The organism is Leifsonia sp. (assembly GCF_051955155.1).
Taxonomy (GTDB): Bacteria; Actinomycetota; Actinomycetes; order Actinomycetales; family Microbacteriaceae; genus Leifsonia.
Genome location: NZ_JBQCGZ010000077.1, coordinates 1 through 57,671 on the forward strand (window position 1 = coordinate 1; position 57,671 = coordinate 57,671).

Annotated in this window: 44 protein-coding genes, 1 tRNA gene and 1 pseudogene (1 of these 46 running past the window's edge); 30 read left to right on the forward strand and 16 right to left on the reverse strand. The window is 70.4% G+C overall.

Translation table 11 applies throughout. The annotated features are described in order from the left end of the window. The 4 genes from ACTHMF_RS07500 to radA form a co-directional block, all read left to right on the forward strand. Window positions 1-1,421: AAA family ATPase (locus tag ACTHMF_RS07500; protein WP_440316925.1), on the forward strand; the 1,421-nt coding region annotated here is incomplete at its 5' end. Window positions 1,422-1,486: 65 nt separating this feature from the next. Continuing rightward, window positions 1,487-2,014: an amino-acid N-acetyltransferase gene (locus ACTHMF_RS07505; protein WP_440316970.1), complete on the forward strand. Its 528-nt coding sequence runs from the start codon at window positions 1,487-1,489 to the stop codon at window positions 2,012-2,014. Window positions 2,015-2,059: 45 nt separating this feature from the next. Then, window positions 2,060-2,689: a hypothetical protein gene (locus ACTHMF_RS07510; protein ID WP_440316926.1), complete on the forward strand. Its 630-nt coding sequence runs from the start codon at window positions 2,060-2,062 to the stop codon at window positions 2,687-2,689. Between the two features lie 110 nt (window positions 2,690-2,799). Then, window positions 2,800-4,158, forward strand: a complete 1,359-nt coding sequence (gene radA, locus ACTHMF_RS07515; protein WP_440316927.1) for a DNA repair protein RadA — start codon at window positions 2,800-2,802, stop codon at window positions 4,156-4,158. Window positions 4,159-4,269: 111 nt separating this feature from the next. Here the strand turns inward: radA and ACTHMF_RS07520 are convergent, their stop codons facing one another. Then, window positions 4,270-5,046: an SGNH/GDSL hydrolase family protein gene (locus tag ACTHMF_RS07520; RefSeq protein WP_440316928.1), complete on the reverse strand. Its 777-nt coding sequence runs from the start codon at window positions 5,044-5,046 to the stop codon at window positions 4,270-4,272. A 59-nt stretch (window positions 5,047-5,105) separates the two neighbouring features. Here ACTHMF_RS07520 and ACTHMF_RS07525 point away from each other — a divergent pair. Then, window positions 5,106-5,195 (forward strand) — tRNA-Ser (locus tag ACTHMF_RS07525). A 481-nt stretch (window positions 5,196-5,676) separates the two neighbouring features. Further along, window positions 5,677-6,171 (forward strand): GNAT family N-acetyltransferase, encoded by a 495-nt coding sequence (locus ACTHMF_RS07530; protein ID WP_440316929.1) that lies wholly within the window; start codon window positions 5,677-5,679, stop codon window positions 6,169-6,171. On the opposite strand, the gene ACTHMF_RS07535 is transcribed toward ACTHMF_RS07530, so the two are convergent. From ACTHMF_RS07535 to ACTHMF_RS07545, 3 genes and pseudogenes are all read right to left on the reverse strand, one after another. Further along, complete coding sequence (locus tag ACTHMF_RS07535) at window positions 6,129-6,413, reverse strand: hypothetical protein (RefSeq protein ID WP_440316930.1); 285 nt, start codon at window positions 6,411-6,413, stop codon at window positions 6,129-6,131. The genes ACTHMF_RS07530 and ACTHMF_RS07535 overlap by 43 nt on opposite strands. A 26-nt stretch (window positions 6,414-6,439) precedes the next feature. Further along, window positions 6,440-6,742 (reverse strand): annotated as a pseudogene (locus tag ACTHMF_RS07540) (hypothetical protein); the annotation flags it as partial. A 199-nt stretch (window positions 6,743-6,941) separates the two neighbouring features. Further along, complete coding sequence (locus ACTHMF_RS07545; protein WP_440316931.1) at window positions 6,942-7,775, reverse strand: SGNH/GDSL hydrolase family protein; 834 nt, start codon at window positions 7,773-7,775, stop codon at window positions 6,942-6,944. A 174-nt stretch (window positions 7,776-7,949) separates the two neighbouring features. Between ACTHMF_RS07545 and ACTHMF_RS07550 the strand changes: the two genes are divergently transcribed. Then, the gene (locus ACTHMF_RS07550; protein ID WP_440316932.1) at window positions 7,950-11,246 is read left to right on the forward strand and encodes a fibronectin type III domain-containing protein; all 3,297 of its coding nucleotides are present in this window, start codon (window positions 7,950-7,952) and stop codon (window positions 11,244-11,246) included. 51 nt (window positions 11,247-11,297) lie between these two features. On the opposite strand, the gene ACTHMF_RS07555 is transcribed toward ACTHMF_RS07550, so the two are convergent. The 3 genes from ACTHMF_RS07555 to ACTHMF_RS07565 form a co-directional block, all read right to left on the reverse strand. Further along, window positions 11,298-12,206 (reverse strand): DUF4432 family protein, encoded by a 909-nt coding sequence (locus ACTHMF_RS07555; protein WP_440316933.1) that lies wholly within the window; start codon window positions 12,204-12,206, stop codon window positions 11,298-11,300. Then, window positions 12,203-13,186: a LacI family DNA-binding transcriptional regulator gene (locus ACTHMF_RS07560; RefSeq protein WP_440316934.1), complete on the reverse strand. Its 984-nt coding sequence runs from the start codon at window positions 13,184-13,186 to the stop codon at window positions 12,203-12,205. Before ACTHMF_RS07560 ends, ACTHMF_RS07555 begins: the two co-directional genes overlap by 4 nt. A 74-nt stretch (window positions 13,187-13,260) precedes the next feature. Beyond that, window positions 13,261-15,285, reverse strand: a complete 2,025-nt coding sequence (locus tag ACTHMF_RS07565; protein WP_440316935.1) for a PfkB family carbohydrate kinase — start codon at window positions 15,283-15,285, stop codon at window positions 13,261-13,263. Between the two features lie 118 nt (window positions 15,286-15,403). Here ACTHMF_RS07565 and ACTHMF_RS07570 point away from each other — a divergent pair, with 118 nt between their 5' ends. From ACTHMF_RS07570 to ACTHMF_RS07580, 3 genes are read left to right on the forward strand one after another with little or no spacing between them, the layout of a single operon-like run. Beyond that, on the forward strand, window positions 15,404-16,249 hold the full coding sequence (locus ACTHMF_RS07570) for a class I fructose-bisphosphate aldolase (protein WP_440316936.1): 846 nt from the start codon (window positions 15,404-15,406) through the stop codon (window positions 16,247-16,249). Continuing rightward, window positions 16,246-17,409: a Gfo/Idh/MocA family protein gene (locus tag ACTHMF_RS07575; RefSeq protein ID WP_440316937.1), complete on the forward strand. Its 1,164-nt coding sequence runs from the start codon at window positions 16,246-16,248 to the stop codon at window positions 17,407-17,409. The genes ACTHMF_RS07570 and ACTHMF_RS07575 overlap by 4 nt, the downstream gene beginning before the upstream one ends. A gap of 14 nt (window positions 17,410-17,423) precedes the next feature. After that, window positions 17,424-20,213 carry an FAD-binding and (Fe-S)-binding domain-containing protein gene (locus ACTHMF_RS07580; protein WP_440316938.1) on the forward strand — a complete coding sequence of 930 codons (2,790 nt, stop codon included), beginning with the start codon at window positions 17,424-17,426 and terminating at the stop codon, window positions 20,211-20,213. Here the strand turns inward: ACTHMF_RS07580 and ACTHMF_RS07585 are convergent. Then, window positions 20,200-22,272 (reverse strand): beta-galactosidase, encoded by a 2,073-nt coding sequence (locus ACTHMF_RS07585; protein ID WP_440316939.1) that lies wholly within the window; start codon window positions 22,270-22,272, stop codon window positions 20,200-20,202. The two genes, ACTHMF_RS07580 and ACTHMF_RS07585, sit on opposite strands and share 14 nt — an antisense overlap. Window positions 22,273-22,404: 132 nt before the next feature. On the opposite strand from ACTHMF_RS07585, the gene ACTHMF_RS07590 reads away from it, so the two are divergent. From ACTHMF_RS07590 to ACTHMF_RS07600, 3 genes are all read left to right on the forward strand, one after another. Next, window positions 22,405-23,697 (forward strand): extracellular solute-binding protein, encoded by a 1,293-nt coding sequence (locus ACTHMF_RS07590; RefSeq protein ID WP_314146458.1) that lies wholly within the window; start codon window positions 22,405-22,407, stop codon window positions 23,695-23,697. Window positions 23,698-23,858: 161 nt separating this feature from the next. Beyond that, window positions 23,859-24,704 carry a carbohydrate ABC transporter permease gene (locus tag ACTHMF_RS07595; protein ID WP_314146457.1) on the forward strand — a complete coding sequence of 282 codons (846 nt, stop codon included), beginning with the start codon at window positions 23,859-23,861 and terminating at the stop codon, window positions 24,702-24,704. Further along, window positions 24,701-25,606, forward strand: coding sequence for a carbohydrate ABC transporter permease (locus ACTHMF_RS07600; protein ID WP_314146456.1), 906 nt, complete (start codon window positions 24,701-24,703; stop codon window positions 25,604-25,606). Before ACTHMF_RS07595 ends, ACTHMF_RS07600 begins: the two co-directional genes overlap by 4 nt. Before the next feature lie 215 nt (window positions 25,607-25,821). Here ACTHMF_RS07600 and ACTHMF_RS07605 read toward each other — a convergent pair whose 3' ends face one another. After that, window positions 25,822-26,076, reverse strand: a complete 255-nt coding sequence (locus tag ACTHMF_RS07605; protein WP_440316971.1) for a DUF6457 domain-containing protein — start codon at window positions 26,074-26,076, stop codon at window positions 25,822-25,824. A 99-nt stretch (window positions 26,077-26,175) separates the two neighbouring features. Further along, window positions 26,176-27,393 (reverse strand): molybdopterin molybdotransferase MoeA, encoded by a 1,218-nt coding sequence (locus ACTHMF_RS07610; RefSeq protein ID WP_440316940.1) that lies wholly within the window; start codon window positions 27,391-27,393, stop codon window positions 26,176-26,178. Between the two features lie 239 nt (window positions 27,394-27,632). Here ACTHMF_RS07610 and ACTHMF_RS07615 point away from each other — a divergent pair, with 239 nt between their 5' ends. The 3 genes from ACTHMF_RS07615 to ACTHMF_RS07625 are packed head-to-tail and all read left to right on the forward strand — an operon-like array spanning window position 27,633 to window position 32,729. Beyond that, the gene (locus ACTHMF_RS07615; RefSeq protein WP_440316941.1) at window positions 27,633-29,042 is read left to right on the forward strand and encodes an MFS transporter; all 1,410 of its coding nucleotides are present in this window, start codon (window positions 27,633-27,635) and stop codon (window positions 29,040-29,042) included. A 13-nt stretch (window positions 29,043-29,055) separates the two neighbouring features. After that, complete coding sequence (locus ACTHMF_RS07620; RefSeq protein WP_440316942.1) at window positions 29,056-31,158, forward strand: molybdopterin oxidoreductase family protein; 2,103 nt, start codon at window positions 29,056-29,058, stop codon at window positions 31,156-31,158. Next, a complete protein-coding gene (locus ACTHMF_RS07625; RefSeq protein ID WP_440316943.1) occupies window positions 31,155-32,729 on the forward strand; it encodes an FAD-dependent oxidoreductase in 1,575 nt (524 codons plus the stop codon). The genes ACTHMF_RS07620 and ACTHMF_RS07625 overlap by 4 nt, the downstream gene beginning before the upstream one ends. Window positions 32,730-32,739: 10 nt before the next feature. On the opposite strand, the gene ACTHMF_RS07630 is transcribed toward ACTHMF_RS07625, so the two are convergent. Genes ACTHMF_RS07630 through nirB form a run of 3 tightly spaced genes read right to left on the reverse strand, consistent with a single transcriptional unit; the run spans window position 32,740 to window position 37,239 of the window. Beyond that, window positions 32,740-33,870 (reverse strand): uroporphyrinogen-III synthase, encoded by a 1,131-nt coding sequence (locus ACTHMF_RS07630; RefSeq protein WP_314146450.1) that lies wholly within the window; start codon window positions 33,868-33,870, stop codon window positions 32,740-32,742. A 1-nt stretch (window position 33,871) separates the two neighbouring features. After that, entirely contained in the window at window positions 33,872-34,672 is an 801-nt protein-coding gene (cobA, locus tag ACTHMF_RS07635; protein ID WP_314146449.1) for a uroporphyrinogen-III C-methyltransferase, read from the reverse strand. Further along, window positions 34,669-37,239 carry a nitrite reductase large subunit NirB gene (gene nirB, locus ACTHMF_RS07640; protein ID WP_440316944.1) on the reverse strand — a complete coding sequence of 857 codons (2,571 nt, stop codon included), beginning with the start codon at window positions 37,237-37,239 and terminating at the stop codon, window positions 34,669-34,671. Before nirB ends, cobA begins: the two co-directional genes overlap by 4 nt. 221 nt (window positions 37,240-37,460) lie before the next feature. Between nirB and nirD the strand changes: the two genes are divergently transcribed. Together nirD and ACTHMF_RS07650 are read left to right on the forward strand one after the other, a co-directional pair. Beyond that, window positions 37,461-37,835 carry a nitrite reductase small subunit NirD gene (nirD, locus tag ACTHMF_RS07645; protein ID WP_440316945.1) on the forward strand — a complete coding sequence of 125 codons (375 nt, stop codon included), beginning with the start codon at window positions 37,461-37,463 and terminating at the stop codon, window positions 37,833-37,835. Next, window positions 37,832-38,737, forward strand: a complete 906-nt coding sequence (locus tag ACTHMF_RS07650; protein WP_440316946.1) for a sirohydrochlorin chelatase — start codon at window positions 37,832-37,834, stop codon at window positions 38,735-38,737. Before nirD ends, ACTHMF_RS07650 begins: the two co-directional genes overlap by 4 nt. Window positions 38,738-39,015: 278 nt before the next feature. Here ACTHMF_RS07650 and ACTHMF_RS07655 read toward each other — a convergent pair whose 3' ends face one another. Then, window positions 39,016-39,756 (reverse strand): FadR/GntR family transcriptional regulator, encoded by a 741-nt coding sequence (locus ACTHMF_RS07655; protein WP_440316947.1) that lies wholly within the window; start codon window positions 39,754-39,756, stop codon window positions 39,016-39,018. Window positions 39,757-39,908: 152 nt separating this feature from the next. On the opposite strand from ACTHMF_RS07655, the gene ACTHMF_RS07660 reads away from it, so the two are divergent. The 8 genes from ACTHMF_RS07660 to ACTHMF_RS07695 all read left to right on the forward strand — a co-directional run bounded on the left by ACTHMF_RS07660 (window position 39,909) and on the right by ACTHMF_RS07695 (window position 51,051). After that, window positions 39,909-41,579: a thiamine pyrophosphate-dependent enzyme gene (locus ACTHMF_RS07660; protein ID WP_440316948.1), complete on the forward strand. Its 1,671-nt coding sequence runs from the start codon at window positions 39,909-39,911 to the stop codon at window positions 41,577-41,579. Beyond that, window positions 41,576-43,021 (forward strand): aldehyde dehydrogenase family protein, encoded by a 1,446-nt coding sequence (locus tag ACTHMF_RS07665; protein ID WP_440316949.1) that lies wholly within the window; start codon window positions 41,576-41,578, stop codon window positions 43,019-43,021. The genes ACTHMF_RS07660 and ACTHMF_RS07665 overlap by 4 nt, the downstream gene beginning before the upstream one ends. 102 nt (window positions 43,022-43,123) lie before the next feature. Then, window positions 43,124-44,698, forward strand: a complete 1,575-nt coding sequence (locus tag ACTHMF_RS07670) for an ABC transporter substrate-binding protein (protein ID WP_440316950.1) — start codon at window positions 43,124-43,126, stop codon at window positions 44,696-44,698. Between the two features lie 3 nt (window positions 44,699-44,701). Next, window positions 44,702-45,721, forward strand: a complete 1,020-nt coding sequence (locus tag ACTHMF_RS07675; RefSeq protein ID WP_440316951.1) for an ABC transporter permease — start codon at window positions 44,702-44,704, stop codon at window positions 45,719-45,721. Then, on the forward strand, window positions 45,718-47,643 hold the full coding sequence (locus tag ACTHMF_RS07680; protein WP_440316952.1) for a dipeptide/oligopeptide/nickel ABC transporter permease/ATP-binding protein: 1,926 nt from the start codon (window positions 45,718-45,720) through the stop codon (window positions 47,641-47,643). The genes ACTHMF_RS07675 and ACTHMF_RS07680 overlap by 4 nt, the downstream gene beginning before the upstream one ends. Next, entirely contained in the window at window positions 47,643-48,446 is an 804-nt protein-coding gene (locus tag ACTHMF_RS07685) for an ABC transporter ATP-binding protein (RefSeq protein ID WP_440316954.1), read from the forward strand. The genes ACTHMF_RS07680 and ACTHMF_RS07685 overlap by 1 nt, the downstream gene beginning before the upstream one ends. After that, window positions 48,446-49,654, forward strand: coding sequence for a M20 metallopeptidase family protein (locus ACTHMF_RS07690; protein WP_440316955.1), 1,209 nt, complete (start codon window positions 48,446-48,448; stop codon window positions 49,652-49,654). Before ACTHMF_RS07685 ends, ACTHMF_RS07690 begins: the two co-directional genes overlap by 1 nt. Further along, window positions 49,654-51,051: a S10 family serine carboxypeptidase-like protein gene (locus tag ACTHMF_RS07695; protein ID WP_440316956.1), complete on the forward strand. Its 1,398-nt coding sequence runs from the start codon at window positions 49,654-49,656 to the stop codon at window positions 51,049-51,051. Before ACTHMF_RS07690 ends, ACTHMF_RS07695 begins: the two co-directional genes overlap by 1 nt. A gap of 42 nt (window positions 51,052-51,093) precedes the next feature. Here the strand turns inward: ACTHMF_RS07695 and ACTHMF_RS07700 are convergent, their stop codons facing one another. Together ACTHMF_RS07700 and hisC are read right to left on the reverse strand one after the other, a co-directional pair. Further along, the gene (locus ACTHMF_RS07700) at window positions 51,094-52,581 is read right to left on the reverse strand and encodes a S10 family peptidase (protein WP_440316957.1); all 1,488 of its coding nucleotides are present in this window, start codon (window positions 52,579-52,581) and stop codon (window positions 51,094-51,096) included. 61 nt (window positions 52,582-52,642) lie between these two features. Further along, a complete protein-coding gene (gene hisC, locus ACTHMF_RS07705; protein WP_440316958.1) occupies window positions 52,643-53,740 on the reverse strand; it encodes a histidinol-phosphate transaminase in 1,098 nt (365 codons plus the stop codon). A 152-nt stretch (window positions 53,741-53,892) separates the two neighbouring features. Between hisC and ACTHMF_RS07710 the strand changes: the two genes are divergently transcribed. The 4 genes in view from ACTHMF_RS07710 to ACTHMF_RS07725 are tightly spaced (at most 33 nt apart) and all read left to right on the forward strand, a layout consistent with a single transcriptional unit that may run on beyond the window. Next, window positions 53,893-54,849, forward strand: a complete 957-nt coding sequence (locus ACTHMF_RS07710) for a PDR/VanB family oxidoreductase (RefSeq protein ID WP_440316959.1) — start codon at window positions 53,893-53,895, stop codon at window positions 54,847-54,849. Window positions 54,850-54,882: 33 nt separating this feature from the next. After that, a complete protein-coding gene (locus ACTHMF_RS07715; RefSeq protein ID WP_440316960.1) occupies window positions 54,883-56,085 on the forward strand; it encodes a Rieske 2Fe-2S domain-containing protein in 1,203 nt (400 codons plus the stop codon). Continuing rightward, entirely contained in the window at window positions 56,085-56,576 is a 492-nt protein-coding gene (locus ACTHMF_RS07720; RefSeq protein WP_440316961.1) for a hypothetical protein, read from the forward strand. Before ACTHMF_RS07715 ends, ACTHMF_RS07720 begins: the two co-directional genes overlap by 1 nt. Then, on the forward strand, window positions 56,573-57,671 hold the 5' portion of the coding sequence (locus tag ACTHMF_RS07725; RefSeq protein WP_440316962.1) for an amidohydrolase family protein. It continues 83 nt past the right edge of the window; only the first 1,099 of its 1,182 coding nucleotides appear in the window; the start codon lies at window positions 56,573-56,575; its stop codon lies off the right edge, out of view. The genes ACTHMF_RS07720 and ACTHMF_RS07725 overlap by 4 nt, the downstream gene beginning before the upstream one ends.

Below are 57,671 nucleotides of genomic sequence, written 5' to 3' on the forward strand. Positions count from 1 at the left end.
AGGTGTCCATCACCGACGGCGCGATCGTCGCGGCGGCCAACCTGGCCGACCGCTACATCCAGGACCGCTTCCTGCCGGACAAGGCCATCGACCTGATCGACGAGGCCGGCGCCCGCCTGCGTCTGTCGATCCTCTCGGCCCCGCCGGAGCTGCGCGAGTTCGACGACAAGATCGCCGCCGTGCGCTCCCAGAAGGAGGCCGCGATCGAGGACCAGGACTTGGAGAAGGCCGCGTCCCTCCGCGCCGTGGAGAAGAACCTCCTCGGCGAGCGGCTGCGCCTCGAGAAGCAGTGGCGCTCGGGCGACGTGAAGACCACCGCCGAGGTCGACGAGGGCCTGATCGCGGAGGTGCTGGCCCAGGCGACCGGCATCCCGGTGTTCAAGCTCACCGAGGAGGAGTCGGCCCGCCTGGTCTACATGGAGAAGGCGCTGCACCAGCGCGTCATCGGCCAGGAGGAGGCCAGCGCGGCCCTCTCGCGGACGATCCGCCGCACGCGTGCCGGCCTGAAGGACCCGAAGCGTCCCTCCGGCTCGTTCATCTTCGCCGGCCCCACCGGTGTCGGTAAGACCGAGCTGGCCAAGGCGCTCGCCGAGTTCCTGTTCGACGACGAGTCGGCGATGATCTCGCTCGACATGTCGGAGTACGGCGAGAAGCACACCGTCTCCCGCCTGTTCGGCGCCCCTCCCGGGTTCGTCGGCTTCGAGGAGGGCGGCCAGCTCACCGAGAAGGTCCGCCGCAAGCCGTTCAGCGTCGTGCTGTTCGACGAGATCGAGAAGGCGCACCCGGACATCTTCAACTCGCTGCTCCAGATCCTGGAGGAGGGGCGTCTGACGGATGGCCAGGGCCGCGTCGTCGACTTCAAGAACACCGTCATCATCATGACGACGAACCTCGGCACGAAGGACATCTCGGGCGGTCCCGTCGGCTTCCAGATCGAGGGCGACCCGACCACCGGCTACGACCGGATGCGCGGCAAGGTCTACGAGGAGCTGAAGAAGAACTTCAAGCCGGAGTTCCTGAACCGCGTCGACGAGATCATCGTGTTCCCGCAGCTCAACAAGACGGAGCTGCTGCAGATCGTCGACCTGTTCATCAAGCGCCTCTCCGACCGTCTGCTCGACCGCGACATGACGATCGAGCTGACCGTCCCGGCCAAGGAGCGGCTGATCGAGGTCGGGTTCGACCCGACGCTCGGCGCCCGCCCGCTGCGCCGCGCGGTCCAGCACGAGATCGAGGACCGGCTGAGCGAGAAGATCCTGCACGGCGAGCTGAACGCGGGCGACCACGTCCACGTCGACTTCGCCGACGGGGAGTTCGTCTTCACGACCAGCGCGCGCGCCGAGTCCATCGGCGCCGGTGTGAACGCCACCGCCGCGATCGGCACCGGCCCGGCCACCCCGGACCTCGCCGCGAACGACTGATCCCGCGGGCACGCGCCCGCCCGTGAACCGCCGAGTACGCAGATGATCTGCGTACTCGGCGGTTTCTGGTTGGTGGGGCGGGGGGGTCTGCGGGTGCGTTCGGGGTACGGCGGGCGCGGACGAGTGACGTTCCGCACATCCAGCAGCTGGTGGAGCCGCTGGTCAACCGACGCATCCTGCTCGGCAAGGAGGCGGTGACCTTCTACGAGTCGGTGCAGGAGTTCCGGGTCGCCGAGGACGCCGACGGGAACCTCATCGGCTGCGGCGCCCTGCACGTGATGTGGAGCGACCTCGCCGAGGTGCGCACGCTCGCGGTGTCGGAGGAGTGGCTCGGCAAAGGCGTCGGGCGCGCGCTGCTCGCCCGGCTGGAGGAGGACGCCAGGGAGCTGGGGCTGTCCCGGCTGTTCTGCCTCACCTTCGAGGTGGCGTTCTTCCAGCGCAACGGCTTCGAGGACATGGGAGAGGAGACGGTCGACCCCGCCATGTACGCCGAGCTCCTCCGCTCGCACGACGAGGGCGTCGCGGAGTTCCTCGACCTCGCCCGCGTGAAGCAGAACACCCTGGGCAACACCCGGATGTTGAAGCGCCTCTGAGCGCGGCGCGCCGGGCAATCCGGGGCCTGCGGCTATGCTTCGGGCATGTCGACGTTCAAGCATCCTGTCGGCCCCCAACCGAGCCGCGTGTACTGGCGTCGCCGGCTCGTCCTCCTCATCGCTCTCGTGGCCGTCGTCGTGGTCATCGTCCTGATCGTGGTGCGGCCGGGATCGTCGAGGGGGGAGACGCCGAAGCCGGCCACGACGACCAGCGCGAAGCCGACCGCGGCGGCGACGAGCATCCCGACCAGCAGTGCGACGGCGAGCGGTCAGGAGTGCGACCCCTCGAGCATCACGGTCGGCGCGGTGACCGACGCCTCCACCTACGCCGCCGGTCAGCTGCCGCAGCTGTCCGTCTCCATCACGAACACCGGCACGACCGCCTGCACGATCGACGCGGGCACGGCGCAGCAGGTCTTCACGATCACCAGCGGCTCCGAGGTCTACTGGAAGTCGACCGACTGCCAGACCGAGAAGGTGGACGCCAAGGTGCTGCTGAAGCCGGGCAAGACCATCTCCTCGCAGACGCCGATCACGTGGGACCGCACCCGCAGCGACCCCGCGACCTGCCAGGCGAAGCGCGCACAGGTCCCCGCGGGCGGCGCCTCCTACCACCTGACGACGTCGGTGGACGGCATCCCCTCCAAGGAGACCAAGCAGTTCATCCTGAACTGACGAGACTCCCGCACAGGCAGTGGCCACCGGCGACTTCTCCACCGCTGGGCGCTCCCACCCGCCGATGACGGTGGCTCCCCCTAGTGTGGGGAGCGATCGAGGAGGTGCCCGTGGCGAAGGCCAGTGTCAACTACCGCTGCACGGAGTGCGGCTGGACGGCGGCGAAGTGGGTCGGCCGCTGCGGCGAGTGCGGTGAGTGGGGCACGGTGGCCGAGGCGACGGCTCCGACCGGGGTGCTGCGGGCGCTGAAGCCGGTCGCCATCGGCACGGACCGTGCGGCCCGGTCGATCACCGAGATCGGGGCCGAATCCATGCATCGCCGGCCGAGCGGCATCGGCGAATTCGACCGGGTGCTCGGCGGCGGCATCGTGCCCGGCGCCGCGATCCTGCTGAGCGGGGAGCCGGGCGTCGGCAAGTCGACGCTGCTGCTGGAGGTGGCGTCCCGGGCGGCGCGCGAGCACGAGCGGGTGCTCTACGTGAGCGCCGAGGAGTCGGTCAGCCAGGTGCGGATGCGCGCGGAGCGCACCGGTGCGGTGCACGATCAGCTCTACCTCGCATCCGAGACGGACCTCGCGACCATCGTCGGGCAGATCGACGCCGTGCAGCCGTCCCTCGTCATCGTCGACTCGGTGCAGACCGTGTCCAGCAGCTCCGCTGAGGGCATCGCGGGCGGCCCGAGCCAGGTGCGCGAGGTGGCGAGCACGCTCATCCGGGTCGCCAAGGAGCGCGACCTGCCCATCCTGATCGTCGGTCACGTGACGAAGGACGGCTCCATCGCCGGGCCGCGGCTGCTGGAGCACCTGGTGGACGTCGTCTGCCAGTTCGAGGGCGACCGGCAGACCGCGCTCCGCTTCGTGCGCGCGCTCAAGAACCGCTTCGGGCCGACGGACGAGGTCGGCTGCTTCGAGATGGCCGGCGACGGCATCGCCGAGGTGCCGGACCCGAGCGGGCTGTTCCTGAGCCGCACGACGACCCCGGTCTCCGGCACCTGCGTCACGGTCGCGATGGAGGGACGACGGCCGCTGCCCGTGGAGGTGCAGGCGCTCGTGGTGGGCACCACGGCGCCCAACCCGCGCCGGGTCACGAACGGCGTTGACTCGTCCCGCGTCGCGATGCTGCTGGCGGTGCTGGAGCGCCGCGCGGGCATCCGGCTCGGCGACAAGGACGTGTACGTGGCGACGGTCGGCGGCGTGCGCCTGACCGAGCCTGGCGCCGACCTGGCCATCGCGCTGGCGATCGCGTCGGCGGCGACGGACCGGGCCATCCCGCACACTCTCGCCGCGTTCGGCGAGATCAACCTGGCGGGGGAGGTCCGGCCGGTGTCGAGCGGCAAGCAGCGTGCGGCCGAGGCGGCCCGCCTGGGCTTCGCGACACGCATCGACGAGCGCGCGGCGTCCGTGCGCGAGGCGCTGCGGGTGGCGTTCCAGGCCGCGTCCGCGCGCGAGCGGGAGCTGGACGCGGCGTTCTGAGGGGACGGGCCGCGTCAGCCACGGAAGACACCCGCGCCCGAAACGGCTCATCCGTCGGCATCGGAGGACATCGGCCTCGAAACCGTCCGGATATCCTCCCTTCCGCTGCGGTCAGGACGCGACCGCGACCGGCGGGCGGCGCGGGAACTTCCGCACGGCGAGCTCGGTGACGGCCGGGAGGAACGCGGACGCCCAGACCCGGTAGCCGTGGTCGTTGGGGTGGAAGAGGTCCTCGGCGAACTGGGTCATGATCCCGCGCAGGCCCTGGCGCTGCATCGCCTCGTGCAGTGGGGCGACCGTCAGGCCGCGCTCGCCGGCGGCGCGGCGCAGGATCTCGTTGGCGACGGCGACCTTGTGCTCGTTCTTCGGGAAGAAGAAGTACGGCAGGTCGGCGACGATCGCGTCCGCGGGCAGCGCATCCAGCACCCGCTCGATGCCGTCGCGGAACGTCTCGGGATCGAAGTCCGCGATGTCGTTCGCGCCGATCGACACGGTCACGATGTCCGGCTCGTACCCGGTGAACCGGGGCACCTGATCGGCGACCGCGAGGGCGACGGTCGCCCCGGACACCGAGAGGTTGACGACGCGCACGGTCCGGCCGGTCGCCGACCGGATGTGGTCGGCGATGACGCCGACGTAGCTGTTCTTCGGGGCGGAGGCGCCGATCCCCTGCGCGGCGCTGTCCCCGATGGCCACATACAGGATCTCGCCCTCGGTGGTCGCGGCGTCGCGCCACCACTTCGAGTGCACGGGAAGGGTCTCGTTGAGCCGCACCTTCGCCGCCGCGACCCTCGCCCGCTTCTGCGCGACGGCGGACCACGCGGCCAGCGCCGTCCCGCATGCGGCAACCGCCGAACCCACCACGAACACCGGCTTCCAGCTCACCATCCCCCCAACGTACCCCGCTCGATTGGCGACCGCCGCGCGCATCAAGTAAACTCGTAGGCGGTACCGTGTCCGAGCGGCCGAAGGTGCAACTCTCGAAAAGTTGTGTGGGTGAAAGCCCACCGTGGGTTCAAATCCCACCGGTACCGCCACGTGCAAGCCCCCGCGATCCCCGTGCTGACACGGGATCCGGGGGTTTTCGCTTGCCGCCGATCGCGGACGCGGTAACGCAGCGGTAACCAGATCATGCGACGAATGACGTGATGTCCAACCGATCGTGGTTCCGCACGAGTCGTGCAGGCGTAGATCAGCGAGTCGCGCATCTGGGACTCCGGCGGTTCCCAACGTCCAACGGCGACTGGAGCAGCGGTGATGGAATCGCCGTCGATGGTGAGCTGTCCGTGGCGCCGCGATAGCGCGATGGGTCGACGCGAGCAGGACGCCGGCGATCACCACACCGGTCAGCCCGAGAAGCGCCGACCACGCGCCGCGCGGCTGGAGTGCAACTCCTCGGCCACAGCAAGGAAATACCTCAGATGCCGCAACTCGATGCGCGAATCCATAACCTCAACCTATCGAACCGCCCGGTGAGGTGTATTGGACATCTTGATTGCCCCGTTCAAGGATCGATGTATGCCACATCCTCATATCGACGTCAGCATTGCCTCTCTCGCGACGCCGACCGATCTCACCGCCTTCCGGGAGATCAACGAAGACTGGATCTCGCGACTATTCACCCTGGCGGATGAGGACCGGAGGCTTCTGGCCGATCCGATCGGGCAGATCGTGCGGCCCGGGGGAGATGTCCTCATCGCGCATGATGCGAGCGGTGAGGCGGTGGGTTGCGTTGCTCTGGTGTCGTATGGCGACGGGATCTTCGAACTGGCGAAGATGGGCGTCACTCAGTCGGCTCAGGGCGCAGGGATCGGGCGACGCCTCATCGATGCAGCCATCCGCCGCGGCACCGAGCTCGGCGGTCGACGCCTCTTCCTTGGCACGAGCACTCGTCTGGAGGCGGCGGTGCACCTCTACGAAGCCGCCGGTTTCCACCGAATCACTCGCGACCGTCTCCCCGTCGCGGACTACTACGCGCGCGCCGACATCCTGATGGAAATCTCGCTGGCATGATCGCCCTGGACGTGGCCGGCCTTCTTCATGTCGAGGTGGACCGTGTGGCCGGCGTACTTCGCGATGATCTTCTTCACCACACGGTTGTTCTCCCCGTTGGGGTCGATGAACCTCCGCCGACTCAGGCCGAGTTGGGCGAGTAGTCGGCTGATCGACCGGTGGAGCAGCGCGGCCTGCCAATGGCGGCGGTGGCGGATCGCCCACGTCGAGGCAGTGGGCGAGAGGCTTCCATCTCCGGCCACATGCGCGATCGGGCCTGGTGCGGCGCTCAGTGAGACGCTTGCGGCTTTCCGGTGTCACCGGCGCATTCTTGTGCGTCACGTCGAGATCGATGGCGGGGTCGATGTTCGTGTGCGTGACATTGCGGGTCGGCGGAATGACGCCGTGCTTCGCGTTGAGATCGCGATGATCGCCTCGATTGCGCCTGCGGCTCCAAAAGGTGCCCGAGGGCAGCCTTCGACGCGGTCACGGCCTTGCGTCCGAAAACCTCTCCGATCGTGACCGACTCGGCGGTATCGCCGACTGTCGTGCCGGTGGCGTGCGCGTTGACATGCTCGATCGTGTCGGGCGTAAGCCCGGCTTGTCACAATGACACCCGGCGGGGGACCGATCGCTTCGAAAGGGGGGTCAATCGCTTCCGCCAGTTCAGAGAACGCGATCTCATCGATCGCTCACATGCTCCACAACGCCAGCCGACCGCGACCCTCGGACATGTCGTGAAGCGCATCGAGTCGATGCGCCGCCATGACATAAGTAGTCGGCCGAGCTCCTCAGCTCACTGGGGGACCGGGCCATCGCGGCCGGCGGAACCCGTCGAGCACGGCCGTCAGGATCGCGCGTTGCCCGGTGCGGGTTGGGTGGATGCCGTCCGCACCCCAGAAGTCGGGTCCGGTACTCACCGTGGCGTGAACGTCGATCGCGGTCGGGTCGTCGACGAGTGCCGCTTCGACGGCTTCGGCGATGTCGGCGAGCTCCCACCACACGCCCGTCGACCGGTTGGCGGCCACGGTGGCCGGATTGATGGGAGGCGGCGTCAGCGTGATCAGCTGAGCTGCCGTCTCGGTGTGAAGGCGTTCCCGCAGTGCGTCCCGCGCGTGGGCGATGGCGCTCGAGGAGGCCATTCGCACGCCTGATCCGACGCCGTGGCGGCGGACGTCGTTCGTGCCGATCATGGTGATGACCCAGTCCGGGCGGTGGGCCACGACGGGAGCCAACGCGGCCACCGTCTCCGCCGTGGTTCGTCCGGCGAGCGACCAGTTCAGGAGCGTTGCTCCGGGGCGCAGGCGGTGCAGCACCTCGGCGAGGAGGTCGGCCCAGCTGCCTGCCTCGGCCGAGATCGAATCTCCGAGGACGACGACCCGTTGTCCGGTACGGATCGGAAGGGAGTGCGCTGCGGCGGCGAGCCGGGGGTCGCTCAGCACCTCGTCCACGGTGTCGCCGATCTCGGCGCGGACGGCTTCGCGCTGTTCGTCCAGGTCTGCGGGACCGATGCCCGCCCAGAGGGCGACGGTGGCGTCGGCGGCATCGGGCGGGGCGGGAAGCGGCGCGAAGAACGCCCGGGGATCGAGACCGACGAAGCGGACGATGGAGTGCGGCGACGTCATGGTGCTCCCTCGGGGTCTGGCGCCGGCGGAAAGAAAGGTTCCTTCTCTTGCCTTAAAGACAACGTTATCTTACGCTCGTGTTTCGACCACACCGGTCCATGTTCGACGATGAACGGAGACGCAGTGCGTAATCCCCTCAAGACAGCCATCGGTCTCTGCCTTGCGGCAGCAGCGGTGGCATCGGCTGTCGTGCCCGCGCACGCCGTCGACAGCACGCCACCGCCGGTGAACCTGCTTGCCGCCGACTTCGATGCGTCCTTCACGAATCCCGCCACACGGTTCGACGTGACGTCGACGACCACCGGCGACACCCAGACGCCGGTGACGATCGGCGGCAACCCCGCTCTCGAACTGCGGGACTCCTCGCTCAACGCCGCCCTCTCGTCCTACTTCTACAAGCGCCTGAGTTCCGGAGCTCTCAAGGACCGGATCAACGCCGTCTACAAACAACCGGCCGGTAGCGCGCCCGTGGACTTCGAGCTGAGCTTCCGGCTGGCGCGCACCGCCGCAAGCACGAAGACGGTCGCGAAGGACGTCTACGCGCAGATCCAGTTCGGGAACTTCGACAACGTCGCCGTGCCGCGCTTTCCGGTTCCCTCGACGTCCCTGACGACGACTGCCGCTTACACCGCGACCGACGGAGCTCTGCGACCGGTGACGTCGCAGGACATCGGCACCTATCGCTTCAGCATCGTCCCGAACGGCGGAGCCAGGATCATCTCGACGGTCGAGCTCGGATTCTCCGTCCGCGTCGATACCGGAGGCACCGACGAGGCCATCGCGGTGGACGATCTGGCCGTCACCGAGGTGCCGAAGTCGACGGACACCACGCCGCCGACGGCGCCGGGCGCTCTGACGGGTTCGGTCAGTGGCACGACGGCGTCCCTGTCATGGACGCCGGCCGCCGATGATCAGGGCATCTCAAGTTACAACGTCTACCGGGACGGCGTGCTCGCAGCCAGCACAGGCGGAGCGGTCACGACGGCCCAGGTCGCCGGGCTGATGGCGTCGACGCACTACACGTTCACCGTCCGCGCCCGCGATGGGGCGGGGAACGAAGGCCCCGACAGTACCGCCACCACGCTGACGACCGCAGCGGCCGTCCCGCCCGCGCCCGCGCCCTTCCCCGGGACGACGACCACCCGGCTGGCGTGGCTCTGGCAGAAGACGAAGGACATGAAGGAGGAGAGCGGACCGCTCAACGTCGTCCAATACACGGCCCAACTGCTCGATGGCCAGAATGTCGCGCAGAACATCTCCAAGCTCGACACGATGTACGGGCAGTACGACGCCGAGCAGTACAAGACGGAAGCGAAGATGTACGCCTACCTGATGGTGGGGGACAAGCTCCCCGCTGCGACGATCGCGAAGGTCAAGAGCTACTTCGCGGGCTACGCCTACGGCAAGCTCAATCAGACGGAGAACCTCCGGATGGCCAACTACGTCTCCGGTTACCTGGTCGGAACGTATCTGCCCGACGTGACGGACCTCAACGGCAATTCGGGAGCGACCCTCGCTGCCCTGAACAAGCAGAACATCGAGGACATGATCGGGGCCGGCGTCCACCGCGGCTGGGCCGAGTACGAAAGCCCGGAGTACACGTTCATGACCTATTTCGGGCTGAACGCCGTGCAGCAGTGGTCTCCGGACGCCGATCTGCGTCAGAAGGCAAAGATGGCGATGGACGTCATGTGGTTCGAATGGGCGAACGACTGGATCGACGGCTACATGATCTCCTCGCTCAGCCGTTCCAAGGGCGACCTGTCATCGGTCGGCGACCCGACCTGGCGGCCGGCCGATCACACCGCCCTCGCTTGGGCGTACTTCGGCGCTGACCGGGCGCAGCAGGCGGTGGGCGAATCGGACAACCCTGCCCCCTCCGCATACCGGCCGAATCTCGAGTATCTGGGCTTCGCCGCGTGGCCGGGGATGACCTACACCCCGCCTGCGCTCGCCGTGCAGCTCGGACAGAAGACCGACAAGAGCTACACCTCGCACAAGTCGAACCTGCAGAACTCGAGCGGCCGTGCGATGGATGTGGACCGCACCACGTTCGTCCGCCCCGATTGGGGAGTCGGCACCGAGGTGCAGTACCGCCGGGTGGACAACTGGATCGAGGACCAGCCGCTCGTCGTCCGCTGGAGGTCCGACGCGCCCAACCCGTTGTTCCGCATCTCTCTGGATCAGGGCACGGCGGCGATCGGCAACTACGACCAGCCGGCCGACCACCGCGTGATGCAGAGCGACTCCTCGGCGATCGGTGTCTTCCGCAATTCGGGTGACGCGACATCCAACACGCTCACGGCCATGTTCCCCGCGAACGGGTCCATCGTCGAGAAGAAGCAGGTCGGCGCCTGGACGGTTGTCAATACCGGTCCGATGTACTTCGCCTATCAGCTCGTAAAGCCGTCGACGTGGTCGTACCAGACCCCGAACGACCCGTCGAACAAGGTGAAGACCAATGCGCAGATCCACCCGACGGCGACCACCGCCTACAGCTACGACATCCTGCGCAGCCAAGCGAACCGCAACGGGTGGATCTTCGACTCGGCCGATGCGGGCGCCTACCCCAGCCTGGACGCGTTCGCAGCGGCCGTGACGACGGGAGACCGAGTCGACGCCGGCGGCATCGACGACACCGCGCCGCACCTCGTCTACCACAACCTCGCGGGCAAGACGCTCGACCTCACCTTCGATGCGGCCAACGCCGCGCCCAGCGGCAACGCGAAGGTCGACGGCACCGCCATCCCCTACGACAGCTACGGCATCTTCGACACGCCGTACCTGCACCAGGACCGGTTGAGCGACACGTTCACCGCCACGCTCGGCGACACGACGGCCACGTACGACTTCTCGGCGTGGACGGTCGACACCGTCGTCGACGACGGAGCGACCGAGCCGCCGGCTGCCGCTTCGCTGAGTTCGGACAACGGATGGGACACGGGGCTGCAGGACGGGGACTACGACCTCACCATGAACCTGTGGTGGGGCCAGAACGCCACAAAACTCGCCCTCTATGAGAACGGCTCGCTGATCGCCGAGCAGCCGCTCACGATGGCGACACCCGGAGCGCAGAAGGCGGTGGTGCACATCAGCGGGCGCGCGAACGGCAGCTACGTCTACACGGCGAAGATCTCCAACTCGAAAGGGGTGCGCGACCTGGACCCGCTGACCGTCACGGTCACGGACGCGTCTCCCGGAATGCCGACGCTGTCCGACGACGACTACGACCACTCCGGAAGCTACACCGTCACCGCGAACCTGTGGTGGGGGACGAATGCCACCTCGTACCGGCTCCTGGAGAACGGAACGGAGATCGCGTCGGGAGCGCTCACCGCGGAGACGCCGGGCGCGCAGACGGTGGCCGTGCCGCTCACGGGACGCGCGACGGGTGGATACGACTACGTGATGGAATTCGCCAACGCGCAGGGGACGACGACCAGCCGCACCCTGCACGTCGACGTGAAGTAGGCGGCGGACAGGGCCGGGTCGCGTGCGGATGCGGCCCGGGCCTGTTCCGCGCTACGGCAAGGCGGAGATCCCCACGCGTATCCAGGTGCTCAGCTCTCCGCGGGGCGGGAGCCGCAGCGCTCCCCGTCGATCGCCGATGCGGGTCGGGCGGCTGACCGGCTCGAAAGCGGCGACACGTGCGCGCCCGAACCATGGGAAGGACTCATCCCAGCCCAGCTCCTGCCACACCCACAGCGACGGCATCGTCGTCGAGTCCCATTCCAGGACCACTTCGACCTCCGGGCCCTCTGCTCGCATGCGGAGCCGCGACTCCGGCACCTCGAGCCAGCCGTAGACGCCGCGCCGGTCGGACGGCGCGACCTGAGCCAGCGAGAACGCGGAGCCGTCCTTCGCGAGCCCGTGGGGCCACGGGCGCTGCTCGGTCGTGTCGTGGTCCGGTGTGAAGGCGGCCCCGGGCGCATCGACCTCGAGGCGACCGGCGAGCAACTCGGAGCCGAACGCCGGATGATGCCCGTAGTCGAAGGCGACTTCGACGTCGGACTCGTTGACGATCCGGTCCCGAATGCTCAACCCGCGCCCGTCGAGGACGATATCCCGATCGATCGTCAGCGGGACGGTGAACAGGGACGCGGTCAGGTGGGCGCCGGCCGCGTCTGCTGCCCCGACCTCCCACTGGAGCGCCGATGCCTCGCCGTGATACGCGGCAGGTCCGACGTAATCGGCAGGGTCGCCGACCGTGGGCACGAGGGTCTGCCAGCCGCCGCGATACCGCGCGAGCCAGTCGCCGACCGGCCCGATCGAGGCACCGGCGCCGCCGTCGAGCGCGCGCTGGGCGCGAGTCCGCCACGGGGTGCGGAACAAGAGCTCGGCACCGCGGTAGCTGAGGGAGACGATCTCCGAACCGCGCGCCGGGTCCACCACCGCCGCGAGCTCGCCACGTCGAAGCTCGAGCGCGCTCACGTCGGCAGCTGCTCGGAGCCGCGCAGCACCAGCGTGGTGGGAAGGGACTCGGTGACGTAGTCGCCGCCGGCCTCGCCACGCAGGCGAGCCAGCAGGAGTCGCGCGGCGTCCCGGCCCATCCGCTCGATGTCCTGACTCACCACCGAGACGCCGGGATCGCCCAGATCGGCGGCCTCGAAGTCGTCGAAGCCCACGAGCGGAACGCGCCTCCCGGCGGACCGGAATGCGTGCAGCGCACCGATCGACGCTCGGTTGTTCGCAGCGAAGATGGCGTCGGCAGCGTCCTCGGCGAGCAGGCTGGTCACCGCAGCACGCGCCTGCTCGCTGGAGTGGGCGTCGGTGGACAACGGCATGGCGTCCGGCGCGAGATCGAGGCTGCTCAGGGCATCGCAGTAGCCGCGATACCGCTCCCGCATGGTGTAGATGTCCAGGGAATCACCGACGAAGGCGATGCGGCGAGCGCCGAGTCCGTACAGGGTTCGTGTCGCTTCGGCCGCGCCCCCCGCATTGTCCGCCAGCACGGTGTCGGCGGCGGGATGACCACCCGGTCGGTCGAGGAAGACCATGGGGGGAACGGGCGGAGGCACCTTCGACCACTCGCGTCCTTCGTTGCGCGGCGGCACGATGATCAGCCCGTCGACCCGCTGCTCCATGAGGCGATCGACGATGCGGTCGTGCCTGCGCCCGTCCTCCTCGGAGCTCGCGACGATCAGCATGTATCCTTCGCTTCCCGCCACCTCCTCGATGGCTCTGGCCAGCGTCGAATAGTACGGGTTGGCGAGGTCGCTGATGATCAGTCCGAGGATCTTGCTCGTCCATCCCGGGCGGATGCTCGCGGCGGCGAGATTGCGTCGATAGCCGAGTTCCGCGATCGCCTCGGCGATCCGGTCGGCGAGTACGGGATCGATGTTGCTCTCGCCGTTGACGAACCGGGAGACCGTCTTGAGACTGACTTTCGCCGCGCGGGCGACGTCGTTCATCGTCGGGCTGTTGGCCATCCTGCTCCCTGTCTCGGATGCCCCATCGTATCTGCCGCGGATCGCCTCCAGAGGCATCAGGGAACAGGTGGCCGTGCGACCAGGAGCGTCCCGCTGCCCGCCAGCCCCACTGGCCCGGCCGCCGCCGGCACCAGGACGGTGGTGCCGCGAGACCAGTCCCCGTACTCGGTGACGAGTTCGCCCTCGATCACGATGACCACCGCGAAGCCGGGCGCGATCACAGCGCGGCCGTCGACGTCGAGCCGGTCGAGCCGGAAGTACGGATCGGCGGCCGCAGGCAGGGAGCCGGACGCGTCGCCCGCGGGCCGCACCAGGGCGGCCAGCGACTCCCGCGCCAGCGGGCTGCGGTCGACGGCGTCCAACGCCAGGGGAAAGCCGAGGCCGAGATGGCCGTCGCGCTCGCCGTCTAGGGCGTAGCCACGCCATTCGAGCAGAATGGAGAGGTCTTCCGGCTCCTGCACTTCGGCCAGGAACACGCCGGCGCCGATGGCGTGCAGCGTGCCCGGGGGAACGAAGACGCGGTCGCCCGGCCGCACCGCAATCTGGTGCAGCAGGCCGAGGAGGGCCGCGCCGTCCTGTCGCTCGACGAGCTCGTCGAGCCGCTCGCGCGATATCGCTTCGCGCAGTCCCAGGTGGACGACACCCGGTTCCAGGATGTACCAGGCCTCGGCCTTCCCGTGCTCGGTGCCGACGTGCACATGCGCGAACGCCGTGTCGGGATGGGCGTGCACGGGGAGGCGCTCCCTGGCGTCGAGCAGTTTGACGAGGAGCTTGGTGTCCGCGCCCCAGCGTGCGACGTGCGATTCGCCCAGCCACGCCACGGGGTCCCGTCGCACGGCGTCCGCCAGCGCTTCACCGTCACCGAGGTGGGTGAGGCCGAGCGGCCCCTGGCCGCGCACCGTCGTCACCGAGCCCACCCAGTCCTCCGGCGTGTGCTCGACCGCCCGCCCGGTCCCGCGGAAGCCGGCGATGCGCTCGCCGCCGGCATAGAAGCGGTCGACGGGTTGGTTCGCTTCGAGCACGATCGGCGCACGCGGGCCGGGCGCCGCGGCGGGGAACACGGCCGCCAGTGCCGGATCGATCGCGACAACGGTGTTCGGGGTGGCGGGTCGCCCGGTCAAGACAGCGGTCGCGCACGCCGCCGCGAGGGACGCCGCACTCTCCAGCGGCGCGCACACGGCTGCCCCGTAGAGGAAACCGGCGGTGGATGTATCTCCCGCGCCATTGGTGGTGACCGGCTCCTGGGCCAGTCGGGTGGCCTGGTGCAAGGCGCGATCGGCCCACTCCTCTGCGAGGCAGGCGAGCGCGCGGCCACCCGTGCGCAGGCGCTGGGCGGAACCGGTTCGAACGAACAATCCCGCGGATCCGGCGGAGACCGCCGCCACGGCCGCACCTCGCTCGATGAGGCTCTGGACGAGTGCATCGACTTCTTCCGGCGAGGCCTGCGACGGGAGCCCGAGGGCCGAGGTGAGGTCGTCCACGCTCGGGGTGAGCAGGTCGACGAGCGGCAGCATCCGATCGAATACGACGTTCCAGTTCAGGGCGCCGGCCGGTGAGGCGGGATCGACGACGGCAAGGTCGACCGAGGTGGTGATGCCCCGCTCTTTCGCGCGTCCTAGGAGCGCGACGAGGGCTTCGGCATCGTCGGCGAGCAGGCCCGGTAGCAGCGACGGGTAGCCGAGATGCAGGATGTCGACGCCGTCGAGCTCCACTTCCGCACCGTCGAAGGCGGCGTTGGCGCCGACATGGTGCCAGAAGGTCCGGTCCTGGCCCGGGCTTTCGAGCACGACGCTGTAGGAGGTCGCGGCGCGTCCGACGCTCTGCAGCCGTCCGGTGAGGCCGGGGAGCGTAGCGAGCAGCCGCTCGGCGGTGCTGCCCAGCTCGTCGTCGCCGACGGCCGCGTGGACGCGCGCCCGTCCGCCCAGGTCGCCGAGGGCCCGCCCGGTATTCGCCACGCAGCCGCCCAGGGTGATCCGCAGGGGACCTACTTCGTGGAGCCGTCCAGGATCGATGTCGGCGGCGCGGCCGAAGGCGGGTGCGAGGTCGACGCAGAGATGACCGGCTAAAGCGATCCCGTGCACGTGAGTGGTCCTTTCCGGCGTGACATGAAGCGCTTGTCCTCGACTAGACAACGTTGTTTCACCGGGTTTAGTGTTGCACACCCGAGCACGTTTCACGAATCCCACAGAAAGCGCAGCAATGACGCCGTACCGCCTCAATCGCCTCTTTCATCCTCGTTCCGGCCGCGCCCTCGACGTTGCCGTCGATCATGGCTTCTTCGGTGAGCGCTCATTCATCACCGGTATCGAGGACATGCGCGCCGTCGTGCGGACCCTGGTGGACGCCGGGCCGGACGCCGTGCAGCTCACCGTCGGGCAGGCGCGCCACCTCCAGGCGCTCCCCGGAAAGGACAAGCCGGCCCTCGTGCTGAGGACCGACGTCGCGAACGTCTACAACTCGCCACTGGACAGCCGGCTGTTCAGCCACCACGTTCCCGATGCGATCGAGCAGGCCGTCCGCCTCGACGCCGTCGCGGTGTGCGCCAACCTGATGCAGTTGCCAGGGCACCCGGAGGTCCGCGAGGCGAACATCCGGTCGATCATGGAACTGCGGAAGGAAGCCGGCCGCTACGGGATGCCCCTCATGATTGAGCCGCTGGTGATGCAGGACAACGACACCGCCGGCGGCGGCTACCTGGTCGACGGAGACATCGAGAAGATCGTCACGCTGGTGCGTCAGGCCGTCGAGCTCGGCGCCGATTTGATCAAGGCCGACCCGAGCGACGATCTCCGGGACTACCACCGCGTCATCGAGGTCGCCGGCGATGTACCGGTCCTGGTGCGCGGTGGAGGCAGAGTCGACGATCGCACCCTCCTCGAGCGCACCGTGGCCGTCCTCGATGCCGGCGCGCGGGGCATCGTCTACGGCCGCAACGTCATCCAGCACCCGGACCCGGCGGGGATCACCACGGCCCTGCTGGCCGTTCTGCACGACGGCGCGAGCGTGGATGAGGCGCTCGAGAGCATCGCGAAGGCGGCGGCATGAGCGCGGAGCGGGTGAATGTGGCCATCATCGGCGGTGGCTTGATGGGGCGGGAGATCGCGGCGGCGATCCAGCGCTGGCCCGCTCTCGTCGACCACCCTGTGCGGCCGCGGCTGACCGCCGTGTGCGACATCGTCCCCGCTGCACTGGAGTGGTTCGATCAGATCGACACGGTCACGCTCACGACGACGGATTACGCTGACCTCCTGGCGGATGACAGCATCGACGTCGTCTACGTGGCGGTGCGTCACGATCTGCACGAGCGCATCTATACCGACGTGATCCGCAGCGGCAAGAGCCTGCTGGCCGAGAAGCCATTCGGGATCGACGGCGCGGCCGCGAACGCCATTCTCGAGGCCATCGGAGAGCATCCGGAGAGTTTCGTGCGGTGCTCGAGTGAGCTCCCGTTCTTCCCCGGCGCTCAACTCGCCATCGACTACGTGCGCTCCGGCGCGCTCGGGACGATCGTGTCGGCTCGTAACAGCTTCCTCCACTCCAGCGACGTGGACGTCAATAAGCCGGTCAACTGGAAGCGTCAGGCGAGATACTGCGGGCAGGCGGGTGTGCTCAACGACCTGGGCATGCACACCTGGCACGTCCCGCTGCGCCTGGGGTGGGTGCCGGAAAGGGTCTACGGTGTGCTCCAGGACATCGTGCCCGAGCGTCCTGGGCCTGACGGCGAGTTCGTGCCGAGCGACACCTGGGACAACGCCACCCTGCATTCGTGGGTGGAGACCGAGACGGACCGCTTTCCCCTCACGACCGAGACGATGCGCATCGCTCCAGGACAGAAGAACACCTGGGAATTCGAGGCGATCGGGCTCGACGGCGGCGTCCGCTTCAGCACGAAGCGACCGAAGACCGTCGAGATCTTCACGGTCACGGAGATTCCGGGTGCCGGACGCGAGCAGGTCTGGCAGAGCGTGGATGCCGGCAGCCAGTCGGTCTGGCCGACCGTCACCGGCCCGATCTTCGAGTCGGGCTTCTCTGACTCGATCCTGCAGATGTGGGCGGCGTTCCTCGCCGAGCGCGCCGGTGCGCTCGGAAACCGCTTCGGAGCGGCGCGACCGGAGGAGGCGGCGCTCACGCACAGGATCTACCGCGCGGCGCTGCTGTCCCACGACGAACAGCGTGCTGTGGCCGTCGAGCGCGAGGACCGGTGAGCGCGCGTGGACCGGTGAGCGTGTGGCCGACCGGGCTGGAGGTGCGCGAGCGGGCGATCGACCTCCGCGCGTTCGCCCACGATGCCTCCCATTACCTGCTCGTGCCGGAAGCGCTGGTCGTTCCGCGCTCCGTGGACGACATCAGGGCACTGTTCGCCGCGGCACGCGCCGCCGGACGCACGCTGACCTTCCGCTCCGGCGGGACCAGCCTCTCCGGCCAGGGCGTGACGGACAGCGTCCTGGTCGACACGCGCCGAGGGTTCCGCACCATCGACGTCTCCGCCGGCGGTCGCTCCGTTCGCGTCGGCCCGGGCGCCACCGTCCGTCAGGTCAATGCCAGGCTGGGCCGCCACGGACGCAGGCTCGGCCCCGATCCGGCGAGCGAGATCGCCTGCACGGTCGGGGGAGTCGTCGCGAACAACTCGTCCGGAATGGCGTGCGGGACCACGGAGAACAGTTACCGGACGATCGAGTCACTGCTTCTCGTGCTCGTCAGCGGAACCGTCATCGATACCGGCGCGGACGACGCGGATGAGCGGCTGGCGGGCGCCGAACCGGCGATCCACGCCGGCTTGCTGGAGCTACGCCGTCGGCTGCTCGCGTCTCCGAACGCTGTGGCGGAGATCCGTCGGCAGTTCTCGATGAAGAACACGATGGGTTACGGGATCAACGCCCTGCTCGACTTCGAGCGCGCCGTCGATATCCTGGCGCACCTGGTGATCGGCAGCGAGGGCACCTTGGCCTTCGTGGCGGAGGCGCGATTCGCCACGGTCCCGATCCAACCTGCTGTGACGACCGGACTCCTCGTCTTCCCCGGCCTCGCCGAGGCGACCGCAGCCCTTCCCGAGCTGGTGGCAGCAGGGCTCGCCACCGTGGAGCTGATGGATGCGGCCGCGCTTCGGGTCGCGCAAGCAGGGCAGGAGGTGCCCGAGGCGATCGCGGACCTCCACGTGCAGGACCACACCGCGCTGCTCGTCGAACTCCAATCGGCGGATCCAGACACCCTCGCAGCGGCAGTCGTCGCCACCGAGCCGCTGATCCGCAGCCTTCCTCTGGCCGCCCCATTCGCCTTCTCTACCGACGCCGCCGAACGCGCGGCGCTCTGGCGTGTGCGCAAGGGCCTGTACGCCGCCGTCGCCGGCGCTCGACCGCCCGGCACCACCGCCTTGCTCGAGGACGTCGCGGTTCCCGTCGAACGGCTGCTTCCGACGTGCACGCGCCTCATCGAGCTGTTCGCGCGCCACGGCTATGAGGATGCCGTGGTCTTCGGGCACGCCAAGGACGGCAACCTCCACTTCATGCTCGTCGAGGACTTCGGCGACGATTCATCTCTGGCCCGCTATCGGGCGTTCACCGACGAGCTGGTCGAGCTGGTGCTCGCAGAGGGCGGCACCCTGAAGGCGGAGCACGGAACCGGTCGAGCGATGGCGCCGTTCGTCCGCCGCCAGTACGGCGACGAACTGTACGGCGTGATGCGGGACGTGAAACGTCTCATCGACCCCGAAGGGATGCTGAACCCGGGTGTCCTCCTCAGCGACGACCCCGAGCTGTATCTCCGCGATCTGAAGGTCGCCCCTCGGGTGGAGCACGAGGTCGACCGGTGCGTCGAATGCGGGTACTGCGAACCCGGCTGTCCCAGCAAGGACCTCACGTTGACCCCACGGCAGCGGATCGCGCTGCGCCGGGAGATCGCGTCCGCGGCCGACGCAAGGGACGAGCCGTTGCGGCGCGAGCTCGAGCGCGACTACGGCTACGACGGAGTCGACACGTGCGCCGTCGACGGGCTGTGTGCGATGGCGTGTCCTGTCGCCATCAACACCGGCGACCTCGTGCGGCGTCTGCGGGCCGAGCGGCGGACGCCGGTCAGGGATGCCGCGTGGTCAGCGGCCGCGGAGAACTGGGCGCCTGCCACGCGCGTCGCGGCGAACGCCCTCAGCATCGCCCGGCGCGCGCCCGCTGCCCTCGTGGAGGGCGCGACCGACGTCGGCAGGGCGATCCTCGGAACGGAGACCCTGCCGCACTACCAGCGAGGTCTGCCCGCCGGCGGTTCTCCCAGGCGCCGTGCTGACGAAACGGGTGCGGGCTCGCCGTCCCCGTCGGCGGTGCTCTTCGCAGCGTGCGTCGGCTCGATGTTCGGTGCCGACGGAGGTGTCGGCGCGACAGAGGCCCTTCGTCGTCTGGCGGCGCGCGCGGGCGTCGCGCTCGTCACGCCGGAGGGGATCGAGGGCCTGTGCTGCGGCACGCCGTGGAAGTCCAAGGGCCATCTCGACGGCTATCGGCGCATGTCGAACCGCGTGATTCCCGCGCTACTGGCTGCGAGCGACGACGGCAGGCTTCCGATCGTGTGCGATGCTGCTTCGTGCACCGAAGGCCTGGAGACCCTGCTGGCGACGAGCGCGAACGACGCACCCGTGCTGCGGTTCGTCGATGCGACGGAGTTCGCCCGGGATGTGCTGCTCCCGGCCCTGCCCGCGCCCGCGCGCGTGGGCTCGGTGATGGTGCACCGCACATGCTCGACCGCCGCCCTCGGTGCGGACGGAGCGCTCGATGAGCTCGCGGCCTTCGCCGCACTCAACGTGCATCACCCGGACGACTGGAGCTGCTGCGCATTCGCCGGCGACCGCGGGATGCTCCATCCCGAACTGACCGCCTCGGCGACCTCGGCGGAAGCCGCCGAGGTCACCGCCGGCGAATACGACGCGTACGTGTCGGCGAACCGCACGTGCGAGATCGGGATGACGCGCGCGACGGGCCGGACCTATCGACACGTGCTCGAACTGGTGGAGGAAGTCACTCGGCCCTGACCACGGCGAGGGGCTCACGCACCAGCGAGCCCCGAAGCACCCGCACGGCACCTGCGGGCACCGCGACCGTCCCGCTATGCGACGATCCGTCGAGGAGATCCGTGCCTTCCGCGACCACGGTCTCTTCGTCCCCGGAGTGATTGATGAGGATGTGGAAGCGCGCGCCGTCCGCCGCGAGGCGCGTGACGACCCGCAGCGCGGGAGACGTCACGAGGGGAAGCGCCAGGCCCTGGTCGGTGAGGACGCGACGAAAGAACGCAGTGAGAGCGTCCCCGTCCAGTTCGGCGCCGACATACCAGGCAGAGCCGGTCTCACCGTGCCGCATGCGGGTGACGGCCGGGCCACCTGCCAGGTCGCCCTCGAGGAGTGTCGCCTCCACTCGCGCTCCCTCGGTCGCGATCACCTCCGCCCACCGGCGGACGACGCTGCCGGCACCGAGGCCGTCCAGGGCGATTGTCTCGCCGTCGAGCAGCGGCCAGAACTGCTCCACCCGCAGCCCCAGGAGGTCGCGGAACGCCCCGGGATAGCCGCCGAGACGCACATGATCGAAATCGTCGACGATGCCGGAGAAGGAGCCGATGACGACCGTGCGCCCGTCGTGGGCGACGGCGGCGATGCGCTCCGCGCCGGCGTCGTCCACCAGGTAGAGCTGGGGCACGACGACCAGGGGATAGCGGCCGAGGTCTGCGGTCGGAGGCACGACGTCGACGGTGGCGCCCAGGTCGGTCAGCGCGCGGTGCCAGGCGAGCATGGTCTCGGTCGCGCTGAGGCCGTTGTGGGGGTGGTCCGCCCGTTCGAGGGCCCACCACGACTCTTCGGAGAGCACCAGCGCGCAGTCCGCCTCGACCACCGAGCCGGCCAGCTCGGCGCACTGGGCCAGATCGCGACCCAGGGCCACTACGTCGCGGAAGGCGTCGGTGTCGGGACCGCCGTGCGGCAGCATCGCGGAATGGAAGCGTTCGGCGCCGGCGCGGGCGGCCCTCCACTGGAAGAAGCACACCGTGTCCGATCCGCGGGCGATGTACGAGAATGCGTCCCGGCGAAGCTGCCTGCGGCGCTTGGCCGGGTTCACCTGGCGCCAGCTCGTGTGGCCGGGCGCTGTCTCCATCAGCATCCACGGGCGGCCCCCGGCAAGACCCCGAGCCCGGTCGGCGGAGAACTCCGCTTCGGGATAGGCGTCCCGCACCGGCTGCAGATAATGGTCGCTGGAGACGATGTCGACGTCGTCCATCCACGTGCTGTACGCCATTCGTTTGCCCGCGTCGAACAGGATCAGGTTCGTCGTGATCGGGATGTCGGGGGTCGCCCGACGAAGGACGGCCGCCTCGGCCTGCAGCTGGGCGCGCAGCTGGTCGGAGCTGAATCGCTCGAAGTCGAGGAGCTGCGATGGATTCGGGTCGGTGAAGGTCGCCCGCGGTGGCTGGATCTCCTCCCAGTCGGAGTAGCGCTGACTCCACACCAGCGTCTGCCAGGCGTCGTTGAGGTTCTGCATCGAGTCGCCGTAGCGTTCGCGCAGCCAGATCCGGAACGCGCGCGCCGACTCCTCGCCGTAGCAGTGGGCGTTGTGGCCGCCGAGCTCATTGGACACGTGCCAGAGCGCGAGGGCCGGATGGCTGCCGTAGCGCTCGGCCATCCGCTCGACCAGCTCCAGAGAGAGCCGCCGGTAGACGCGGGACGACGGAGACCACGCCTGCCTGCCGCCCTGCGCCATCGTGTGCCCGAACCTGTCGACGGCCAGCACGTCCGGATGGAGGGTGGTCACCCAGCTCGGCGTGGAAGCGGTGGCGGTCGCCAGATCGACGGCGATGCCGTGGTCGGCCATCAGATCCATGACACGATCGAGCCACCCGAATTCCCAACGGTCCGGAGCCGGTTGCAACGCCGACCACGCGAAGACGCCGACGGTGACCAGATTCACGCCGGCCTCGACCATGAGGCGCGCATCCTCCTGCCAGACGCTCTCGTCCCACTGTTCGGGGTTGTAGTCACCACCGAAGCCGAGGAGCCGATCGTGGCCGGCTGCCGTGTGCTCCGGCCATCGAATCCAACGGTCGTTCACGTGTCCTCCATTCGTCGCCGAGGCGATGTCGCGATCCAGACTAGCGTTTTGAGACAACGTTGTTTAGACTGCCTCTGCGGCCGCACGCACCGGCGTGCCGATCCCGTTCAATGACGAACCCGAAAGGTCATCATGAAGAAGAAGTTCCTGCTGGCGAGTGTGGCGGTCGCCACGGCCGCCGCATTCGCCCTCGCCGGATGCAGCGGCGGTTCGTCGCCTCAGGCGTCCGGCGGCACGACGCAGATCACATTCTGGGGATGGGCCGCGGGCTACGACAAGTCGGTCGACCTGTGGAACAAGAGCCACCCGGACATCCAGGTCAAGTACGAGCAGATCGCCAACGGTGGCGCCGGCGGATACGACAAGATCCTCACCGCGGCTAAGGCCGGAACGGCGCCGTGCCTAGCCCAGGTCGGCTACGAGACGCTCCCCAGCTTCCTCGCGGCCGGCGCCCTGAAGAACGTCAACGACTACGTCAAGGACTCCCGTGACCAGTTCGCGGACTGGGTGTGGGGCAATGTCGGTGTCAACGGCGACGCATACGGCGTCCCGGTGGACACCGCCCCGATGGGGCTCTTCTACCGCAAGGACCTCTTCGAGAAGGCGGGCATCGAGCTCCCGGAGACCTGGGATCAGTTTGCGTCGGCGGCTGCCGCGGTCAAGGCGGCAGACCCGAAGGCCCGCATCATGAACCTGCCGAGCGACCCCTACCTCTACGCGGGTTTCGCGTGGCAGAACAAGGCCCCGTGGTTCGCCACCAAGGGCGACGCCTGGGGTGTTTCGCTGGACAGCAAGGCCAACTCCGAGGTCGCGTCGTACTGGCAGGGTCTTCAGGCCAAGGGGCTGCTCAGCAACTATCCCGCCTTCGACGCCGCTCTGTACTCCGCGTGGAGCAACGGGACGGTCTGGGCCGAGGTCGGTCCGGTCTGGTCGGCGACCCTGATTCGCGACAACGCCGCGGCGTCCTCGGGATCCTGGGCGGTCGCCCCGATGCCGCGATGGGGCAGCACCGACTCCGTCGGGAACTCGGGGGGCTCCGCCACCGCGGTCACGAAGGACTGCAAGAACCCGAAGGAGGCGACCGAGTTCGCCCTCTGGATGTCCACGAACGCGGACTCGGTCTCGAACCTGATCGATGCGGCCGCGATCCTGCCGGCGTCCAAGGCCGGTCTGAAGAACAAGGCCCTCGACGAGCCGGTCGCCTACTTCGGCGGTCAGCCCATCTACCAGCTGTTCCGCGATGAGTCCGCCAAGGTGGCGACCAGCTGGCAGTGGGGTCCCGTCATGTCGGTGACCGCTTCCACGCTCGGCGACGGCCTCGGAAAGATCGCCAACGGCAGCGGCACCTATCAGCAGGCGCTCGACGCAGCGCAGAAGGCGACGACCGACGCCCTGAAGACGCAGGGCTTCACCGTCGCGAAGTAGCCACTCGCGATCGCTGTTTTTGGCCGGGGCGGGTCCGAACAGACCCGCCCCAGCCTCGGCTCCACCTCGAATCCCACGAACGGAATGCTCGCGTGACCTCCTCAGCCACCCTTCCCCGTCGGCGCAGCGCTGCGCGTCGCTGGCGCCGCGCACTGCCTTTCGTGGCGCCCTTCCTCGTGCTCTTCGTGATCGTCTACCTCATTCCGACGGTCTACGCGATCATCCAGAGCCTCTTCGCCACCAAGCGCAGCGGGCTCGGACTGGGCGCCGCGGACGTGCAGTTCGTCGGACTCGGGAACTACCTTCGCGCCTTCCAGGACCCCGGCTTCCTGGCGTCCCTCGGGCGCGTCCTCTTCATCGGGGTCATCCAGGTCCCGGTCATGCTGGCCTTGGCCCTGCTGTTCGCGCTTCTTCTCGATGCCGCCGTCTCGACCGGCAAGCGCTTCTTCCGGCTGGCGTACTTCGTGCCCTACGGTCTCCCCGGCGTCATCGCGGCGCTCGTCTGGTCGTTCCTCTACGCCCCGACGCTGAGCCCCGTCGTGCAGGCATTCCACTCGATCGGGATCGACATCTCCTTCGTCACCGACGCCGCCCTGCCGTTCTCGATCGCCAACATCCTGACGTGGGCATGGACTGGCTACAACATGATCCTGCTCTACGCGGCCCTGCAGGCCATTCCGCCCGAAGTGATGGAAGCCGCGGCCCTCGACGGCTGCTCCGGCTGGCGCGCCGCGCTCCGCATCAAAGTCCCGCTCATCCGCCCCGCAATGCTGCTGTCGCTGGTCTTCTCCATCATCGGCACCTCGCAGCTCTACAACGAACCCGTCACGATGAAGACCATTGCCCCGAACCTGCCATCCGACTACACCCCGATCATGGCGGCCATGAAGTGGCTGTCCTCGAACGACTTCAACTACGCTGCGACGCTTTCCGTCATCGTGGGGGCGATCGTCTGCGTCCTCTCCGTGTTCGTCTTCCGCGCATCGGCGAAGCGGGTGGACGCATGACCACGCAAATCGCTCCGGTGATCGAACGTCCGGTCCGCTCTCGCATCGCTTCCGCGCGAAGCCCGTTCGAGCGGGTGAGCCCGGCCTCCCGCGCGCTGGTTCTCGTCGTGATGGTGATCTTCGCGATCTACTGCCTTCTGCCGGTCTGGTGGCTCGTCGTCAGCGCGACCAAACCCCCCGGCGAGCTGTTCACAGGCAACGGCTTCTGGTTCGGCGACGTCGACCTGATCGGAAACCTTGGAGCGCTGTTCACCGCCCAGAATGGGATCTACACCCACTGGCTCCTCAACTCTCTGCTCTACGCAGGGGTCGGAGGTGCCGTCTCGACACTCCTGTCGGTGATGTGCGGGTACGCGCTCGCGAAATTCGACTTCCCCGGGCGCGAGGCGATCTTCGGCACCGTGCTCGGTGCGGTGCTCCTGCCGGCTCCGATCCTCGCGGTTCCGCTCTATCTGGTCTTCAGCGCGATGGGCACGGTCAACACCTTCTGGGCGGTCTTCATCCCCAGCATCGTGAGTCCCTTCGGCGTCTACCTCAGCCGGATCTACGCAGCCAGCTCGGTCCCCGACACGCTGTTGGAGGCGGGACGGATCGATGGTGCGTCCGAGTACCGGATCTTCCTCATGTCGGTGCGGATCATGGCGCCGGCGATGGTCACGATCTTCCTGTTTCAGTTCGTCGCGATCTGGACGAACTACCTGCTCCCGTCGCTGATGCTGGCCGACACCTCGCTTCAGCCGGTCACCGTCGGGCTGGTCGGATGGCGAGCGATGCAGGGATTCCCTGTCAGCTACTCCACTGTCATCACCGGCGCACTGCTGTCCGTCATCCCGGTTATCGCCATGTTCTTGTCCCTGCAGGGGTTCTGGAGTAAAGGCCTGGCGGCCGGGGCCGAGAAATAGGGGTCGGCGCGAATTCGCTCTGGCGCCTGAACAGAATATTCTCGGCCCGACCTCTTCTTCGGCGCAGAATGTCGACGGTGAGGGTCCGCAACGGGAGTGGGACGTCCTGATTCGTCGGCGGTTGAGAACCGTCGAACGTTCGGTGGCGGGAGCCGTGTCTGTCTTCTATTGAGAGCGCTGTTCAGCCCCATACGATCTCCGCGCCCGCGCACGAATCACGCGGAGCCGTGATGGTCATTCGCGAGGTCCATCGCACGTGTGATGGGGACCAGAGCTGAAGCGGCGTCGAAGGAGCCTGTTCCGGCTCGACCGGCCGCGTACCCGACGACGAACGCGGAGAGCGGCGCGGCGGGCGATGTCAAAGCTGACACTGTCCGGGTCATCGACGGGTCGCAGGGCGAGCTGGGCGAACAGGGTACTGACACACACCGAGTCGAGCGAAGCCCGCAACCGCAGCCGGATGATCGCATCGCCCGGCCGAACGCGGGTCGCTCGCGGGTCAGCGAGGCAGTGCGCCGGGACGAGACGGTGGGGGTGAGTTCTGTCGGTCCCACGACGGCCGTCGGCACTCACGCCGGCGCGATGACGGGCACGAGCTGGCCCGGTTCGACATCGGCCGTCTCGGCGCCGATCATCGCGATCAGCGGAGCCCGGAACATCGCGGAGAGGGAGTGCGCTGCGCGGCCGGGGGAGCCCAGCGGAGCGACGGATACCGAGTCCGCGTCGCGGCCGACGTCCAGGGGTACGAAACGCACCGATCCCGGGCGTCCTGCGCAGCCGACCGAGATGGTCTCGGCCGCCAGGCCGCTGTGGCCCTCGCCGCCTGCGAGTCGGATCAGGGCGGGCCGAGCGAACGCTTCGAAGGACACGAACGCGGCTGTCGGGTTGCCCGGCAGTGCCAGCCACGGCGTGCCGTTCCACCTCCCGTGGGCCTGCGGGCGGCCCGGGCGCATGGCGACGCGGGCGAGCATCCCGTCGGGTGCGCCGGCGGCGAAGCGTCCTGCGAGGTCGTGAGTGCCGGGCCCGACGCCGCCGGTGGAGATGATCAGGTCGGCGTCGCGTGCCGCTTCGTCGAGGGCACGGCGGAGCGCGCTCTCATCGTCGCGGGCCACCTGTGTCGACGCGATCTCGCCGCGGAGTGAGCGCACCGCGGCGCACAGGTAGACCGAGTTCGAGTCGGGGACCCCAGCGTCCGCGTCGGCAGGTGTCAGCTCGTCGCCGGTCGCGATGACCGCGACGCGCGGCCGGCGATGGACGCGGACGCTCGACCGTCCGGTCGCCGCGAGCAGGGCGAGGTCGCGGGGGCCGAGCACCGATGCGCCTGGGAGGACGATGGCATCCGCGGCGACATCCTCCCCGCGCCGTCGGATGTTGGGCTTGGCGCCTGGCCACAGCGCCACGGTGGCAGCGTCATCGAAGGAGCCGCTCGTCGTGAGCTCGATGGGGACGACAAGATCGGCGCCGGGAGGAACGGGGGCACCGGTCATGATGGGTACGGCCTCCCCACCCCGCAGTGCTCGCGGGCGAGGCGAACCCGCACGCGTCGGCTGCAGACGGCGCAGTACGGCCGGACGCTCACGGCTCGCGGCGGCGACGTCGGCCGCGCGCACGGCGAAACCGTCCATGGCGGCGTTGTCGAACGCGGGGACGGGCAAGCGTGCGTGGACCGCGGCGGCCGTCGTGCGGCCGAGCGCCTCGTCGAGCAAGACCGTCTCGGCGGGCAGGGCGGTCACCAGGCGCAGCACGGCGGCCTGGTAGCTCTCGACCGTGTGGGGTTCGGGTTGCATCGCGCCTCCATCCATGACCCCGGCGACGATGATCGCGACGGGATGCCCACGACCGTACGGGCGCGGGATGTCGCCAGCGTTGCGCAGCGATCACGGCTCGTTTCCGCCACCTCACATGACCGGGCGGCGGGCGAGAGCTGTTCGTTACGCCGGCTTCACGTCGCGAGCGGCCGGGCGAAACACGTCGTTCCTAGCGTGGAGGCACCCTTCATCCCACGGCTCCACCAGGAGGTCCCTCGATGACCAGCACCGTCTCCACACCCGCCGCCTCCACCGAGGAGGCCGCCGCGCCTCCGGCCTCCACACTCACGCTCCGGCCGGGGCGGTGGATCGACGGCTGGAACGCGGAGGATCCCAGGCAGTGGCAGCGCGAGGGCGCGGCCATCGCCCAGCGCAACCTGCGCTGGTCGATCTTCGCGGAGTTCCTCGGCTTCGTCGTCTGGCAGCTCTGGTCGATCGTGGTGGTCTCCCTCCCGGCCGCCGGGTTCGCGCTCAGCACGTCTCAGACGTTCTGGCTGATCTCGATGCCGAGCCTGGTCGGCGCGACCCTGCGCTTCCCCTACACGTTCATGGTGCCGCGATTCGGAGGCCGCAACTGGACGATGATCTCGGCCGGCCTGCTGCTCATCCCGGCGATCGGTCTCGCGGTGTGCGTGGCGAACCCGGAGACGCCGTTCGGGGTGATGCTGCTGGTGGCGGCGCTCGCCGGGTTCGGTGGCGGCAACTTCGCCAGCTCGATGGCGAACATCACCTACTTCTACCCGCAGCGCAAGAAGGGCTGGGCCCTCGGCCTGAACGCCGCGGGCGGCAACCTCGGCGCGGCGGTGGCCCAGTTCGCGGTGCCGATCGTGATCACCATCGGCGCGGGGGCGACGCTGCAGCTTCCGCTCGCCGGGCTGATCTGGGTGCCCCTGATCATCGTCGCGATCGTGGGCGCCTGGCTGCGGATGGACAACCTCACCAACGCGAAGGCCGACGTGAGAGCCTCCCTCGCCGCGCTGAAGGCGCCCGAGCTCTGGCTGATGGCGCTGCTCTACATCGGCACGTTCGGATCGTTCATCGGCTTCTCCAGCGTCTTCCCCAAGCTCATCGCCGACCAGTTCCCGGGCTTCAGCGCCTTCCCAGTCGGCGGCGCGACGCTCTCGCTGGCGTTCCTCGGGGCGCTCGTCGGCTCACTCGCGCGGCCGTTCGGCGGCCGGCTCGCCGACCGGTTCGGCGGCAGCGCGATCACGATCGCCGCCTTCGTCGTCATGGCGGCGGGCGCCCTCGCCGTCGTCGTCACCCTGCCGCTGGCGAACTTCTGGCTGTTCCTCGGATTCTTCCTGATCCTGTTCATCGCGAGCGGTGCGGGAAACGGCGCGACCTACCGGATGATCCCGACCCTGTTCGCTCTGCGCTCCGGCGCGGGTGACGGGCACAGCAGCGCAGGGGATGTGTCATCGCAGCGCACGGCGGCCGCGGCGCTGGGGATCGTGTCGGCGTTCGGTGCCTACGGCGGGTTCGTCATCCCGCAGGTGCTCGGCCTGTCGAAGTCGGGCACGGGCGGTTACGGCGCCGGTCTGCTCTGGTTCGTCTGCGCGTACGTGGTGCTGCTCGCGATCACGACCGCGGTCGCGCTCTACGGCCGTCGCCGCGGGGTGCGGATCTAGGGCGGAGGGCCGGATGCCCGCCGATAGCCACTGCCCGTACTGCGCACTGCAGTGCGCGATGACCCTTACCCCGTCCCCGGGTGCCCCCACCCCGGTGACCGTGGCGGGTCGGGCGTTCCCGACCAACCGCGGCGGCCTGTGCAAGAAGGGCTGGACCTCCGCCGAACTGCTGTCCACCCCGGGCCGGTTGACCACCCCGCTGATCCGGGACGAGACCGGCGAGCTGCGGCCTGCGAGCTGGGAGGACGCGCTCGGCCTCATCGCCGACCGGCTCGCGGCGACCCGGCACCAGCACGGCGCGGAAGCCGTCGGCGTGTTCGGCGGCGGAGGCCTCACGAACGAGAAGGCGTACCTGCTCGGCAAGTTCGCCCGGCTCGCGCTCGGCACCTCCCGCATCGACTACAACGGACGGTTCTGTATGTCGTCCGCGGCCGCCGCAGGCAACCGCGCCTTCGGCATCGATCGCGGGATGCCGTTCCCGGTGACCGATCTCGACGACGCGGACACCATCCTGCTGCTGGGCTCCAACGTCGCCGCGACCATGCCGCCGTTCATCGGTCACCTCGCCGGGGCACGGGCGGCCGGGGGCCTGATCGTGGTCGATCCCCGGCGTTCGCAGACGGCGCAGCTCACCGCCGACGACTCCGGAATCCACCTGCAGCCCGCGCCCGGCACCGATCTCATGCTCCTGCTCGGGCTGACGCACGTGGTCCTGGCCGAGGGACTCGCCGACACCGCCTACCTGGCGGAGCGCACGACCGGCTTCGACTCCGTACGCCGCAGTGTCGCCCCCTGGTGGCCCGAGCGCGTGCAGGAGCATACCGGCGTGCCGGCCGGGCGGCTGCGGGAGGTCGCCCGGCGGCTCGCCCGCGGGCGCGGCACCTACATCCTCACCGGCCGCGGCGTCGAGCAGCACATCGACGGCACCGACACCGCCACCGCGGCGATCAACCTGGCGCTCGCGCTCGGCCTGGTCGGGCGCCCGGGGTCGGGCTACGGCACCCTGACCGGGCAGGGCAACGGGCAGGGAGGCCGCGAGCACGGGCAGAAGTGCGACCAGCTGCCCGGATACCGCACGATCGCCGATCCGGCAGCACGTGCGGCCGTCGCCGCGGTGTGGGGAGTCGACCCGGACACGCTGCCGGGGCCGGGCGTTCCGGCGGTCGAGCTGCTCGGGATGCTGGGCCGGCCGGGCGGAGTGCACGCGCTGCTGGTGCACGGCGCGAATGTCGTGGTCTCCGGCCCGGATGCCGGGGCGATCCGCGCGGGCCTGCAGGCGCTCGACCTCCTGGTCGTCTGCGACTTCGTGCTCTCCGAGACCGCCGAGCAGGCCGACGTGGTGCTTCCGGTGACGCAGTGGGCGGAGGAGGAGGGCACGATGACCAACCTGGAGGGGCGGGTGCTCCGGCGCCGCCGAGCCATCGCGCCGCCGGCAGGGGTGCGCAGCGAGCTCGACATCCTGGCCGAGCTCGCCGCCCGTCTGAACGCGCCGTCGGTCTGGCCGACCGACCCGGCAGCGGTGTTCGACGAGCTGGCACGGGCCTCCGCCGGCGGTGTCGCCGACTACTCGGGGCTCAGCCATGCACTGCTCGACGAGCAGCTCGCGGCCGGGGAGGCCGCGCACTGGCCGTACCCGGCCGGCTCGTCGGGCACGCCGCGCCTGTTCCTCGACCGTTTCGGTCATGACGACGGCCGCGCCCGCCTGGTGCCGGTGCAGCCGAGGGACATCCTTGCCGGCCGGGCGCCTGGCGAGCTCACGCTCATCACCGGTCGCCTGCTCGAGCACTACCAGTCGGGCGCGCAGACCCGCCGGGTGCCCGAGCTGGTGACCGCGCAGCCCGAGGTGCGCGCGGAGCTTCATCCCGCCACCGCCGCCCGGCTGGGGATCGGAGACGGCGACGCGGTCCTCGTCCGCAACGCCCGCGGCGAGGTGGCCGCCCGTGCGCTGCTCACCTCCGGGATCCGCATCGACACCGTCTTCCTCCCGTTCCACTTCGCCGGCCGGCAGTGCGCCAACGTGCTCACCGAGGCGGCCGTCGACCCGGTCTCGGCGATGCCGGAGTTCAAACGGACCGCGGTGACCGTCGAGCGCGCGGCGGACGAGGCGGCCGCATGAGCGCCCGGCCGCTGCGCGTCGTCCTGATCGGGTACGGACCGGTCGGGGCGCGGCTGGTGGAGGAGCTGCTCCCGGCCGTCGACGCAGGCGACATCGAGCTCACCGTGGTCGGCGCCGAGAAGGAGGACGCCTACAACCGCGTGCTGGTCGCCGAGTACGCAGTGGGCGCCGCCGGCCGGGAGCGGCTGGAGGTCACCGACACCGAAGGCGCCCGGGCGACCGGGGCGGACATCCGGCTCGGAGACGTCGCCGTGGCGATCGACCGGGTGCGGCAGCGGGTCGTCCTCGACGGCGGCGGAGAGCTGCGCTACGACCGGCTGGTGCTGGCGACGGGAGCGCGGGCCAACATCCCGACCCTCGACGGCCTCCAGCAGACCCGTCGCGACCGGGGTGCCGCGCCTGCCGCCGCGCTCGATCAGGGAGCGCGGCCGTTGCCGGCCGGCGTCGTCGCCCTGCGCGACCTGGCCGACGCCGACGCCGTCGCGCCGGTGGTCGCCGCCGGCGGCACGATCGTGGTGCTGGGCGCCGGCGTGCTCGGGATGGAGTTCGCCCTGCTCGCCGCCGAGCACGGCGCCCAGGTGGTCGTCGTCCATCACGGCCCGACACCGATGGCGCGCAAGCTCGACGAGCCGGGCGGTCGGATGCTCACTCGTGCCGCGCGGACTCGTGGCATCCGGATGGCAGCGCACGCGCGGGCGGAGAGCATCGGCTTCCGCGACGAGGAGTCGGGGCGCGTCTTCGATGGGCTCGGCTGCGCCGACGGCACCTACTTCCCCGGCGACCTGCTCGTGCTCTCGTGCGGCGTGGGGGCACGGGTGGAGCTGGCGGTCGCGGCGGGTCTCGCCTGCTCGGCCGGCATCCTCGTCGACGAGGAGCTGCGCAGCTGGAGCGACCCGGACGTCTTCGCCATCGGGGACTGCGCTCAGCTCGCCTCACCCGACGACGCCGACGCCGACGGCCGGGTGCCCGGAGCGCCGAGCGGACTCATCGGACCCGGCTGGCGGCAGGCGGGCGCCCTCGCGCGGCGGTTGCGGGCGGAGGCCGCGGGCGGCACCGGAGGAGCGGACGCGGCGGTCGCGCTGCGGGAGCGCGCGACCGCGGTGATGCTCAAGGCGACCGGCATCGACGTCGTCTCGGGCGGGGACAACGCTGCCGAGTCGTGGGATGAGGACGCCGAGGTGAGCGTCTGGCTCGACCCCGCGCGCTGCGCCTATCTGAAGACCGTGGTGCGCGGCGGAGCGCTCGCCGGGTTCGTCTCGGTCGGGCTGCCGCACGCCGGCGCCGAGCTCACTCTGCTCTTCGAACGCGGCGGCGCCCTCCCGGCCGAGCCGTCCGCGCTGCTGCGGCTGGACGCCGCGGACGCCGGTGCGGCGCCCATCGAGGACCCGCTCGGCCCCGACGCGACCGTGTGCTGGTGCAACGGCGTGACCGCTGGCCGGATCGAGGAGGCCGTCGCGGGAGGCTGCGACACGGTCGAGTGCGTCGGCAGGGAGACCCGAGCGGGGACCGGGTGCGGCGGCTGCAAGGGCCGCATCGCGAGCCTCCTCGCCGCGAATCCCGTGGCGCGGTGAACCGCGGGGATCAGACGTCGAGGCGGTAGCCGCGCTTGACGACGGTCGCGACCAGGCCGGGCATTCCGAGGCTCTGCCGCAACCGGCTGAGCGAAACCTCCATGGCGTGCTCGTCGCACTCGTCGGCCAGCGCGAACGACAGGTCCTTGCGCGAGACGACAGCACCGTTCGCGGCGACCAGCGCGCGGAACAGCGAGAGCGAGGTGGGGGTCAGCCGCACCTGCGTCCCGGCCACGATCGCGACCGTGCCGCGCAGCTCGACCTCGCCGTGCCGGGTGACGACGCGACGCGTGGACTGCGCCTCCAAGTGCTCGCAGACCAGCCGGATGAGCGCGCCCATCCGAAACCGGTCGGGCTGCAACGGCGTGATCCCGGCGGCGATCAGCGGGGCGGAGGTCACCGGCCCCACGCTCGCGGCCACGATGTCGGAACGGAAGGCCTCGACGACCTCCGCATGCCGCCCGCGGGCGAGCGCTGCGATGAGCAGGCCGTCGACCGCGGGGGCGCTGGTGAACGTCACGCAGTCGAGCTGGCGGGAGGCGATGGCCTCCACCAGCCGGGTGGCGCGTTCGTCGTCGTCCTCGGCCACCGACCAGGTGTATGGCGCTACGGTGATGACGGTGTCGCCGGCGTCGCGGAGGCGCTGCAGCTGGGCTTCGTCCGTCGTCCCGTGCAGCTGCACGGCGACGGTGATCCCGGCCGGGAACTCGGAGATCACCTTGCCGACGAGGGAGGCAGTGGTTTCTTCGTCGCTCATTCCCGTGTCGTCGAGCCCGGCCGCACGCACAGCGCCGCGCGCCTTCGGGCCGCGCACCAGGATGGTCGACTCTTCGAGCGAGCGCTGGAGGTCCTCGCCGAGCCCGGCCGAGTCGGCGACCTCGAACCAGCGGCGCATCCCGTAGCTGGTGGTCGCCAGCAGCACGTCCGGTGCAGCGCGGATGATCTGCACGGTGTCGGCGATGACCGGCGCGTCATCCTCGGCGTGCTGCATGTGCACGGTCGGCGCGTGCAGCACGGTGGCGCCGCGGCGCTCGAACGCGTCGATCAGGTCCGCGGAGCGGCGGTCGCTGGTGACGCCGATGCGGAAGCCGGCGAGCTGATCGGGACGGAATGCGGCGACCCCTGGCCGCTCGTCACCCACCTCAGGGCCCCACCGGCGGCGCAGCAGGGGCCGTCGTCGTCGCGGCACCGGCCAGTGCCGCTGTCGCGTCGGCGTCGCCGCCGCGGGCGAGGCGCACCACGTCGCCGATCACCACGACCGCGGGGGAGCCGACGCCCGCCCGCGCCGACTCGGTGAGGATCGTGCCCAGGTCGCCGAAGGTCGTGCGCTGCTGCGTGGAGTAGCCCTGCTCGACGATCGCGACCGGCATGTCCGCGTCCATCCCGAACCGGGCGAGCCCACTGGTGATCGACGGGAGGTTGGTCACGCCCATCAGGATCACGATGGTCCCGCCGAGGCCCGCGAGGTGCTCGAGCTCGGCGGGGGAGAGCGGCGCGTGCCCGGAGACGACCGTGAACATCCGCGACGCCGTGCGGTGGGTCACCGGGATGCCCGCCGCTGCGGGCACGGAGATCGCGCTCGTGACCCCGGGGACGACGCGCACCGGAACGCCGGCCCGCCGGCAGGCCTCCACCTCTTCGCCGCCGCGGCCGAAGACGAACGGGTCGCCGCCCTTGAGGCGCACGACGTTCGCGCCCTCCAGCGCGTGCATGACGAGGAGGCGCTCGATCTCGTCCTGCGGGATCGGGTGGTGGCCGGGTCGCTTGCCCACGTCGATGAGCCGCGCGCCGGGTGCGAGCTCGGCGAGCGTCTCGTGCGGGGCCAGCCGGTCGTAGAGAACGACGTCGGCCGCGGCCAGCGCGCGCACGGCGGCGACGGTCAGGAGTTCGGGGTCGCCTGGGCCCCCGCCGACGAGGGTGACGCTTCCGGTGCGGATGGTCACGGTGCTTCTCCTTCGGTCGAGCGGACCGGGATGGTCGGCCCCGTCACGAGCACGGCTCCGGCCGCGCGCTCCTGGGCTGTCGCGGGCCGCAGCTGGCCGCGCTCCTCGACGCGCGCGATCGAGGGGTCGGCCTCGGTCGGCGCGTTGACGAACGACCGGAACCGCCGCAACCGCTCCGGGTCGCGCAGGGTGGCCGCCCACTCGTCCTCGTAGGTGTCGATGTGGTGGGCCATGGCGGCCTCCAGCTCGGCGCCAAGGCCGAGCGAGTCGTCGACGACCACCTCGCGCACGTGGTCGATGCCGCCGTCAAGATCCTCCATCCACCGAGCCGTGCGCTGCAGGCGGTCGGCGGTGCGGATGTAGTACATGAGGTAGCGGTCGATGTACCGCACCAGCGTCTCGTCGTCGAGGTCGGAGGCGAGCAGCTGGGCGTGCGCGGGCTGGAAGCCGCCGTTGCCGCCGACGTAGAGGTTCCAGCCCTTGTCGGTGGCGATCACGCCGACGTCCTTGCCGCGCGCCTCGGCGCACTCACGGGCGCAGCCCGAGACGCCGAACTTGAACTTGTGCGGGGCGCGCAGGCCGCGGTAACGCAGCTCCAGCGACACCGCCATCCCGACCGAGTCCTGCACGCCGTATCGGCACCAGGTGGAGCCGACGCAGCTCTTCACGTTGCGCAGAGCCTTGCCGTAGGCCTGGCCGGACTCGAAGCCGGCGTCGACGAGGATCCTCCAGATCTCGGGCAGCTGGTCGAGCCGCGCGCCGAACATGTCGATGCGCTGGCCTCCGGTGATCTTCGTGTACAGCCCGAAGTCGGTCGCGACCTGCGCGATGACCGCGAGCTTCTGCGGGGTGATCTCACCGCCGGGGATGCGCGGGACGACCGAGTAGGTGCCGTCCTTCTGCATGTTCGCGAGGGCGCGGTCATTCGTGTCCTGGAGCGGGCCGCGGCCGCCGTCGAGCGGGTAGCCGCTGTGCTGGCTGGCGAGGATCGAGCCGACCGCGGGCTTGCAGATGTCGCAGCCGCGGCCACGGCCGAGCCGCCCGATGGTGTCCTCCCAGCTGGTCAGCTCCAGCACCCGGATCGACTCGAACAGCTCCTGCCGCGAGAGGTCGAAGTGCTCGCAGAGGGCGTGCGAGACGGTGGCGCCGGACGCAGTGAGCTCGGCCTCCAGCAGCTTCTTGACCAGGGGCACGCACGACCCGCACTGCGTGCCGGCACGGGTGCACGCCTTCAGCTCGCCGAGGTCGTGGCAGCCGTCGCCGACGGCCTCCCGCACAGTGCCCGCGGTCACGTTGTTGCACGAGCAGACGAACGCGTCGTCGGGCAGCGACCCGCTCGCGGGGGGCTCGGCCCCCGCGGCGGAGAGGTAGGCGGCCGGCTCGGCGTCGAGCTGCCGGCCGAGCAGCGGGCGGAGCCCCGCGTAGGGGGAGGCGTCGCCGACGAAGACGCCGCCGAGCAGGGTCTTCGCGTCGTCGCTGACGACGAGCTTCTGGTAGAGGCCGCGGGCGGGATCGGCGTACACGATCTCCAGTGCACCGGGTTCGCGCGCGAGCGCGTCCCCGAAGCTGGCGACGTCGACGCCGGAGAGCTTGAGTTTCGTGGCGTCGTCGACCGTCGTGAACGTGGCGTCGCCGCCGAGGATCCGGTCGGCGACCGTCTCGGCCATCGCGTTCGCGGGCGCGACCAGGCCGACGGTGCGACCATCGATCGCGGCGACCTCGCCGATGGCCCAGACCGCAGGGTCGGAGGTGCGACAGGCTTCGTCGACGATCACGCCGCCGCGCTCGGCCGTGGCGATCCCGGCCTCCCTGGCCAGCTCATCCCGCGCGCGGATGCCGATCGCGAACACGACGATATCGGCCGGCACGCTCCGGCCGTCGGCGCAGCGCACCGACACCGGCAGGCCGTCCTCGCCGAGCACGATCTCGCGCGGACGCGTGCCGAGGTGGAGGTCGATTCCGCGGGCCGAGATCAGTCTGCCCAGCGCCTGACCGGCCCCCTCGTCGAGCTGCGCTGACATCAGCCAGCCGCCCGAGTGGATGATGACCGCCTCCGCACCGAGCGCGGCGACTCCGCCCGCGGCCTCCAGTCCGAGGAGCCCGCCCCCGGCGACCGCGACCCGCGGCGACCGGCCGAGCCGCTCGCGCAGGTCGGCGATCTCGGCGACGAGCGCGTCGACGTCGTCGATCGTACGGTACACGCGGCCGGCCGTGGCGCCGGGGATGTCGGGGACGGGCGCCGAGGACCCGGTGGCGAGCACCAGCCGGCCGTAGTCGAGCACGGCACCCGAGCTGGTGGTGACGGTTCTTGCCTGCCGGTCGATGGCGGTCACGGCCTCGCCGACCCGCAATTCGACGGCGGCGTCCTCCCAATGGGAGGCCGGTTCGAGGGTCAGATCGACCGCTCCGTCGGCGAGCCGTCTGCTCAGCTGAACGCGGTCGTAGGGAAGATAGGGCTCCTCGGCCACGACGACGATCGGGTGGCCGCCGCCGCGCGACACGAGGGCGTCGACCAGCCGGTGCGCGGCGGGACCGCCTCCCACGATCAGCGTGCGCTCGGTCGTCATGCGGGCCCCTTTCCGTGTCTCCAGCGGCAGCCGCCGCACCGGGGAGGGAACTCTCCCGGTGCCTTTCGAGACTACGAACGCACGGTTTCCCCACCGTTTCGTCTGTGTAACCGCGCGTTAACACGGCTCGCACACGCACCCGGTCGCCGTGTGAGGCGGCCTTCACAGAGAGGTAACAGTGCGAAGCGCCGCCTGAAACATCTGCGCCCTACCGTCGGATCATGACCATCACGCAGACCGCCGCACGACCGGATGCAACGCCGACCGACTGGGTGCGCGCGTGCCGCGTCGATGACCTGGAGCCGTCGTGGGGGGAGGCGGTGCTGCTGCGGATGCGGCAGATCGCGGTCTTCCTACTGTCGCCGCGCGAAATCTACGCGGTGGCCCACGAAGACCCGGCAGCGGACGGCGCGCCCGTCATGGCCAGGGGGATCGTCGGCTCGCGCGGCGATCGTCCGACCGTCGCCTCTCCGCTGCACAAAGAGGTCTACGACCTCGGCACGGGAGAGTGCTTCACGGATCCCGCGCTTGCACTGCGGACGTTCCGCACGCGGATCGTCGGGAGCTTCATCGAGATCGAACTGGAGGCCGAGTGAGCGTCACGGTCCTGGCCGCGTCGCACGGGACATCGTCGCACGACGGGCAGGCGGCCGTTCGTCGACTCGTCGATGCGGTCGCCGCTTCACTCGACGTCGACGTCATCGGCTGTCATGTCGACGTCGAACGACCCGACGTGCCCACGGCGCTCGCGCGGGCCGCGGAGGCGGCCGAGAGAGCGCTGATCGTGCCTCTGCTGCTCTCCGCCGGCTACCACGTCTTCGTCGACCTCGCGGAGGCGGCTGACGCCTCACCTCTTCCCACGACAGTGACCCCGGCGCTCGGCCCCGACCTCCGGCTCATCGACGTGCTGGTACGACGACTGGTGGAGGCCGGCTACCGGCCAGGGGACGAGGTCGTGCTGGCCGCCGCCGGATCCTCCGACCCGCGCGCAGTGGCCGACTGCCACCGCACCACCGCGCTTCTGGCCGCGCGGCTCGGTTCGGCGGTCTCCACCGGATTCATCTCGGCGGCGATGCCGCCGTTGGGTGAGGCCGTTGCGGCGGCGCGATCGCGGAGGCCGGGCGGTCGCGTCGTGATCGCGACCTACCTGCTCGCGCCCGGGTACTTCGCGGACCTCGCCGCGGCCGCGGGAGCCGACCTGGTCGCCGAGCCCCTGCTGTTGGCGTCGTCGACGCCGCAGGAGCTGATCGACATCGTGCTGAATCGGGTCACGGATGTGCGGAAGGAAGCCGCGCCGGCGACCCATCGAGGCGTGATCGCGCTGAACTTCGTTGACATTCCGCGGAAGTTGGCCCGGATGCCAAGGGACTCAGGGGGTCGAACGAGAGTTCACATCCCACCGGTACCGCCACGTGCAAGCCCCCGAGATCCCCGTGTTGACACGGGATCCGGGGGTTTTCGCTTGCCGCCGATCGATGTCGCGGCAACACAGCAGTAACAGATGGTCAGCTCGGTGGCGGACGTAGCTCGGGGCTGCTGCGCCAGCCGGTCGCTCGAAGCTCCGTCGGATGACCGCTCCACCTAGCCTCGCCATGGATTCATAGCGGATGCGAATGTCGGCAGGCGGTCCAGGCGGCCACACGGCGCCTATCTTTTCCTACGACAGCGCCGCTGTCCCCGCTCGCCGAGGGGGACGAAATGACGCAGATCGCACTCGCCGCGCAGCCGGTCGGCGGGCTTCCGCCGTTTCGCACCCGTAACGAGTTGCTCTCCTCGTCAGCGGCCGAGCGTGCGGTGGCGCTGCAGCACGCCGGTCTGCGCCGACTCGTCCCGCGACCGGATGGCCTCGACGAGATCGCGATGGATCTGCAGTCGCTCGTCGGTGTCCGGGTGGAAACCCATCACGTCGAACGTGGACGACTCGCCGACGCTCTCCGACTCGATGTAGTCGACGAGGTTCAGGTAGAAGGTGCGGAGCACGGCGTTGGGCGAGATCTCCGCGATTCGCCTGTGCAGTCGCCAGTTGCAGTGCAGCCCGGCGGCCGGGTCGTTCCACACCGCAGCGAGCTCCTCGATCAGGGCGTCCAGGTCGGCCAAGTCGGCGTCGGTGCGATACCGGGCGGCGTCGCGCAGCACTTCGGCGTCGAGCGCGTCGAGCACGGCGACCACGTCGTTGATCGTCGCGCCGCTCTGCCGCAGCGCCAGAACGCTGTGGGCGAGCCGGATGAGGGGTGACTGCTCGGCGACGAAGAGGCCGCCGCCCGGGCCGGGGCGGACCTCGATGAGGCCGCGCGCGCGCAGCACCCGCATCGCCTCGCCGAGCGTCGCCGGTGCGACGCCGAACCGATCGCAGAGTTCCTGCTTGGTGCCGATCCGGTAGCCGGCCGGCAGCCGGTCGCGGTTGATGGAGTCCTCGATCTCGCGCACCAGGCCGTCCGCGACCGACTGGCTGATTCGGACGCGGTTGTGCGTGAAGGCACGTCGCTCCGACTCGATGTCCCCCGAGAGTGTTGGCATTCGCCCTCCGTTCCCTCACGCGCCGCGCGGTGCGCACCCACATCCTACGGTCCGGGAAGGCCCGGCGCGGGAATCCGGCGCGAATCAATGAGTTGCTATAAACCATTGTAACGAATATATTGTTCTCGATGAGCCCCAGAGGAGAGGATCAGATGACGGAACGCACGGGTGGCGAGCTTCTCGCCGAGGGACTGATCCAGCAGGGCGTCACGCGCGTCTTCGGGATTCCCGGTGTCCAGCTCGACGACGCGGCGGATGCGCTCTACGCGCGGGCGGACCGCATCGCCTTCACCTGCGCACGCAACGAGCAGGCGACGACCTATATGGCGGACGGCTATGCACGCAGCACCGGAGAGGTGGGCGTCGCGATGGTGGTGCCCGGCCCCGGCGTGCTCAATGCGCTCTCCGGCGTCGCGACCGGATACTCGGCCAACTCTCCGATGCTGCTGATCGCCGGCCAGATCGACTCCCGGGCCATCGGCAAAGGTCTCGGTGCGCTGCACGAGCTGCCCGACCAGACCGGCATCCTGCGCAGCCTGACGAAGTGGACAGGTTCCGCCCGCAGCGCCGACGAGGTGCCCGGCCTGGTGGCGGAGGCGTTCCGGCAGCTCCGCACCGGGCGGCCGCGCCCCGTCGCACTGGAGGTGCCGCCGGATGTGCTGGCCTCGCTGTCCGGCCGGGAGCCGATCGGCCGCGTCGGCGACGCTCCCACCGCGCCGGACGAGCAGCAGATCCGTGAGGCGGCGCGGCTGCTGCGCTCCGCCCGCCGGCCGCTGATCGTCGTCGGAGGCGGCGTCATCGCCTCCGATGCGTCCACGGCGCTGCGCGAGGTGGCGGAGGCCCTGGAGGCGCCCGTGCTGATGACGGAGAACGGCCGCGGGGCCCTCGACGCGCGGCATCGGCTGGCGTTCGATGCCCTCGCGCTGCGCGCGTTCCGATCCGGAGTCGATCTCGTGCTCGCGATCGGGACCCGCTTCGTCACCACGTTCGGCTCCCAGGTCGACACCGCAGGCGCTCCGGTCATCCTCATGAACGCCGAGCCGGCGGATCTCGCCGGCCCCCGAGCCTCCGAGCTCGCGCTGCTGTCCGACGCCCGCCTCGGCCTGGAGGCGCTGGCCGCCGAGCTCGGCACTCTGCAGCGCGAGGACCGGAGCGCGGAGTTCGCCGGCGTCCGGGCGTGGCTCACCGAGCAGTTCGAGGACATCGCGCCGCAGCGCCAGTACCTCGGCGCCATCCGCTCGGCACTCCCGGACGACGGCGTCTTCGTCAGCGAGTTCACCCAGGTGGGATACGCCGCATCGGCCTGCTACCCGGCCTACCAGCCACGCACCTACATCGGTCCCGGCTATCAGGGCACCCTCGGCTACGGCTTCGCGACGGCGCTCGGCGTGAAGGCCGCCGACCCCGGCCGCGCGGTCGTCTCGGTGAACGGGGACGGCGGGTTCGCCTGGACCATGCAGGAGCTGTCCACCATGCGCCGTTACGGGCTCGGCGTCGCCACCATCGTGTTCCACGACGGCTTCTACGGCAATGTGCGCCGGATCCAGAAGAACCGCTACGGCGCCCGCTACTTCTCGAGCGATCTGACCAACCCGGACTACCCAGCGCTGGCGGCCGCATTCGGCATCGCGTCGGTGACGGCGCGCACGCCGGAGCAGCTGGCGGGCGTGCTCGCCGAGGTTGTCCCGAGCGGTGACCCCGTGCTGATCGACGTTCCCGTCGGCGAGTTCCCTTCGCCCTGGCACCTCATCCACGAGGGCGTCCCGCGTCCGGCGCCGCTGCAGGCGGACGCTCACCTCGTGCCAGAGGAGGCGCGGGCATGACGCGGGTCGTCGGCCACTACATCGACGGCGCGTTCCAGACCACCGTGGGACGCGAGCTGATCGAGGTCGACAACCCGGCGGACGGGTCGCTCGTCGGTGCGGTGGTCGCCGGCGACGCGGCCGACGTCGACGCCGCGGTGCGGGCCGCGGTCCGGGCGTTCCCGGGCTGGGCCGCGACGCCGATGGGCGAGCGGATCGCTCTGGTCGAGGGGATCGCCGCCGGGCTGGAGCGCAGGAGGGACGAGCTCGCCGAGACTCTGACGGCCGAGATGGGAGCGCCGATCGGCTTCGCCAGGGCGGCCCAGGTGGGCGTCGCGATCGCCGACCTCGCGCACCTGATCGCGGCGGCACGCGCGCACGTCGACCGCGCCGCGGTGTCGAACTCCCTCGTCGTCTCCGAGCCGGCGGGGGTCGTCGCCGCGATCACTCCGTGGAACTTTCCGCTCCACCAGATCATGCTCAAGCTCGGAGCGGCTCTGCTGGCCGGGTGCGTCGTGGTGCTCAAGCCCAGCGAGGTCGCCCCGTTGAACGCCGCGATCGTCGCGGAGATCCTCGACGAGCTGGACTGCCCGCCCGGTGTGGTGGCAGTCGTCTTCGGCGACGGCGCCGGAGTCGGCGAACCGCTGGTCGCGCATCCGGGCGTCGACATGGTCACGTTCACCGGATCGCGTGCGGTCGGCGAGCGCGTCGCCGTCGCTGCCGGCCGAGGGATCAAGCGCGTCGCGCTGGAACTGGGCGGCAAGTCGGCGGCGATCGTGCTCGACGACGCACCGGTCGCGGAGTCGGTCGCCGGCGTTCTCGGCTCGTGCTTCGCGAACACGGGTCAGACCTGCGCGGCGCTCACGCGCGTGCTGGTGCCCAGGGCGCTGGCGGGGGAGTGGGAGGCGGCGGCGGTGCACGAGGTCGCGCGCTGGGAGCCGGGTGACCCGCGCGAGAGCTCGACGGCCATGGGACCCCTCGCCTCCGAGCTCCAGCGCGAGCGGGTCGTGGCCCACATCGAAGCCGCGATCGCCGACGGTGCGCGTCTCGTCGCCGGCGGTGCAGAGCCGCCGCGACCGGGCGGCGCCTTCGTGCGTCCGACGATCTTCGCCGATGTCGCCCCTGACATGCGCCTCTTCCGCGAGGAGGTGTTCGGGCCCGTCCTCGCGGTCACGGCGTACGACACCCTCGACGAGGCGATCAGTCTCGCCAACGACAGCGACTACGGTCTGTCGGGGGGCGTGTGGTCGGCGGACGAGCGCCGCGCCGTCGACGTCGCCCTGCGGCTTCGAACGGGCACGGTCGGCATCAACGGTGCCGGGCTCGACGTCGGCGCTCCCTTCGGCGGCTACAAGCAGTCCGGGCTGGGGCGAGAAGCGGGCACCGAGGGCTTCCAGGAATTCCTCGAGCTCAAAACGATCATGGGCGCAGCGGGCCTCGCCGCATCCGGTGACGACTCGTGATGCGAACCCAATCGTTACACGACGGAAATCTTGTATCTGAATAATTGATAGTAATCATTAGCTGCAATCGGATGCCCTGCATCCCCCACCGAAAGGACCTTCATGAAACGAAGCACCGTCGCTGTCGTTGTCGTCGGGGCCGCCGCAGCGCTGGCGCTGGCCGGCTGTTCCGGGACCAGCAGCGGGTCGGCCACCACCGACTCGATAACCGTCACGGAGCTGAGCGACCCCGGCAAGCTCAACCCGATCACCAACGCGACTCAGGCGAGCCAGGACCTGGCCGCGTACACCTATGAGTCCCTGCTCTCCTTCCCGACGGGCAAGCCTGCCGTCGGTGCGCTGGCCGAATCGTGGAAGGCGACCACCAACCAGGTCGTCTTCACGCTCAAGAAGGGGATCACCTGCGCATCCGGTGCGCCGCTGACCGCCGGCGACGTCAAGGCGACCTTCGAGTACGCCGCGGACGAGAAGACCGGTTCGCCGTACAAGGGCGTCTATTTCCCGGCGACCGGACTGACCATCACCGCGGACGACAGCGCCGGAACGGTGACCTTCGACAGCGCCGAGGCCCAGAGTTTCCTGGCCGAGACCATCGGCGCTCTGCCGATCGTCTGCGCAGACGGTCTGAAGAACCCGTCCGCGATGGACACCGCCGCCTTCGGCACCGGGCCGTACACCCTGAAGAGCTCGACCGCCGGACAGAAGTACACGTTCGAGCTGCGCACGGACTACACCTGGGGCGCGAACGGCGTCACGTCGAAGGCCGAGGGGCTGCCCAAGACCGTCACCGCGCAAGTCGTCGAGAGCGGCGCGACCGCGGCGAACCTGGTCCAGACCGGCCAGGCCCAGATCGCCACCGTCGGCGGCACCGATCGCGACCGGCTCTCGGCACAGAAGTTCGCCGAGAAGATCGAGGTTCCGCTGCGTCCCGGCATGATCTTCTTCAACCAAGCCACCGGTCGGCCCGGCAACGACCTGGCCGTCCGCCAGGGGATCGCCGAGGCGCTCGATCGCACGGCGATCGGCAAGGTATCCTCGCAGGGCCACGGCTCGCAGATCGTGTCGCTCGTCTCCAACTTCGGGGCGGCGTGCACGACCATGGACAGCTCATCCGCCCTCCCGACGTTCGACCTCACCGCTGCGGCGGCGAAGCTCGACGCCGCCGGCTGGAAGCTGGGCGACGGCGGCTTCCGGTACAAGGACGGCAAGGAACTGACGATGAAGCTGCTCTACCCCGCCAAGGAGGGCCCTGGCGCCACCGCGGCGATCGAGCTCATGCAGACCGAGCTGAAGAAGGTCGGCGTGAACGGCGTCCCTTCGCCGTCCTCGGCATACACCGACGTCATCTTCGGCGGCGGCGACTGGGACATCGTGTGGGCGCCGATCTTCACGAGCCTGCCGAGCGATTGGCAGGGCATCCTCTCCGGCGAGTTCCCCCCGAAGGGCGGCAACTGGACGTACAACACCGACACGACGTACTTCGACCTCGCGAGCGCCGCGCAGAAGCTCGCGGGCGAGGACAGCTGCGATGCGTGGCAGAAGGCTCAGGACCAGCTGTTCGCGAACCTCGAGGTGCTGCCGTTCTACTCGTCCACCCAGACGATGTACGGCGACGGCGTGAAATTCGGTCTCAACAAGACGACGCTCGACCCGCTCACCCTGCGGATCACGAAGTAGCAGATGACTCACGAGTCGACAGTGGTCGTGCCGACGACCGCCGCCGTCGCCCGGCGCCGGCCGCGGCGCGGCGGCGGCCCGTGGCTGTCCTTCCTCGTCCGCCGGGTGCTCCGGATGGCCATCGCGCTGTTCGTGGTGGTCACCGCTGCCTTCGTGGTGCTGCGGGCCGCGGGAGGCGACCCGGTGCGCGCCGCACTCGGTGCGACGGCTCCGCAGTCGGTCGTGGACGAGCGCAGGCATCAGCTGGGCCTCGACCAGCCGCTCATCGTGCAGTTCGTGAACTACGTGGGCGGCCTGCTGCACGGTGACCTCGGGTCGTCGCTGATCACGGGCCGGTCGGTCTCGGAACTGGTCGCCGATCGGCTGCCGGCGACCATCGCGCTGGCCGGCGTGACGTTCCTCTTCGTCCTCCTGGTGGCCGTCCCGGTCGGGCTCTTCGTCGCGATCTGGACTCAGGGCAACCGCCGCAAGGGCGCCGAGGTCGCGTTCACCGGGGTCTCCGGGTTCTTCGCGGCGATCCCCGAGTACCTGCTCGCGGTGGTGCTGGTGATCGTGTTCGCGATCACCCTCCGGGCCTTCCCGGTGGCGGGGATGTCCGGGCCGGAGTCCTTCGTGCTGCCCGTGCTGGCCCTCGGCATCGGGGCGTCCGCCTCGCTCGCCAGGATCGCCCGGGTGGAAGCGCTCGGCGTGCTGGGCGACGACTACATCCGCACCGCGCACTCCAAGCGATTGCCGTCCGCGCTCGTCTACTTCCGGCACGCGCTGCCCAACATGCTCACGGCGACGTTGACCCTCGGCGGATCCCTGCTGGCCACCATGGTCGCCAGCAGCGTGCTCGTCGAGCAGGTGTTCAACTGGCCGGGGATGGGCAGTGCGTTCGTGCAGGCCATCACCACCAAGGACTACGGGATCGTGCAGGGCCTGGCGATCGTCTACGCGGCCGTGATCCTCCTCGTCAACCTGCTGGTCGATATCGTGCTCTCGGTGCTCGACCGCCGAACGACCCTCCTGGAGACAGCATGAGCACCCGCCGTCGCGCTCCCTGGTTCCTGACGTCCCCGATGGCGCTGGTCTCGTCCACCGTCATCGTCGTCCTCGTCCTGCTCGCCGTCTTCGCGCCGATCCTGTGGGGGGCGGCCGCGGCCTCCGCGGACCCGAACGCGATCCTGCAGGGCCCGTCCGCTGCGCACCCGCTCGGCACCGACCCGCTCGGACGGGACCTGCTGCTGCGCACGCTCGTGGCGACCCGTACCTCCCTCGGGATGGCGTTGCTGGCCACGCTGCTCGGCGCCGCCGCCGGCCTCCTGCTGGGAGCGCTGCCCGCCGTGCTCGGACCGCGCGCCCAGCGCGCGTTCGGTGCCGTGATCAACACGTGGCTCGCGTTCCCGGTCCTGCTGCTCGCAATGCTGACGGTGATCCTCCTCGGCGCCGGGTCGACCACGGCCGTGATCGCCCTCGCGCTCACCATGACGCCCTCGTTCGCGCGCCTGGCGCAGACCCTGTCCTCCCGCGTCGGCGGGTCGGAGTACCTGGCGGCGGCGCGCATGCTCGGTGTCTCCCGTGGCCGCCAGTTCAGCCGGTACGTTCTGCCGAACATCGCCGAGCCCGTGATCGTCAACGTGACCATCTCGGTCGGCGGCGGTCTGCTCGCGCTCTCCAGCCTCAGCTTCCTCGGCGTCGGCATCCAGCCGCCGGACTACGACTGGGGCCGCATGCTCAGCGAGGGCTTCGCGCAGGTCTACAGCAGCCCGACCGCCATCGTCGGCCCGGGGGTCATGGTCGTCGTGGCCGGCATCGCGTTCGGGATGCTCGGCGAGTCGTTCGCGTCGCACATGCGCAACCGGGGAAGGGGTCGCGCGCTCAGCGCCAAGAAGCTCGGGCCTGCGCCCGTTGCGACAGCCCCGGCGTTCGAGCGCCCCGCCGCGGGCGAGCCGCTGCTGGAGGTCGAGGGCCTCGCCGTCTCGTTCCCTGGCCCCGACGGCTGGATCCGGCCGGTGCAGGACGTCTCGTTCAGCATCGGCGCCGGTGAGATCGTCGGCGTCGTCGGCGAGTCGGGCAGCGGCAAGAGCGTCACGATGATGTCAGTTGCGCAACTCGCGCCCGCCGGCGCCGCCGTGACCGCGCGGCGGCTGCGGTTCGCGGGCGAGGACCTCACCGGGCGCAGCGCGCGCGAGACCGGTAAGGCCCTCGGCACCAAGGTCGGCGTGGTCTTCCAGGACTCGCTGACGGCGCTGAACCCGGCGCTCCGCGTCGGCGCGCAGCTCGCCGAGGTGCCGCGCGTGCACGAGCGCGCCTCACGGCCTGAGGCGCACCGGCGCGCCGTGCGCGCGCTCGCCGACGTGAGCATCCCGGATGCGGAGCGTCGGGCGAAGCAGTTCCCGCACGAGTTCTCCGGCGGGATGCGGCAGCGGGCGCTCATCGCCATGTCGCAGATCGGATCGCCGTCGCTGATCATCGCCGACGAGCCGACGACTGCCCTGGACGTCACGGTGCAACAGCGGGTGCTCGCCCTGCTGCGCCGGGAGGTGGAGAAGACCGGAGCAGCCGCGATCGTCGTCTCGCACGACATCGCCGTGCTCGCCGAGCTCTGCCAGCGCATCCTCGTGATGTACGCCGGCCGGATCGTGGAGGATGTGGATGTCGCGCTGCTCGCGCAGCCGGAACGGCTCGCGCACCCCTACACGCGGGCGCTGGCCGCATCCCTGCCCGACCTCGACACCGATCGTGAGCGCCCGCTTGCGACGATTCCCGGCGAGCCGCCGGACCTGAGCAGGCCGATCACGGGCTGCGCCTTCGCCGCGCGCTGCGCGTTCGCGACCGACCGCTGCCGCGAAGAGGCGCCCCCGCTGCGTCCGCGGGAGGACGGTGGCGCCGTCGCCTGCTGGCACCCCCAGCACGGCGGCGGACTGCGCGAGACGGTCGAGACGACGAAGGCGGTGGCCTGATGGCGGAGCTGGTCATCGAGGACCTGGTTGTCACCTTCGGGACGGGCAGGACGGCGTTCAACGCGGTCGACCGGGTGTCGCTCACGGTGCCGCGCGGTTCCGTCGTCGGGCTCGTCGGCGAGTCCGGTTCCGGCAAGTCGACGCTCGCACGCGTCGTCGCGGGAATGCAGACGGCGAGCGGCGGGACGGTGATGCTGGGCGGTCAGGACCTGCTGGCCACACGCGGCCGCGATCGGCGCAAGCGCGCGACCGACGTGCAGATGATCTTCCAGGACCCGTTCTCGTCGCTGAACCCGCGCATGACTGTCGGCGAGACGCTCGATGAGGCGCTGGCGACGCACGGCAGCGCGTCTGCGAAGTCGCGCGCGGCCTCCGTCCGCGAGCTGCTGGAGCTGGTGCGGCTGAAGTCGGGCGTCGTCGACCAGTATCCGGCGCACATGTCAGGCGGGATGCGTCAGCGCGTCGCGATCGCACGCTGTCTCGCCGTGCGCCCGCGGCTGATCGTGGCGGACGAGATCACCTCGGCGCTGGACGCCTCCGTGCAGGGCGCCGTCCTCAACCTGCTGCGCGACCTGCAGCGCGAGCTGGAGCTGTCCGTGCTCTTCATCACCCACAACCTCGCCGTCGTGCGGTACATCGCCGATCGCACGGCCGTGATGCGACGCGGCGCCGTTGTGGAGGAGGGGGAGTCCGACACGATCGTCCGGGAACCCCGCCATCCGTACACCCAGGAGCTGGTGGCGGCCATCCCGCGCATCGAGAACGCGGGCACCGACCGCCTCCTTCGCACGATCGGAGCCTGATGCCCGCCCACGACGAAACGCTGCGGCAGGACGCCGACGCCCTGCTGCCGGAGCTGGTAGCGCTCCGGCGCGCCGTGCACGCCGACCCGGAGCTCGGGCTGCGTCTGCCGCGCACACAGCGCCGGGTGCTCGACGCGCTGGCGGACGCTGGTCTGGAGCTGCGCCTCGGCGACGGGCTCGACTCCGTGACCGCGGTGCTGCACGGCGCCCGGCCCGGCCCCACCGTGCTGCTGCGCGGCGACATGGACGCGCTTCCGATGCGCGAGGACACCGGCCTCGACTACCGGGCGACGGGCGAGACGATGCACGCCTGCGGGCACGACCTCCACCTCGCAGGGCTCGTGGGCGCCGCCCGGATCCTCGCGGCGCGGCGCGATCGGATCGCCGGCGACGTGGTGTTCATGTTCCAGCCGGGGGAGGAGACGGGCGACGGCGCCGTGCGGATGATCGAGGAGGGTGTGCTGGAGGTCACCGGTTCGCGGCCGATCGCCGCGTACGGCATCCACGTCGTCCCTGGCGCCTACGGCGTGTTCTCCACCAGACCGGGGCCGCTGATGGCGGGTGCCGCGGAACTGGAGGTCACGGTGCACGGGCGCGGCGGGCACGCATCCGCTCCGCACCTCGCACGCGACCCGGTGCCGGTGCTCGCCGAGCTCGTGACCGCGCTGAACGCCTTCGTCACCCGCCGCTTCGACGTCTTCGACCCGGTGGTGGTCACGGTCACGCAGCTGCGGGCCGGCGAGCAGGCGCGGAATGTGATCGGCGACCGCGCGAGCCTCGGTGCGTCCATCCGGATGCTGTCCGCGGCGAGTCTCGACCGATTGACGGCCGAGCTGCCCGACCTGATCGACGGGATCGCCCGCGCTCACGGCTGCCGCGCGGAGACCCGGTTCGACGTGCTGTGCGCGCCGACGGTGAACGACCCCGAGCGCGCCGCGGGCGCGCTCGCCACGCTCGCGGAGCTCTTCGGCGACGACCGTGTCCTGCTCTCGCCTGCGCCGGTGATGGGCTCGGAGGACTTCAGCTCCGTGCTGCAGGAGGTGCCGGGGACGTTCGTGTTCCTGCGGGCGACGCCGAGGCACCTCGATCCGGAAACCGTCGCGCCGAACCACTCGTCAGGAGTGCTCTTCGACGACGCGATCCTCGCCGACCAGGCGGCCGCGCTCGCGGCCATGGCCCTTGCGCACGTCGCCGTGCGGGAGCGCTGATGGCGCCGCGGCAGGAGCGGCGCACCCTCACCGCCGGTGGGCAGACCATCGCGTTCACCGCGCTCGCGGAGCGGTTCCCGCTGACGGGGGACGACGACACCGAACTCGGCGACGCCTGGACGTTCTCCTACCTGCGGGACGAGTGCGGGCCGGCGCGTCCCGTGCTGTTCCTCTTCAACGGCGGTCCCGGCTGCTCGTCGGCCTGGCTGCACGTCAGCGGCCTCGGGCCGTGGGCGGCCGCCGTGCCAGGAGACCTCACGGCAGCGCCGACCGCGGCAGGGGCGCTCGAGGCGAGCACCGACAGCATCCTCGACGTGGCCGACCTGGTCTTCGTCGATCCGGTCGGAACCGGGTTCGCACGGCAGGCTCCCGGCGCCGCCGAGCGCGTGACCGGCGCCGACCGCGACGCCGCGCTCACCGCGCAGCTCGTGCTCGCCTGGATTCTGCGGCACCGCAGGTCCGCGGCCCCCGTCTACCTGCTGGGCGAGAGCTACGGGACGATTCGCGCGGCGCTGACGGCGACGGCGCTCGTCGCTGCGGGCGCCCCGGCACCCGCAGGGGTGGCGATGCTGGGCCAGTGCCTCAACGCGCAGGAGACGACGCAACGCCCGGGCAACGCGGCCGGCTTCGTCGCCGCGCTCCCGTTCCTGGCGGCGACGGCGTGGTTCCACGGCCGCGGGGCGCACGGCGCCGACCCACTCGAGACCGTCGCGGCACGAGCGCACGCGTTCGCCGTCGGCGAGTACGCCGCCGCACTCGGCACCGAGGCCTGGTCGCCCGAGCTGGTGGAGCGGCTCGCCGGCTTCACCGGGCTGAGCGCCGACGACCTCCGCGCCCGGCGGCTCCGGGTGGACAAGGAGGATTTCCGGCGCGCGCTGCTCGCCGACCGCGGCCTCGCCGTCGGTCTCACGGACTCCCGCTACACCGTGCGGGCGCCGCGGCCCGCCGTCGCCGAGCCCGAGGTGGACGCGGCGTCGGTCCGCATCGACCCGGTGGTCTTCGCGGCCACCAGGGAGCTGCTGAGCGATGTGTTCGGGATCGAGGACGTGCGTCCGTACCGCTTCTCCGTTGCGGCGCACGAGGGCTGGGACTACCTCGAGGCCACCGCCGTCGGCCGGTTCGGCGGCAGCGCGCTGCCGTCGCCGTTCGCCGTGTTCGACTACCCGGCGCATCTGTCCGCCCTGCTGCGGGCCAACCCGGACGCGCGGCTGTTCTTCGGCACAGGGCACTTCGACGCGCTTACCACGGTCGGGTCCCTGGAGCACCTGCTCGCCCAGTACGGCTTGCCGCGGGAGCGGATCGTGGACCGGCGCTATCCCGCCGGGCACATGATGTACACGGACCGGCCGAGCCGGGCCGCGCTCGCCGGCGACCTTCGGACATTCCTGAGCGCATGAGGACGGGGCCCCACCGAGCGGTGAGGCCCCGTCGATCCGACGTCACACCCCGGGCAGCGGCACGGGGGAGTGGTCGGTCGCCTGCCGGTAGAAGTCCACGAGGTCGCGCTTCATCGTCGTGATCACCTGCTCGTCGACGAAGGTCATGTGACCCGACTCGTACCACCGGAAGTCCACGTTGGCGCGCAGCCGGTCCGCCAGGTACAGCTTGGCGATGTCCACCTCGGCTCCGAAGAACGGGGTCGCGAGGTCGTAGACGCCGCCCAGCACCGCCACGCGCAGGTTCGGGTTGCGGCGCATCGCGGCGGACAGGTCGAGGCTCACGTCCGGCACCGGGGTCGGGGCGTCGATGCCGGGTGCCTTGTGCTTCCAGTCCCAGGCCTGCGAGATCACCATGTTGTACAGGTGCCGGTAGTGCAGGTCCGTGCGGTAGCCGAGTTCGCCGCCGAGCAGCTCCAGGAACGCCGACAGGTGGGCGCTGTTCACGCCTGCCGTCGCCGCGTCGTCGGTCGCCGGGTCGTGCGAGCCGGTGCCGACGACGTACTGGTGATCGGCGGTGAACCGGGTGTCGAACCGGCCGACGACGACACCGGCGTCCTCCATGATGGCGTAGCGGAACGGCTCCATCCCGATCCGGAAGTGCCGGGAGAGCACCAGGTCCACGTCGAGGCCCGTGAAGGCGCTGAAGCGCTCGGCGACCCGGCGTTCCTCGTCGGCGTCGATGCGGTCGCCCTGCTGCAGCGCGTGCGCGTACTCGCCCTGGGCGAAGGTCCTGGCCTGGCGCAGGAGGTCGTCGAGGTCGTCCGCCTCGACGCGGGAGCGGCCGTGGTAGCGGGCCGTCGCCGCGAACGACGGGAGCAGGTTGATGTGCTCCTGATCCAGCCCCAGGTTGTTCTCCGCCCAGTTCAGCATGGTCGAGAGCAGCACGACGCCGTTGAAGTCGAGTCCCTGGTTCTGCAGGCGGTGCACGAGGGCGGACGCCCGGGTGGTGCCGTAGGACTCGCCGAACAGGAACCGCGGTGCGTTCCAGTTGTTCGTGAGTGTGAGGTACCGAGTGATCGCCCTGGCGAAGCAGTCGACGTCCTGGTCGACGCCCCAGGTCTCGGCCGGCGTCGTCGTCCCGATCAGCCGGGAGTACCCGGTGCCCGGCGCGTCCAGGAAGACCAGATCGCTCTCGGTCAGCAGCGTGTGCGGGTTGTCGCCGACCGTGTACGGCGCCGGCGGCGTCGCCCGCGGCGTCGCCGTCGGCGTGCGCTTCGGGCCGAAGGCGCCGATGTTGAGCCAGAGGCTCGCGGACCCGGGGCCGCCGTTGAACAGGAACGTGACCGGTCGTCGCGGCTCGCCCTCCTCGCGGTCGGCGGTGTAGGCGAGGTAGAACATGCTCGCGCGCGCTGAGCCGTCGTCGTTGCGCACCAGCACGGTTCCGGCGGTCGCCGTATAGTCGAGGCGACCGTCGGCCGTCACGAGGGTGTGCCGGGTGGCGACCCGCGTCTCCGCGTCAGCAGCGGTGCTCTCGTCGGGTTCTGTCATTCCACGCTCCATTCCGTGTAGACGATTATTTCGGACGGCGGCGGCGACCGCCGTCTGATGCTCAGCGGGCGGCGGTCAGCTCGGCATCAGCGCCGAGGCGCGCGCAGACGGCGAGGATGCGGTCGTTCGCCGCCGGCTCGCCGATCGTGATCCGGATGCCGTCGCCGTCGAACGGCCGCACCAGCAGCCCGTGGTTCTCGAACGCGCCGGCTGCCGCCGCCGTCGCGTCGCCGAGCGGCAGCCAGAGGAAGTTGCCGCCCGACTCCGCGACCTCGACGCCGAGTCGTCCGAGGCCGGCCGCGATGCGGTCCCGCTCGGCCACGAGCGCTTCCACGCGCTCCGTCAGCTCGTCCTCGGCGCGCAGGGAGGCCACGGCGGCGGCCTGGGCGAGGGAGGTGACGCCGAACGGGATGGCCACCTTGCGCATCGCGGTGGCCACCGGCGCGGGGGCGAGCGCGTACCCGATGCGCAGCCCGGCGAGCCCGTACGCCTTGGAGAAGGTGTGGGCGACGACGACGTTGTCGTGCGTGCGCATCGTCTCGATGCCGACGGCGGTGTCCGTGCGCCGGTTGAAGTGGACGTAGGCCTCGTCGACGAGCACGACGATGTCGGACGGGACGCGCGCCAGGAAGTCGTCGAGCCGGTCCTGCGAGACGGTGGTGCCCGTCGGGTTGTTCGGGTTGCACACGATCACGAGCCGGGTACGGTCGGTGATCGCGGCGAGCATGGCGTCGAAGTCGTGTTCGTGGTCGGGGGTGAGCGGCACCATGACCGGCTTCGCGCCCGCGGCGAGCACCAGCATCGGGTACGCCTCGAACGACCGCCACGCGAAGACCACCTCGTCGCCCTCGCCGGCGGTCGCCCGGATGAGCTGCGAGAGCACCTCGACCGACCCGCTGCCGAACACGAGGTTCGCCGGATGGACCCCGAAGCGCTCGCAGACCACGCTCGTGAGTGTCGCGGCGGCGGTCTCCGGATAGCGGTTGATCGCGGAGAGCTGGTCGGCCAGGGCGCGCGCGACGGACGGCAGAGGCGGGTACGGGTTCTCGTTGGAGGAGAGCTTGTAGACCGGGGGATCGTGCGGCGTGCCGGGGCCGGTGGCCTTGCCGGGCTTGTAGTCGGGGATCGCCGAGAGGTCGCGCATCCGGAGACGGGTCATCGCTGTTCCTTTCCTGAAACGAACGGAGAGACGGGATGCGTTTGACACTGCCAGGCCGCAGCCCTAAAGTCCATAAATGATTATAACCATCTTTGCGAATTAGCCGATTCGCGAGGTGACGAGGAACAGTGCCGTCCGAAGGGTGACCGATCATGAACTCCGCGACCAGCGAACGACTCACCCTGCGTGTGGACGAGCTGCGCCGCGAAGCGGACGGGGTGCTGTCGCTGCGCCTGGCCGACCCGAGCGGGCGGCCGCTCCCCGCCTGGACTCCGGGCGAGCACGTCGACGTGCGGTTCGCGAACGGCGTCGAGCGCCAGTACTCGCTGTGCTCGGGCCCGGCCGACGGCGAGGCCTGGCGCATCGCCGTGCTGCGCGAGCACTCCAGCCGAGGCGGGTCGCGCTACGTGCACGAGACGCTCCGGCCAGGAGACCTCGTCACCGTCTCCCATCCGCTCGACACCTTCGGCTACGAGCAGGGCGCCGACTACGTCTTCGTCGCCGGCGGCATCGGCATCACGGCGCTGCTGCCGATGGTGCGCGCAGCGGAGGCCGGGGGCGCCGCCTGGCGGCTGCTCTACCTCGGCCGCTCGCGCGAGCGCATGGCGTTCCTGACCGACGCGCTGCTGCGCGACGAGCGGACGCGGGTCTTCGACGCCGCCGCCGGCGGCCGTGCCGACCTCGCGGGGGAGCTGCGCAGCCTCCCCTCCGGCGTCCGCGTCTACGCCTGCGGCCCCGCGCGGATGCTCGACGCGCTCGAGGAGCTCGCCCTGGACTGGCCGCCGGGGACGCTGCGGGTCGAGCGGTTCGCCGCCAAACCCCTTGCCGAGCCGCTCTCGAACGACGTCTTCGAGGTGGAGGCGGCGCGCTCCGGGATGACGGTGGAGGTCGAGCCGGGGTGCAGCATCCTGGCCGCGCTCGAGCGCGCGGGCATCCCCGTCCCGAACTCGTGCCTGGAGGGGATCTGCGGCACGTGCGAGACGGCCATCGTCGACGGCGTCGCCGATCACCGCGACTCCATCCTCAGCCCGGCGGAGCGCGAGGAGAACGAGACCATGATGGTCTGCGTCTCGCGCGCCGTCTCCCCGCGACTCGTGCTCGACGTCTGAGCACCGACAGCCCACAGAAGAAAGGGAGACCTCATGGACACAGGGACCGCATACGGACTGCGACTCGGAGCGCCGCTGAACGACCTCGCCCAGGTCGGGCCGGGCACGCCGTACGGCGAGGTGCTGCGCAGCTACTGGCAGCCGGTCGCGAAGGTGGAGGACGCGACGACACGGCCGCTGCGGCTCCGCGTGCTCGGCGAGGATCTCATCCTGTTCAGGACGCGCAAGGGGAAGGCCGGCCTGCTGCACCCGCGCTGCGTTCACCGCGGCGCCTCCCTCTACTACGGCGGTGTGGAGGACGACGGCATCCGCTGCTGCTATCACGGCTGGGTCTTCGACACCGAGGGGCAGTGCCTGGAGCAGCCGTGCGAGCCGGATCTGGGGCTGCACCGCGACAGGGTCCGGCAGCCCTGGTACCCCGTCCAGGAGCAGTACGGCCTGATCTGGGCATACTTGGGCGACCCGGCCAAGAAGCCGCTGCTGCCCCGGTACGACACCCTCGAGGACCTCGCGCCAGACGAGCATCTGATCGTCAACGACGCCGGAGTGGGCGGCGGCGGTCCCGCACTTCTCGACTTCAACTGGCTGCAGCACTGGGAGAACGTGATGGACCCGTTCCACGTGCCGATCCTGCACGCCAGGTTCAGCGGCTTCCAGTTCACCCCCGAGATGGCGCTGCTCCCCGAGGTGACGTACGAGTACACGGACCGCGGGGTCAGGTCCATCCAGCTGCGCGACCTCGGCGATGGCCGGACCCTGCGCCGGGTGACCGAGGTGATGTTCCCCAACATCCGCGTGGTCCCGAGCCCGAAGCTCTCCAGCGGCCAGACCAACATGCTCGGCTGGGTCGTGCCGGTGGACGACGTGAACTTCAAGATCTTCACGCTCGCCAGGGACACGGATCCGGAATTCCTCGACAAGCTCCGCTCGACCCACGAGGGCCGGCCGTGGCGCGAGCTCGATGAGGCCGACCACCAGCGGATGCCGGGGGACTACGAGGCGCAGAAGAGCCAGGGCGACATCTCGCTGCACTCGGAGGACCACCTGACGACCACCGATCAGGGCGTCGCCATGGTCAGGAGGATGATGGCGAAGCAGATCAAGCTCGTCGCCCAGGGCGGCACGCCGCCGGGCGTCGCGTTCGACGAGGCGGACCGGCTGGTGCACATCGAGGGCGGCAACTACTTCGAGGGCGACGCGCTCACCGAGGAGCTCGCCGCAGCGGTCGACGACTGATGGCCGGCTACCGTGCGCGCCGCCCCTCGGGAGAGCGTCCCGTGCTCGCGCTCGGCATCAGCGACGTCATCGTCCTGGAGGCGGAGCCGCGGGTCCCGGTGCGCACGCACCACGTCTCGGCGTGGGGCAAGTGGGTGCGCGACGTCGCCATCCCGGTCGACGCCCCGGCACGGATCGCCGCGCTCGCGGAGCGCTTCGACATCGTCTGGGCGAGCGAGTGGGGTCACAACGCGCACACCGCGTTCCGCCCGGCTCTCGGCCTTCCCGCGGAGCCGTGGCCGTTCCTGCCCGTCCAGTTCGACAAGCTCGGCGCCATTCGCCGCTACGTCGCCGGGCTGCCGTGGGCCTGGGTGGACGGTCCGGTCGCCGACCTGGCGGAGGCCCCGGACGGCGAGGCCTCCGGCGGGGTGATCGTGCGCGTCGATCCGGGCGTCGGGATCGTCGGTGTCGACGCCGACGACCTGGCTGCTCGGGTGGGAGCGGCACGATGAGCGCGCTCGCTCTGGTGGGCGGGCGGATCGTCACCGGGCTCGGCGAGATCGTGCATGGCGGCACGCTGCTGGTCGAGGACGGCCGCATCGCCGCCATCGGCGCGGAGATCGCGCTGCCGAGGACCGCCGAGGTCGTCGATGTCGCAGGGCGCTGGGTGCTGCCGGGTTTCGTGGACCCGCACACCCACGTCGGCGTCCATGAGGAGGCGAACGGCTGGGCCGGCGCCGACGGGAGCGAGCTCTCCGGCCCGAACATGGCCGGCGTGCGCGCGCTGGACGCGGTGACGATCGACGACCTCGGCTTCGAGGACGCCGTCGCGGGCGGGGTCACGACGGTCGTGGTGAAGCCGGGATCCGGAAACCCGATCGGCGGCGTCAGCGCGGCCGTGAAGACGTGGGGAGGCGCCACCGTCGACGAGCAGGTCGTCGTCGCCGAGCTCGGGCTGAAATCGGCGCTCGGCGAGAACCCGAAGCAGGTCTACGGCGACAGGAAGCAGCTGCCGAGCACCCGGATGGGCGTCGCCCTCGTCATCCGGCAGGCGCTGCTGGACGCCCGCGCGTACGCGGCGGACCGTCCCGCGCGCACCGACCTCGCCTGCGAGGCGCTCGCCGCGGTGCTGGCGGGCGATCTGCTGTGGGATCAGCACGCCCACCGGCACGACGACATCGCGACGGCGATGCGACTGGCGGAGGAGTTCGGTCTGCGGCTGGTGGTGAACCACGGGACGGAGGCGCACCGGCTGGCGCCGCAGCTGGCGGAACGCGGCATCCCGGTGATCTTCGGGCCGGTGCTGACGACGCGCTCCAAGGTGGAGCTGCGCAACGCCCGTGCCGAGAACGTCGTGGCGCTGAAGCGTGCCGGCGTGCGCGTGGCGCTCACGACCGATCATCCGGTGTTCCCGATCGGCCAGCTCCGGCTGCAGGCGGCGGAGGCCGTACGCGCCGGGCTCGCCTGGGAGGACGCGATCGCCGCGATCACCGCGGACGCTGCGCGCATCGTCGGGCTGCAGGATCGGCTCGGCGCCTTGGCGCCCGGTCTCGACGCGGACGTGGTGGTGTGGACGGGAGACCCGCTCGAGGTCGCGTCGCGTGCCG

Bases quoted from the DNA above. Each gene is read 5' to 3' on its own strand.
- ACTHMF_RS07510 (WP_440316926.1), top strand. From the start codon at position 2,060: ATGTCGACGTTCAAGCATCCTGTCGGCCCCCAACCGAGCCGCGTGTAC.
- ACTHMF_RS07520 (WP_440316928.1), bottom strand. From the start codon at position 5,046: ATGGTGAGCTGGAAGCCGGTGTTCGTGGTGGGTTCGGCGGTTGCCGCA.
- ACTHMF_RS07530 (WP_440316929.1), top strand. From the start codon at position 5,677: ATGCCACATCCTCATATCGACGTCAGCATTGCCTCTCTCGCGACGCCG.
- ACTHMF_RS07545 (WP_440316931.1), bottom strand. From the start codon at position 7,775: ATGACGTCGCCGCACTCCATCGTCCGCTTCGTCGGTCTCGATCCCCGG.
- ACTHMF_RS07560 (WP_440316934.1), bottom strand. From the start codon at position 13,186: ATGAACGACGTCGCCCGCGCGGCGAAAGTCAGTCTCAAGACGGTCTCC.
- ACTHMF_RS07570 (WP_440316936.1), top strand. From the start codon at position 15,404: ATGACGCCGTACCGCCTCAATCGCCTCTTTCATCCTCGTTCCGGCCGC.
- ACTHMF_RS07575 (WP_440316937.1), top strand. From the start codon at position 16,246: ATGAGCGCGGAGCGGGTGAATGTGGCCATCATCGGCGGTGGCTTGATG.
- ACTHMF_RS07590 (WP_314146458.1), top strand. From the start codon at position 22,405: ATGAAGAAGAAGTTCCTGCTGGCGAGTGTGGCGGTCGCCACGGCCGCC.
- ACTHMF_RS07600 (WP_314146456.1), top strand. From the start codon at position 24,701: ATGACCACGCAAATCGCTCCGGTGATCGAACGTCCGGTCCGCTCTCGC.
- ACTHMF_RS07605 (WP_440316971.1), bottom strand. From the start codon at position 26,076: ATGCGATCATCCGGCTGCGGTTGCGGGCTTCGCTCGACTCGGTGTGTG.
- ACTHMF_RS07610 (WP_440316940.1), bottom strand. From the start codon at position 27,393: ATGCAACCCGAACCCCACACGGTCGAGAGCTACCAGGCCGCCGTGCTG.
- ACTHMF_RS07615 (WP_440316941.1), top strand. From the start codon at position 27,633: ATGACCAGCACCGTCTCCACACCCGCCGCCTCCACCGAGGAGGCCGCC.
- ACTHMF_RS07620 (WP_440316942.1), top strand. From the start codon at position 29,056: ATGCCCGCCGATAGCCACTGCCCGTACTGCGCACTGCAGTGCGCGATG.
- ACTHMF_RS07625 (WP_440316943.1), top strand. From the start codon at position 31,155: ATGAGCGCCCGGCCGCTGCGCGTCGTCCTGATCGGGTACGGACCGGTC.
- nirB (WP_440316944.1), bottom strand. From the start codon at position 37,239: ATGACGACCGAGCGCACGCTGATCGTGGGAGGCGGTCCCGCCGCGCAC.
- nirD (WP_440316945.1), top strand. From the start codon at position 37,461: ATGACCATCACGCAGACCGCCGCACGACCGGATGCAACGCCGACCGAC.
- ACTHMF_RS07655 (WP_440316947.1), bottom strand. From the start codon at position 39,756: ATGCCAACACTCTCGGGGGACATCGAGTCGGAGCGACGTGCCTTCACG.
- ACTHMF_RS07660 (WP_440316948.1), top strand. From the start codon at position 39,909: ATGACGGAACGCACGGGTGGCGAGCTTCTCGCCGAGGGACTGATCCAG.
- ACTHMF_RS07665 (WP_440316949.1), top strand. From the start codon at position 41,576: ATGACGCGGGTCGTCGGCCACTACATCGACGGCGCGTTCCAGACCACC.
- ACTHMF_RS07670 (WP_440316950.1), top strand. From the start codon at position 43,124: ATGAAACGAAGCACCGTCGCTGTCGTTGTCGTCGGGGCCGCCGCAGCG.
- ACTHMF_RS07675 (WP_440316951.1), top strand. From the start codon at position 44,702: ATGACTCACGAGTCGACAGTGGTCGTGCCGACGACCGCCGCCGTCGCC.
- ACTHMF_RS07680 (WP_440316952.1), top strand. From the start codon at position 45,718: ATGAGCACCCGCCGTCGCGCTCCCTGGTTCCTGACGTCCCCGATGGCG.
- ACTHMF_RS07685 (WP_440316954.1), top strand. From the start codon at position 47,643: ATGGCGGAGCTGGTCATCGAGGACCTGGTTGTCACCTTCGGGACGGGC.
- ACTHMF_RS07690 (WP_440316955.1), top strand. From the start codon at position 48,446: ATGCCCGCCCACGACGAAACGCTGCGGCAGGACGCCGACGCCCTGCTG.
- ACTHMF_RS07695 (WP_440316956.1), top strand. From the start codon at position 49,654: ATGGCGCCGCGGCAGGAGCGGCGCACCCTCACCGCCGGTGGGCAGACC.
- ACTHMF_RS07700 (WP_440316957.1), bottom strand. From the start codon at position 52,581: ATGACAGAACCCGACGAGAGCACCGCTGCTGACGCGGAGACGCGGGTC.
- hisC (WP_440316958.1), bottom strand. From the start codon at position 53,740: ATGACCCGTCTCCGGATGCGCGACCTCTCGGCGATCCCCGACTACAAG.
- ACTHMF_RS07710 (WP_440316959.1), top strand. From the start codon at position 53,893: ATGAACTCCGCGACCAGCGAACGACTCACCCTGCGTGTGGACGAGCTG.
- ACTHMF_RS07715 (WP_440316960.1), top strand. From the start codon at position 54,883: ATGGACACAGGGACCGCATACGGACTGCGACTCGGAGCGCCGCTGAAC.
- ACTHMF_RS07720 (WP_440316961.1), top strand. From the start codon at position 56,085: ATGGCCGGCTACCGTGCGCGCCGCCCCTCGGGAGAGCGTCCCGTGCTC.